The sequence below is a fragment of the Joostella sp. CR20 genome (assembly GCF_038433465.1).
Lineage (GTDB): Bacteria > Bacteroidota > Bacteroidia > Flavobacteriales > Flavobacteriaceae > Galbibacter.
In genome coordinates, this window is the sequence record NZ_JAESVF010000006.1 from 1 (window position 1) to 57,671 (window position 57,671).

Consider the following 57,671-nt stretch of genomic DNA (forward strand, 5'->3'; position numbering starts at 1 on the left):
TTATGTATAAACAAAAAGCGAACTGATAATTCAGTTCGCTTTTTGTTTATAATTATTTGAAGTGTAAACTATTTCTGTTTTTCTTCTATTTGTTTCTTTTTGTTGTAGTCAAACAAGCCTTTTTCTTTGATGAGCTCTGCAATCCCTTTAGGAAGCATTTTCTCCCATCCTTCTTCGCCATTGGCAATTTGCTTTAATACTTCACGAGAAAAGATATCAAGAATGGAGTCGTCGTAATCAAAAATATCAACAACTTTTCCGTTGTATTTAAAGAACTTGTAAAGTTCCTTCATACGTGGATGTACTTTTAAGTTGTTGCTGGTAGTTGTTAATCCAGTTTCTTGATCGATCATTGGGTATAGATACACCTTTAAATCTTTGTAGAAAAGTTTTCCAAAAGCTTCTAAAATACCTCCACTTAAATGTCTATAATATTTCTCATCAAAAATATCAACTAAATTGTTTACACCCATAGTTAACGCCATACGCTCTTTGGTGTATTCAGAGAAATACTCAACCAATTTGTAGTATTCTTGGAAGTTGGAGATCATTACTGTTTGCCCTAGAGAGCACAATAAACGAGCTCTATCCATGAAGTCTTCTTCGTCAATTTCACCCTCTGCACGTAAGTTGGAAAGTGTAATTTCAAAAACAACAACTGTGTTGTCTATATCAACTTTATTTTCCCTAATAAATATGTCGTACGATTTTTTGTACATGTCCATATTCACCATAGTAACAGGGCGGAAACTACCACGAAGTGCCAAAATGTTTTTCTTGTATAAAACAGCCGCTGGTAAAATATTGTTTCCGTCAGGACCAAACATAACCGCATCGGTCATTCCGTTTTTAACGAGTTGTAAACTCATCAAACGGTTGTCAACTTCTTCAAAACGAGGTCCAGAAAAGTTAATGGTATCGATTTCGATAGTGTCGTTATCGATATGGTCGTATAGATATTTTAATAACTTTTTAGGTTTATGGTGTTTGTAAAAAGCACCGTAAATTAAATTAACACCAACAATTCCAAGAGTTTCTTGTTGTAAGCGTGCTTCGGTTTGTTTAAATCGAATGTGAAGAATAATCTCGTTATAATCCTCATTTGGATCTAATTGAAAACGGATTCCAAGCCAACCGTGTCCTTTAAATTTTTTAGCAAAATCTATTGTTGCAACGGTATTGGCGTAAGAGAAAAATATTTTGTTTGGATTTTCGCTTCTAGGGATACGCTCTTCCATAAGGCGCATTTCGTGCGAAAGCATTTTTTTAAGGCGAGCTTCGGTTACGTATCTTCCGTCATCTTCAACTCCGTAAATAGCATCACTAAAACTCTTATCGTAAGCACTCATGGCCTTAGCAATGGTTCCAGATGCACCTCCAGCTCTAAAAAAATGTCGTACTGTTTCTTGCCCAGCTCCAATTTCAGCAAAGGTTCCGTAGATATCTTCGTTGAGATTAATTCGTAACGCTTTGGCTTTTAAGGATGGAACATTTTCAAAGTTTTTATCCCCTTTTAAAACTAATGTCATTGTGGTTTTTTTTACTTACTATTGAAACTCGATTTTTTCGAGTGTATTGTCTCTATTTTTTCTGAAACAAAAGTTATTCATTCTGAATACCTAATAGTTCTCCTAAAGGTTATTCTTCCGCAAAGTTAAAAAGTTTCATGAAGCTATTCAGAATATAAATGATAAATTTGATAAAAAATTAGTGTTTTGAAAATTACATTCCTAGGTACTGGAACATCGCAGGGAATTCCGATTATAGGAAGCGACGACCCCGTTTCTAAAAGTACAAACCCAAAAGATAAGCGCTTACGCGTTTCGGTGATGATCAATTGGGATTCGTATTGTTATGTTATTGATTGTGGCCCAGATTTTAGGCAACAAATGCTAGCGCACGATGTGAAGAAAATAGACGGAATTTTATTTACACACGAGCACGCCGACCATATTATGGGCTTGGATGATATCCGACCGTTTTTTTTCCGTCAAGGAGACATTCCTATTTATGCACACGAACGTGTATTAAATTCACTTCGGATAAAATTCGATTATATTTTCACTACCAAAGATCGATATCCAGGCGCTCCAGCCGTAAAAGAAAATATAGTTGAAAACAACATCGAAATCCCTTTAGGAAATTTAAACGTAATTCCTATAAATGCTTTTCATAACCGATTGCAAGTTTTTGGATATAGATTTGATACATTTGCCTACCTAACAGATATTAAAAGTATCGACTCCGAAGAGGTTGCAAAACTAAAAGGAGTAAAGGTATTGGTGGTAAATGCGCTTCGGAAAGAAAAACACCATTCGCATTTTAATATAGAAGAAGCCTTGGCGTTTATTAATGAAGTACAGCCAGAAAAAGCGTATTTAACGCACATAAGTCCGATGATGGGATTTCATGAAGAAGCACAAGCAAGCTTGCCACCAAATGTGTTTATAGCTTACGATAATTTAATTTTAGAAATATAAAACAAGACATACCGATGAAACAAAAACTTTTCATGTACCTTTTCCTTTTTGCAGGGTTATTTATCATCTATCAATACGTAAGTGCCAAGAAATATTTTGAGACACAAAGCGTTAAGATGGAAAATTTAAGAGCAAGAAATGAGGCCTTGGAAGATTCTATTAAAAGCTTATCTTTAGATAAGTTAGATTTACAATATTTTTCGTTGGAAAATAATGACGATGCGCTTGCGTATTACGATGATTTAAGGCTTGAAAATCCTTCGAGATATATTGCTGATAAATTGTTGGAAACCAATGAGCAAAAGGGAAACAATCCAATGGTTCCTTATGATGGAATGTCGGGAGCTCCAATGAAAATTAATAAAATAAAAGTATTAAATCATAAATGGATTATTGCTGATTTTTCTGACGGAAAATATTGGGGAGAATTATTTATAAAATACGAATTAAAAGAAGATTTAAGTGTCGATTTCACACTGTTAGATCATTTGTTGTATACTAGAAGTTAATTAAATATGATAGTTTGGATATCGTTTATCGCGTTGATCGTGGTGTTTTTGGCCCTCGACTTAGGAGTTTTTAATAAAAATCCGCACGAAATTACCAACAAAGAAGCCAGTATGTGGACCGCCATTTGGGTGAGTACAGCATTGTTGTTTTCGCTAGTGGTATTTTTTATTTTTAAACACGGTTGGGTAGATAACGTAGATAATCTTACGCCTACAAAGGCGTTGATGAAATATGTAACAGGATATTTAATTGAATTATCGCTAAGTATCGATAACATATTTGTGATTGCCGTTATTTTCACTTCGTTTAAAATCCCTAAAATTTTTCAGCATCGCGTACTGTTTTGGGGAATTATCGGTGCTATCGTTTTTAGAGCACTCATGATTTTATTTGGCGTATTTTTAATTAAAAAATTCGATTGGATTATTTATGTCTTCGGCGTGTTTTTAATATACACAGCTATTAAATTGGCGCTTGAAAAAGACGATGAACATTACGACCCGAGGAGCTCTTTTGTGTATAAAACAATTCGAAAAATAATTCCTGTAACGACCGAATTAAATAGTGAGCACTTTTTTATCCGTAAGAAACATATGCTCGTGGCAACACCGTTGTTTATTGCGCTTATCATTATAGAGTTTACCGATATTCTTTTTGCGTTGGATAGTATTCCTGCAATTTTAGCAATTACTTCCGATCCGTTTTTGGTTTTTAGTTCCAATATCATGGCTATTTTAGGGCTACGTTCTATGTATTTCTTTTTGGCTAATATGTTAGAACGCTTCGGATATTTAAAATACAGTTTGGTTGTAATTTTAACTTTCGTAGGGATTAAAATGATTTTATCGCATCATATCGAAATGCCAGAGTGGTTGTCGCTTTCTGTAATAGGAGCTTCGCTTGGCGCAGGAATTTGGTTTTCGTTGTATAAAGAAAAGAAACAAGTAAGTTGATTTAAATAGTTACAACATCTCCATCATTTGGGATAAAAACAGTTTTGTTTATATCATTAGAAAAAATTGTGTTTAATTCTTTACGAGTAGTTGGACAATGATTTACTGCTTCTAAATGATTAATTAGAACTTTCTGTGGAGCATTTTTTACAAATGTTTTAATATCATCAACTGTCATAAGTAAAGGTTTAAAAAAATCTAATTGAGCACTTCCTCCAGCAACTATACTTAAAGTTGGATTGTAGGTTGTTAAAACTTGATGTACAGCATCAGTATAAATAGTATCAGCACTTAAATAAATAGAATCGTTGTTGTTGAGTTTTATATAAAATCCCATTACATTCCCCATTGGTTTTGCTATAAAACCGTAACCATGTCTTGCTGAAATACCTTCAATTTCACCACCTAAAAATGGTACTCTGTCGTTGTAAAATATACTGTTTACTATGTTTAATCCACGCTTTTTAAATTCTTTTTCATCTTTATAACTACATGTTACAGGTATATTTTTTTTAATAAGAAATTCTTCACCTTTTTTATCTAAATGGTCTGGATGTTTATGAGTAATTAAACAATGTGTAACTTTTTCTAAAATTTCATAGCTGTTTTCAGGAAGTTCAGTAATTGGATTTTTTTGCGCCTTATGTTTGAAATATGTAAATGTTGGTAAAGTACCTTTTTTACCTAGCATTGGGTCAACCAAAAGCACTTCATTATTTGTTTCAATAACCATAGTGGCGTTTCGGAGATGATGAATTTTTGTCATTAGTTTTTGATTTGTAATGTTTTAACAAATTTAAAACTGAAACAATAATATTTCATTGATTCAAATCAAGAAATACGTTTTCTAATTCTACTTAGAGTTTCGGGAGTAATATTTAAATATGAAGCTATATGATACTGCGGTATTTTTTGTAGCCAATTGGGCTTATAAATTAATAATTCTTGATAAAGTTCTTCTGGAGATTTTGTAAGCCGATTGTATTCTAAAAGTTCCTTTTGTTTGAGGATTTGCTGAAAAGATTGGTCAATAAATGATTTACCACACTTATATTTGTCAAGAAGCTCCATAAAAGACAATTTTGAAACATAAAGTATTGATGCATCAGTTAAAGTTTCTTGATTCTTTTTAGTTGGTGTATTATTAATAAATGATGTTAAATCGGAAATAAATTGTGGTTTAGTATAAAAGTTGATATTAGTCTCCTTGTCAGAGGAAACATAATATTCTCTTATTATTCCTGAGTTTAAAAATCTAATTTCTTTTTCTTCATTTCCAAACTGAAGAAGGATACTCCCTTTTGGATATTTTTTCACTTTAAATAGACTTAATAACTCTTTTAATCCTTCTTTGTTTAAAGGATATTCGGTTTCAAAAAATGCTGATATTTCTTTTAAATCTTTCAAAGCAACTTACGATTTAATCTTGGTCAGCGGTTTTTTCTTAATCATTCCGCCTTTGGTGTCTTTTACAGAATTCATAATGATAAAGGCGCCTTTGTCAATTTTATCGATTTCAGTTTTTAAAGTCGACATTTCCAAACGTGTAATTACAGTATACACAATATCGATACCTTTTAAAGGTGAATTATCTGGCGAGAATCCGCGTTTTCCATTATAAATTGTACATCCGCGTCCCATTTTATGGATAATGGTTTTTCTAATTTCATCACACTTATCAGAAATAATAGTTACGCCAATAAATTCTTCAATACCATCAATTACAAAATCGACTGTTTTTGAGGCTGAAAAATAGGTAAGGATTGCATACAAGGCAATTTCCGTAGAAAAGATATAAGCAGCCGTCATGAAGATAAAAACATTAAAAATCATGATAACATTCCCAACGGTTAAACTCGATTTTCTGCTGATGTAGATTGCTAGAACTTCAGTTCCGTCGATAATAGCTCCACCACGAATAGCCATCCCGATTCCGAGTCCGAGGAAAAAACCACCAAATGCAGCGATTAATATTTTGTCGTCGGTAATGGTAGGAAATGGAATAAAATGTACCGCAATTGCCAAAAGAAAAATCCCGATAGCACTATTGATTGCAAAGCGTTTGCTTATTGCAACATATGCCAAAATTACAAACGGCATATTGAGTAAGAAAATTAAAAATGATAACGGAATTTCGGTGAGTTCTTGCACAATTAATGAAATACCCGTAACTCCACCGTCGATAAACGAACTAGGTAATAAAAAACCTTTGAGTCCAAATGAAGCCGATAAAACACCGATTAGCAAGTAAATAATATCTTGAATTTCGTGTGATATTTCTACTTGTAAATCGTTTACTTGCTTTTTGAAACTCTGCTCAGAAGCATCGTGTGTTTTTCCTGATTTTTTATATTTTTTTCGAACGCGATCGACAACAATTTTTCTAAAAAATAAATTCATTCAATTTTCAATTTTTAGCTAAAGATAGGGATTTTAGAATTTGATTTTTCATAAAAGCACATCATAACTTCACTAATAAAAACAACATTTTGATAAACAGCCAAAAAGTAAATTTGTATCGTTATATTTGCACAAAATTTTCAAAATATATTGCATGAAAGCAGGAATTGTAGGGTTACCTAATGTAGGAAAATCAACTTTATTTAATTGTTTATCCAATGCGAAAGCACAAAGTGCAAACTTTCCATTTTGTACAATCGAGCCAAACTTGGGTGTTGTAAACGTACCAGATACTAGATTACAAAAGCTAGAATCGTTGGTAGATCCAGAGCGTGTAATGCCTGCTACTGTGGAGATTGTGGATATTGCTGGATTGGTAAAAGGAGCGAGTAAAGGTGAAGGATTAGGAAACCAATTCTTAGGAAATATTAGAGAGTGTAATGCAATTATACATGTACTTCGTTGTTTTGAAAACGATAATATTGTGCATGTTGATGGAAGTGTAAACCCAATTCGCGATAAAGAAACTATCGATATCGAATTGCAGTTAAAAGACTTAGAAACGGTAGACAAGCGTTTAGAAAAGGTAAAAAGAGCTGCAAAAACAGGCGATAAAGATGCTAAAGCTGAAGAAGCCTTGTTGTTACGTTTTAAAACTGCTTTGGAAAGTGGAATTTCTGCACGTGCTGTTGATGTTACAGAAGACGAAGCTGAGTTTATGAAAAGCTTTCAATTACTTACAGCGAAACCAATTTTATATGTGTGTAATGTTGATGAAGCTGCAGCAAAAGATGGAAATGCTTTAGTTGAAAAAGTAAAAGAAGCTGTAAAAGACGAAAACGCCGAGATTATTGTTTTGGCAGTTGGAGTTGAAGCTGATATTGCAGAGTTAGAAGATTTTGAAGAGCGTCAAATGTTTTTAGAAGATATAGGATTGGAAGAGCCTGGAGCTTCAAAATTAATTCGTGCAGCCTACAAATTACTCGATTTACAAACATATTTTACAGCTGGAGTAAAAGAAGTAAGAGCGTGGACTATTCCTGTTGGAGCGACTGCACCACAAGCTGCGGGAGTTATCCATACCGATTTTGAAAAAGGATTTATTCGTGCTGAAGTAATTGGTTACGACGATTATGTTTCTTACGGTAGCGAGAACAAAGTAAAAGAAGCTGGTAAAATGCGCGTAGAAGGGAAAGAGTACATCGTAAAAGATGGTGATGTAATGCATTTCCGTTTTAACGTTTAGTTTTATAATATAATAAGCAAAGCTGTTTAGAAAGTTTTTGTACGTTAGTTTCTGATTGTATTCAGAAAGAATTCAATATTTTTTTAAGGATATTGAATTGCTGAGTTTGCTCAGCCAAACGAAAAACCTTTTAAACAGCTTTTTTTTATGGAGTTTTTTAAAATTTAAACTTTGCTAGTTTAAATTTCTATATTCTAAAGGTGTAATGCCAACTTTCTTTTTAAACAATCGGTTGAAGTGCTGTGGGTATTTAAAACCCAATTCGTATGCTACTTGACTGATAGATTTCTCGACATCAAAAATTCGTTCTTTAGCAATAGAAATCACTTTATTTTGAATGTATTCTTGAGCCGAAATTCCCATTTCTTTTCTTATCAAATCTCCAAAATAATTAGCCGAAAGATTTAATTCTTCAGCAATAAAAGACACAGAGGGCAATCCTTTTTCGGTTTTATTATCTGTAAAATAACTATTTAAAACACTTTCGAAACGTTCTAAAATTCCTTTGTTTGCATGTTCTCGAGTTATAAATTGCCGGTCGTAAAAGCGCGTGCAATAATTTAGTAATAATTGTAAATGAGAAATCACCAGTGTTTTACTGTGTTTATCGATGTTTTGCTTTAATTCGTTTTCAATGATATTAAACATGTCTAAAACCATTGTTACCTCTTTTTTAGAAAGATGGAGCGCTTCATTCACAGCATACGAAAAGAAAGAATAATCGTTTATAATATTTCCTAAAGTGGTTCCTCGAACAAAATCTGGATGAAAAATTAAAACTTTTCCCTTCGGTTTTACATCTGTATTGTATTTCTGCACTGTTAAAACCTGCCCAGGAGCAACAAAAACTAAACTTTCCTCTTGGTAATCGTAGGTTTCTTTCCCGTATTTTAAATCGCCACACTTGGTTTCTTTTAAGAAAACACAGTAAAAGCCAAAGTTGTAAGATGCAGGTTCTAGAAATCTTAATTTCTCATAATCCAGAACGTTTACCAAAGGATGAAGTACTTCTGCGCCTCTTAATTCTGTATATTCAGAAACACTTTTAACGTGAATAATATTTTCCATTTCTTCTTATTTTTCAGGAATTGAAAGTTTTGACACTTAGCTATATGTGTTGAAATACAAATCAATTTTTAACAAAAGTATTTATTCAGAAGATACAAAAAAATACCTTCAGTAATAATGGTAATAAAAACAGTAATTTATATACAAGACTAGTTTTCAATTTATTCGATATCGAGACTTAGTACTCCGTAACCTGCTAAATCTGTAAAAATGGTAGTAACTACCGTAATATGTATACCAAGATTGAATTTAAATTCATTCAAATTTGTACTGATAATTTTAGACTTTAATATGAAATATTTTTTTCTGAATTTAAGTATGCTGATATTTTTAACAACAAACGCACAAACTAAACATAGTGATTCCATGAATGAGGACAGTAAACAAGAAAAAGTTGAAATAATGACTGTGGTTAGAAAATTGGCCACTTTAATGATTGAAAAAGATACAAATACAATGAATAATATTCTTGATGAAGATTATACACTTACGCATATTACCGGCTACGTACAACCAAAAGAAGAATGGTTTTTGGAAGTTGAAAAGGAAAGCATGAAGTATTACTCAGCTGAAGAAATTGCCCATTCAATTACTATTGAAAATAATAGAGCAGAGGTAGTGGTTAAAAACCTTGTTGATGCTCGCATTTGGGGAAGCAGAAACACTTGGCGTTTACAGCAAAAAATGACTTTAGAAAAGAGAAACGAAAAATGGATAATTTTAAAATCGGTGGCTACCACATTTTAACTTTTAAAAGATGAACGTATATACACGAATATTTTTACTCTTAATGGTTGGTTGTTTTACAACGGTAAATTCTCAAAACCATAAAGAGTTGAAAACAAATGAAGAAGTTACCATGAAAAAGAACGTTTTGGTTGTTTACTTAACGCGAAGCAACAATACAGAAGCCGTTGCTAATATGATTACTGAAAAAATTGATGGTGATGTGTTTGAAGTAAAACCTGAAAAACCATACGCTAGTAATTATCAAAAAAACGTAGATGAAGTAAAGTTTCAAAACGACCACAATATTTTACCACCATTGTCAGCTACAATTGATATTTCTGAATACGATGCAATTTTTGTGGGTTTCCCGACTTGGGGAATGCAATTACCGCCACCTATAAAAACTTTTCTATCTCAAAACAATTGGGAAGGAAAAACGGTTGTACCTTTTAATACAAACGCTGGGTATGGCTTAGGTAGTAGTATTTCTCAACTAAATAAATATTGTCAAAACGCGATTGTCACTGATGCTTTTTCTGTAAAAGGAGGTCATGAACGTGAAGGTATTTTGTTTGTTATGAAAGGAAAAAAAGCAACAGAAGTGAGCAATTTGTTAGATGCTTGGCTACAGAAAATAGGGTTTTAAATTAAAGATTAATCAAGAACCTTAGTTGTATTTTCTCTTTAAAATTAAATCTTACGTAAAAGATTACACGAAAAATCCAAACCCAATATTTTATTATTTTATGTTAGATTTGTGCGTAACGAAAAAGAAAATTAACCATAACGCATGTTTGTAATTAGTAAAAGACAAAGTGGAGCTTATAAGTTTGTATTTACAAATAGAAAAGGGAAAACCATTTTTACAAGTATTAGTTGCAAAAGAAAATCAGACTGTGAAGTGATGATAAAAGGTATTCGAGAAAACATTGAGTTTTTTACGTTTACTAAAAAAAGTACGCCTTCGGGAAAGCATTTTTTTCGTTTATCGAAAGGAGGTTTAGTTTTGGCAACTAGCCGAAAGTATTCAACTCCGTTAATGTTGGAAAAGGGGATTGACGAAATTTTACGTTTTGTTCCAGAAGCCGAATTTCTTGACTTTTCTGACCCTGTTGAAGTTTTTTCAGCAGAAGAAATTTTTAACGATTGATTAAATCCACTTTATATTTCTTACAACCTCAGAAAGAATATCTTCAAACTTAGCTTGATAATCAAACCATAAAATAGACTCGTCTTTTCGGAGCCACGTAAGTTGTCTTTTTGCAAATCGGCGCGTGTTCTTTTTAATTTCAGAAACAGCAAAATCCAAACTAAAATTTCCGTCAAAATATTCAAAAAGCTCTCGATAGCCTACTGTTTGTAGTGCATTTAAGCTTTTATGCGGATATACACTTTTTGCTTCTTCGAGTAAACCGTTTTTCATCATGATGTCAACACGCATATCAATTCGGTTGTAAATAATTTCTCTATCGGCAGTCAAACCAACTTTAATTGTTTGAAAGGGACGTTTATTTTTTTTCTTATTTAAAAAAGAAGAATACGGCTTTCCTGTTCCGATACAAATTTCTAAAGCTCTAATAATTCGATGCGGATTTTGAATATCTATATGTTGGTAATGTTGCGGGTCTAAGGATTTTAATTTTTCTTGTAAACCCTCAATTCCTTGTTGTTCTAGTTGTTGATTAAGTTCTTCTCGTACGGAAGCATCAACTGTAGGGAAATCGTCTAAGCCTTCAATAACAGCATTGTTGTAGAGTCCGCTTCCGCCAGCCATAATAACAACATCGTGGGTTTTAAACAATTCATCTAAAAGGGTAAGTGCTTCCTTTTCAAAATCGCCAACCGAATAGGCTTCAAAAATACTTTTATGTTGAATGAAATGGTGCTTAACAGCTTCTAATTCCTCAGGTTCAGGCACGGCAGTACCAATACAAGTTTCTTTAAAAAACTGTCTAGAATCCGAAGAAATTATTTCCGTAGAAAAATGTTGCGCCAAATTAATTGCCAAAGCGGTTTTTCCGATGGCTGTAGGACCAACAACTGTAATGAGGTATTTAGTGTTCATGTAAATGGTTTCCGCAGTTATAGCAAAACGTTGCATTGTCTTTATGATTGTCGGCATTACAATGTCGGCAAACTTGAGTGTTGGTGTGTATTTCTGCTGAATAGTCGGCGTTGTTTGTGTCGCTTCCGCCTTGTTTGGCAAATTCTACCGTTACAATTCCCGTAGGAACTGCAATAATTCCGTAACCCAAAATCATAATAATTGTGGCAATAATTTGTCCGGCAGGAGTTACAGGAGCAATATCGCCATAACCAACGGTGGTAAGTGTAACAATAGTCCAATAAATACTTCTAGGAATGCTTGTAAAACCAGCCTCGGCGCCTTCAATTAAATACATCACAGTTCCCATAATTACCGATAAAATAAGGACAGTGTATATAAAAACAGCAATTTTTGCTCTACTCGACTTAATCGCTTCTTTCAACTGAGAAGCTTCGCCCATAAAACGGACTAATTTTAATATTCTGAAAACACGCAACAAACGCAATGCACGAACCGCCAAAAACACTTGTGAGCCCGCAAAAAAGAACGATAAATAGAGTGGAATAGTGGAGAGTAAGTCAACAATTCCGTAGAAACTAAAAATGTATTTTGAAGGTTTTTTAATTGAAATTACACGAGCGATGTATTCGATAGTAAAAAAAACAGTTATAATCCATTCGGCCGTTAGTAAAATAGTGTGGTATTTATCGTCGATAGTTTTTACACTTTCGAGCATTACCAAAATGATGCTTATGATGATGATGATGAAAAGCAAAATGTCAAACCATTTTCCTGCAGGCGTATCTGCTTCATAAATAATTTCATGAAGTTGATGTTTCCAATCGGAAGATTTTTTAGTTTGTGTTTTCAATTTTATAAAGTTGTAATTTTCAAATTCTTTTTCTTACGCATATACGATTGAATAATATGAGTAGCATCGGCAGTATTTTCCATTGGTGTAATGAAAGATTCTAAAATCTCCATATTGGTAATTTGATGATTGAGCTCATAAAAACCAATCCCTTTAAATTTTCCATCTTGAATTAAAACTACGCTACGCTCGTGTATTTCTCTACCTTTATCAGTAATAATAAAACTACGGTTTTCAAAGCCGTATTTATACATTGCTTGCTTTACGCGCTTATTGTAAGTTTTAGTATCTTCTTTTTGGATACAAGCTCCGTTACACTTTTCGACGGTATAATTGTAGCAATTTTTCTTAGCATCCGAAAGTCCGTTTAACTTGTTGCAAAGCATAAATTCTTCATCAATTTTATGCAACGTATTGTAGGCTTGCTGGTAGTTGGAAAAAGTAGTAATTCTCTTTTTACGATTGTCAGATTTTCCAATCTTTAAAGTTAAATACGCTTCTTTATCTTCTTTAACGTAAAGCGCATGCGTAAATAATTTTTTGTTTTTTACGTTGTATTTAGGACGCTTATTTTTTACTGCTGAATGTTCCTTAAGTAATGCAATAAGTTCGTTTCCAGTTTCTTCATAAGTTACAGCTTTTACATCTTTTTGTAATTGCTTATTCTTTTTTGAAGCTGAAGCAAAAACCTGATTAACTCTCTTTTTTATATTATTACTCTTTGCAATGTAGATAATTTCGCCATCAGAATCGTGCATGTAAAACACCCCAATCGAGGTAGGAAGTTGCTCTACAATATCCATAAGTTTTGGGTTGAGTTGCCCAATATTTTCGGCTCTAATGTTGCTTTGTACAATGTTTTTCTCAGCGTCTTTTTCAAGTAACATTTTAAAGAGTTTCACTGTAGCTTGTGCATCTCCGCTAGCACGATGTCTATCGCTTACAGGTATTCCCAACGAACGTACTAACTTTCCTAAACTATACGAAGGTTGATTTGGAATGAGCTCTTTGGCTAATTCAACGGTGCAAAGCGATTTCCGTTGAAAATCGTAACCCAAACGCTTAAATTCGGTTTGTAAAATTCGGTAATCAAATTGGGCATTATGTGCCACCAGTGTAGCGTCTTCGGTAATTTCTACAATTCGCTTGGCAACCTCGTAAAACTTTGGAGCGCTTTTTAGCATCTCGTTGTTAATTCCTGTGAGTTTTACAACAAAAGGCTGGATGTCTTTTTCAGGGTTTACAAGACTTATAAATTGGTCTACAACTTTGTGGCCGTCAAATTTATAAATGGCAATCTCGGTAATTCCTTCTTCATTGTATTTGCCTCCAGTAGTTTCTATATCGAGTATTGCGTACATTCGTAAATAGGTCGTTTAATATTTTAATTATAATTTCTTGCGCCAAAAATACTACTTCCAATTCTAACCATCGTGCTTCCTGCTTTCATAGCAATTTGGTAATCGCCACTCATCCCCATAGAAAGTGTTTTTAAATCTAAGTTTTGAGTAGCAGTAAATTCGTTTTTCAAATTGTCAAACAAGATAGCTAAACTTTTAAACTCTTCTTCAATTTGATTTTTATCTTCAGTAAAAGTAGCCATTCCCATGAGTCCTTCTACCTTAACATGTTGCATTTGCGAAAACTCATCAGAAGCCAATAGTTGTGTGACTTCTTCGGCATCCATCCCAAATTTAGTATCTTCTTTTGCGATATGTATTTGTAACAAACAAGATATTACACGGTCGTGTTTTTTACCTTGTTTTTCTATTTCTTTTAATAATTTCAAGCTGTCAACCCCGTGAATTAGACTTACAAAAGGCGCCATGTACTTTACTTTATTACGCTGTACATGCCCAATCATATGCCATTGAATATCTTTAGGAAGTGCTTCCCATTTATCAGTCATTTCTTGAATTTTATTCTCTCCAAAAACACGCTGACCAGCTTCGTAGGCTTCTAAAATTGCTTCGTTGGGTTTAGTTTTTGAAACAGCAACTAAGGTTACTTCTTGTGGAATTTCTGCTTTAATTTTTAATAAATTATCTTTAACTGACATGCTTTTTTTCTTTTTACTCGACAATCGAGATTTTCCGAATCTTATCTCGAAAAAACATTTATAATTTTGAGGGATTTAATGTAGTTTAAAACCACATCGATTTATTTTTTTACTGAACTAAAACTCATAAATAGTTAATCCACTTTTAAGTTTTGGCTCAATATAAGTAGTTTTAGGAGGCATTTTCAAATTATTATCGGCTATAGCTTTTAATTGATTCACATTGACTGGAAACAAACTAAATCCGACTTTAAATTTACCACAATCAATTAAATCTTTCATTTTTATTGTGTTATATTTTCCGTATCCATATTCAATTCTGCGGTCGTTTCTCAAATCATTTATACCTAAAATAGGTTTTAAAACAGTTGTAAATAGTATATGAGTGTCTAGGCGACTCAACTCATCGGTGAATTTGAAATTTTTTCTTAGATATAAGGAATAAAACTCACCGTCCAGATACATTCCAAAATGATGAATTTTAGAAGGTTTGTACAAATCGGCTCCATGATTTTCTATTCTGAAATACTCATCTAGCTGAATTAAAAATTCTTCTTTACTTAGCCCATTCAAATCTTTTACCATTCTGTTGAATTCGTAGATTTTCAAATTCGATTCAGGAATAAAATAGCTCATAAAATAGTTGTACGATTCTTCTCCTGTATGATTTTTATTTTTTTGCTGAAGTTCTTCTGCAAGTAAATTAGAAGAAGCCGACCGATGATGTCCGTCTGCAATGTAAACACAGTCTAATTGATTAAAAAACTGTTGAATACTTTGAATGGAAACCGCATCGTCTACCTTCCATAGAAAATGTGTAGCCTTATCGGTTGTTGCAAATTCGTAGGTTGGGATTCGTTGTGTAATCGTTTCAATAATTTCGTTAATCACAGTATTATCAGGATAGGTGAGGAGTACAGGTTCGGCATTAAATCCTACTGTTTTTAAATACTCTTTAAACAGTTCTTCCCGAAGTTGGATGGTGGCTTCGTGTTTTTTTATCTTGTTATTTCGGTAATCTTCAACACTTGCACCGGCAAAAATGCCACAAAAACTATCTTTTTGAGTTTCAATTTTATAAATGTAAAAAGCAGGCGTTTCATCTTTGATAAAAATACCTTCTTCTAAAAATTCTTGATATCTATTTTTTACCAACGAAAACCTACGTTCTCCAGAAATATCTTGATGGAATTTGTACCCAGGATTCACAATGTGCAAAAACGAAAACGGATTGTACGAAAGTATGGTATTCAATTCGTCGGTCGGGTAGTCTTCATACGAACGTGCAACCACCAAGCCAACATTGGCTTTAGTTGGTCGAACTGCCGAAAACGGAATTATTTTTACCATACGTTATACCTACAATATTTCTTGATAATCGAGATTTCCCTCGAAATAAAACTTTTCTTGTTTATAAAATACCTCGTGCGTTTACACTAAACTTGTTTACTTTTTAAATTGCTTTGCCAATACTTCCGCCTTTTTATTTTCGGAATAATCGTAAAAACCTTCTCCCGATTTTACACCGAGCTTGCCAGCCATTACCATGTTTACTAAAAGCGGACACGGAGCGTATTTCGGATTTTTGAATCCGTCGTACATTACATTTAAAATCGAAAGACAAACATCTAGACCAATAAAATCAGCCAATTGAAGTGGTCCCATAGGATGAGCCATTCCGAGTTTCATCACCGTATCGATTTCGTAAACTCCAGCCACACCGTTGTAAAGTGTTTCGATAGCTTCGTTAATCATGGGCATTAATATACGATTGGCAACAAAACCTGGGTAATCGTTTACCTCAACAGGAACTTTTCCAATTGCTTCCGACAGTTTAAAGATGCTTGTTAAAACTTCTTCGCTGGTGTTGTAACCTTTGATTACTTCAACCAATTTCATAATCGGAACAGGATTCATAAAATGCATCCCAATAACACGAGACGGATTGCTTACCGCCGTTGCTATTTTCGTGATAGAAATAGAAGAAGTGTTGGTTGCTAAAATGGTTTCCGAAGCACAAAATTCATCTAAATCTTTAAAAATTTTAAGCTTTAAGGTTTCGTTTTCGGTAGCAGCTTCTACAACCAAATCGGCATTTTTTACACCGTTTTTCATGTCGGTATGAGTAGAAATATTGGCAAGCGTAGCTTCTTTGTCGGCTTCGGTAATTTTTTCTTTAGCCAACATTCTATCAAGATTATTTTTTATAGTTTGAAGTCCTTTTAAAAGCGAGGCTTCAGCAATATCAATCAATTGAACTTGGTATCCATTTTGTGCAAATGTATGCGCAATACCATTTCCCATAGTTCCAGCACCTATAACGGCAACATTTTTAATCTCTGTCATTTTATTATAGTTTGAAAAGGATAAAGTTGATAGTTTTTAGTATCCTGAATTTTACATTTACTCTTTCCGCTGAGCGTAAAATATTTTTTTAATTACCAACCAATTTTACAATTTCCATCGCAACTTTGAGCGCTTCGGTACCGTGTTCTAAACTTACCGCAGTTTCGGTATCGTTTTCAATGGCGTGTGCAAAAGCTTCTAACTCATCCAAAATAGCGTTGTTTTGTGTTACCTTCGGATTTTCAAAATAAATTTGTTTTTTATCACCTTCAGCATTTTGTAAAACCAACGCATACTCATCTGGCTTTTTAGGCGCGTCTTTCATTTTTACAACTTCAACTTGCTTTTCTAAAAAATCAACAGAAATATAAGCATCACGCTGAAAAAACCTTGACTTACGCATGTTTTTAAGTGAAATTCTACTAGCGGTTAAATTGGCAACACAGCCATTTTCAAATTCAATTCGCGCATTGGCAATGTCTGGAGACTTGCTAATCACCGAAACACCGCTGGCGTTGATATTTTTTACTGAAGATTTAACTACGCTTAAAATGATATCGATATCGTGAATCATTAAATCGAGCACCACAGGAACGTCGGTACCACGCGGATTAAACTCTGCCAAACGATGGGTTTCAATAAACATAGGGTTTTCAACCTTGTCTTTTACCGCATTAAAAGCAGGATTAAAACGCTCCACATGTCCTACTTGTCCTTTTACATTAAATTCTTTGGCAAGTTTTATAAGTTGTTGCGCTTCTTCTACAGTTTTAGTAATGGGCTTTTCCAGAAAAACATGCTTTCCTTTTTTGATAGCTTTTACAGCACAATCAAAGTGCGAAAGGGTAGGAGTTACAATGTCTACCACATCTACAGCTTCGATTAAATCTTCAATAGAAGCAAAATATTTATACCCAAATTCTTTAACTATTTTCTTAGCGTTTTTTTCGTCTGGATCGTAAAATCCAACGAGCTCATATTTATCAGATTGATTGATAAGTCTTAAATGAATTTTTCCAAGATGACCAGCACCTAGAACTCCTGCTTTAAGCATACGATATGTTTTTTATACAAAATTACAGTTATTGCTATATTCTTTCTAGGTTAAATACATTCTTTTTGAAAATGATTTAAACTGAAATTGAATAGGAATCTAAAATACGTAATATTATTTGATTACAGGCGAGGTTTTACTGTTGATAACTTCTTAAAATAATAAAGCACTCAAAAACAGTCAAATATTGATTTCTGAATATTTTTTGGAATCTAGTTTTGTAAAAATGTATAGTTTTGTACCGCTAAAACCCTACACTTGAAAGATACTTTTAGACATCAAGGAATGCGAAATAAGTTGGCAGAAACACTCCAAGAAAAAGGAATTTCTGACGTCAGAGTTTTGAATGCTGTTAAAAAAATACCACGCCATTTGTTTATGGATAGTAGTTTTGAAGACCACGCATATCAAGACAAAGCGTTTCCTATTGGTGCAAGTCAAACCATTTCTCAGCCCTATACTGTTGCTTTTCAAACCGAATTATTAAAGTTAAAACGAGGAAGCAAAATTTTAGAAATTGGTACAGGTAGTGGTTATCAAACAGCAATGTTGTTAGAGCTTGGAGCTTTAGTTTATACCATAGAAAGGCAAAAGGAGCTCTTCAAAAAAACCAATTTGTTTTTACCAAAATTGGGCTACAAACCAAAGCGAATTATTTTTGGCGATGGGTATAAAGGTTTACCTGCTGAAGCGCCTTTTGACGGAATTATAGTTACTGCGGGCGCGCCTTTTGTACCAAAACCTTTAATGGCTCAGTTAAAAGTAGGCGGGAGGTTAGTAATTCCTGTTGGAGATGCTGTACAAACCATGACGCTTTTCACCAGAAAATCGGCTAAAGAATTTGAAAAGCACGAGTTTGGAGAATTCAGATTTGTACCGCTGTTGGAGGATAAAAATTAACTTCAGAAAATAAATTAATTAAACGCCTTTTTAACTCTATCGAGGTTTCGTTTGTTATCTCTGTCTTTAATAGTTTCTCTTTTATCGTAAAGTTTTTTACCTTTTGCTAGCGCAACTTCCATTTTTGCAAGTCCTTTATCATTAATGAATAATCGTAAAGGAACGATGGTGTTTCCAGAAACTTTTACGGCTTTGTGCCACTTTTTAAGCTCACGTTTGTTGAGTAATAATTTACGTGCACTTTTTGGTTGATGATTAAAGTGTGTAGCGTGGGTGTATTCTTCAACCGTCATATTAATTACAAAAAGTTCTCCCTTTTCATTAAACTCACAAAAACTTTCAGTAATAGAAGCTCTACTTTGACGAATCGATTTTATTTCAGTTCCCGATAAAACAATACCAGCAACATACTTGTCTAAAATCTCATACTCAAAACGAGCTCTTTTATTCTTTATGTTTACATTATTCTGCATAAGCAACAAAAATACTAACATTCTTTGAAACATCCATAGCTATTTTTTAGGTTTGGTAGAATTTAAAAGTCGATGTAAAACGGAACAACTTTTGTTAGTAAAACAATATATTTGCGACGAATCTTTAAAAATTCTTATAAATGAAATTGTTTTCTGTTAGTTTACTCACTTTTATATCGGTTTTAATTTTTTCTTGTTCTACTGAAAAAACAGCGAAATCTATCATAGATGATACTATTGAAGCCTCTGGAATGAACACTTTAAACAACAAATATATTTCGTTTATTTTTAGAGGAAAGAAATACGACTCTTTTAGAAACAATGGATTTTTCGAACTCAAGCGAACTTCTATTGATAGTGTAGAAACTACCGATGTGTTAACCAATTCAAACTTTACAAGATTGGTTGATGGAGTGGCACAAAAACTAGCCGATACTACAGTGAATAAATACAAAAACAGCGTAAACTCGGTGCATTATTTTGCTTATTTACCTTACGGCCTAGATGGAGATGCTGTAAACAAAGAACTTTTAGGCGAAGTTGAAATAAACAATCAAAACTACTATAAAATTAAAGTTTGGTTTAATCAAGATGGTGGAGGTGAAGATTTTGAAGATGTCTTTATTTATTGGGTGAATACTGAAACTGATAAAATAGATTTCTTAGCCTACGAATATCACGTAAACGAAGGTGGAATGCGTTTTAGAGAAGCTTACAATCGTCGAACAATTGAAGGGATAGACTTTGTAGATTATAAAAACTATAAGCCCAAAAGTAATGATGCAAAGCTAGTAACGCTAGACAGCTTGTTTACAAATAATCAACTTGAGTTATTATCTACAATTGAGTTGCAAAATGTAACTGTTAATGATGCTAATTTATAGTAAGTAAATTTACCGAAACCACTTTTTGATTTACCAAGGTAACAATATAGAGATTCCCGTTGTTTTGGTCGTCGATATCTGGGTATACATCTTCTTGCAGTAAATTATTAACAAGCTTTGGTACGGTGTTGCTATGACCAACAACCAATATGTTTTCGTAACCTTCTTTAAATATTTTAAGTGTATTTAAATTTTCTGGTTCGTATTTAATAATGTCTAAATTATTGTTGTAAGCCGTTGGAGAAGCCGTTTCTATTGTCCTATTATAATCGGTTGAATAGATAGCATCAAATGTGATGTTCTTAAAAATATCACTCCATTTTTTAGCTCTTAATTGTCCTTTTTCAGTAAGCGAAGGGTTTTTATCTTCTGGATTTTCTCTATTTTTTTCTGCATGCCGAATGAAATAGAAGGTAGTAACATTTGGTTTTTCTGTTTCGTTTTCAGTTTTACAACTCAACAATGTTAAACAGGCTACTAGTATGGTGAAAATATATTTCATGATTTTAATAGGTTTCTTTTTCACTTCAAAAGTATAACTTTCCATTAGACCAGACTATTATTTTTTATTTCTGAAATTTAATTTTTGAATAACCGTATTGTTTCTTACAAAGATTAAAATGTCAGGTCGAGCGTAGTCGAAACCTTATTCATCGCTGTTTAACCAAATGACCTCTCGACTACGCTCGAGGTGACAGTGTATCGTGATAGATTACTTTCAAACTATTTTATTTTAATTCATTTTTAATTTTTCTTCTTATAAAACATAGTAAACACCTGTAAAACAGCTATTAAAGTAGCCTAATCTTCGTTTTTACAATTGATTTACATTTATTCAACTTAAAATTAACTATGTATTTCATCGAAAATATATGTTTTTAAACGATTATTATTTTTTATTTAATACATTTGGTATATGCAAAAATCAAAAAATTGACATGAAATTGATTTTGCAAGAATTAGATTTTAGGAAATACCCAAATGTTTTAAAATCGGAGACCTATGAAAAAAATTACTACTTATTTCGCTATTGCAACTTTATTATTTGTGTCCAACAGCTACAGTCAGAAGCTTAGCAAACCAACCTTGGCTTTTGATTATGCGTGTTTAAGTGCTTCTTTTAATAAGTTTGAAGCTAATTTTTCATTTACTGAAAAACCTTTTCAAGCAAACAATGTATTTTATGTAGAGTTGTCTGATAAAAACGGATCGTTTGATTCTCCTTCAGTATTAAAAACAATTAACGATCAAAATTACTCTTTTGAGTTTTTGACTTCATTTTCGCTGCCAACCAATGTTTATGGAGAGAATTATAAAATAAGATTAAGAGCAACTGCTCCTGCAATGGTGAGTGAGGCAACTGCAACCTTTGATGCATATTTTGTTCCAGACGAAAATTTGGTTTTAAATGATTATAAAGATGTGAGTTTATGCGAAACCTCTGGAGCTTTATTGCAATTAAATAATGATGTAGCAGAAGAGTATATTTGGTATAAAGATGGAAACATTTTAAAGTTGACTTCGGATAATTTTTTAAATGTTACCGAACCTGGGGAGTATTATGTTGAGCCTTATTACGGAAATTGCTCTGGAAGCATCTATTCTAATTTGGTAATTGTTACCAAAGGTGAAGATTTTAATGTGAGTATTTTGGGGAATAAAAGCATTGAGCCTTGTTCGGATTCTAACATTGTTTTGGAGGCTTCAATAGATAATGAAAACTATGTGTACACTTGGTTTAAAGACGAAGAAAAACTGACAGACTTTCCTGTATATGCTCCAAAAATCGAGCTTGAAAATTCAGCAGAAAATTTCGGTACGTATAGGGTAGAGGTTACAAATGATGGTGGTTGCACAACATCATCAACAGCAGTAAGTATTTTACAAAACAAATCGACCGTAGTTGAAGTTACTTCTCCTTTAAATGCTGTTATCATTGGAGACCATACTGCAACACTTTCTATCAAAACAAATAATAAAGGGGCAGAAATTCTGTGGTATAAAAACGGACAACCGTTAAAAAGCGGATTCAATACTGAAACCATAACCGTAGATGAACAAGGAGAATATTACGCTGAAGTTTCATCAAGCAATGCGTGTGAAGGCTCTATCAAATCGCCTAGTTTTAAAATCTTCGAGCCTGTATCTTTTTCAGCAAAAATAGAACCACAAACACCGTATCATGCGTGTCAAGTTCAACAAACTACTTTGAAGTTAACTTCCTTAAAAGGGACTTTAAGTAATGGTGATATAATTACAATTCAAGATGATTTTTTCCATAATTTTAATATGAAATGGATAAAAGACGGAACTCCTTTAAAGACTTCAACGATTGCTATTCCATTAACTTATACTGATAACGGAAACTATCAATTTGAAGTTACTTATAAAGACAAAACGTATAAATCAAACACTCAAGAAGTTGTTTTAGGACTTCCAGATGTAGCTTTGACAATTGAAAAAAATATAAGCTGTACAGATCCAAACGGACTTTTACAGGTTACAGAAATTGAAGGAGCCGAGTATAAGTGGTTTTTAAATAATGATTTGGTTGCTACAACTACAAACAATTTGTTATCGGTTACTGCGGAAGGAAATTATACTGTAGATGTTAGTTTTAAAGGATGCGTGGTAAGTTCGTCTACGGTAACTTTAGAGCAAAACACCGATGATTTGATTGCTATTTATCCGGGAGAACAAATTACCATTGTTCAAGATCGTACGGTTGAAGCAACTGCAACTGGTGCCGATAGCTATGAGTGGGTGGATTCCGAAGGAAATATTCTTAGTACGAGTGCTACATTTTCTATTTCAAAAGAAGGAGTTTACACTTTATTTGCCAAAATAGGAGCGTGTACCATCGAAAAAACAGTAAGAGTAAATTCGAATGATGTAGTGGAAATTCCGAATGTAATTAGTCCAAACGACGATTCTGTAAACGATAAATGGGTGCTTCCACAAAAATTTATTAACGACCCAGAGGTGGAGGTTGTAATATGCGATGCGTATGGTTCAACTGTCTTAAAAACAAATAAATACGAAAATAATTGGCCTAATTCAGCAGTACAAACAACTATAGAAATGCCTGTTTTCTATTATTTTGTTAACAAAAAAGGTAAGAATATTAAAAAAGGTAGTATTACATTAGTGAACTGAAACTAAAATTAACCCCAAATTAGTTTAGTTCCGTATGACGAAAAGAAACCTGCTTACTATTGGTATGCTCTTAGCTACCTATGTGCTATTTTCTCAGGTGGAAAATACTAGCGCCATTGTCGATTGGAGGCAACACAACCTTACCAAATACAATAAGTTTTTAGTAAACCCAACATATAGCTTTGTAAGAAACGATACAAAAGCGGTGAGTTTTTGGAGTAGAATTCAATGGACTGGAATTGAGAATTCTCCGCAAACCTATTTAATAAGCTATTCGGGGCGTGTAAGTAAAAACTCTGGTGCGGGACTTGGTTTGTATCAACAAAACCTAGGATTACTTGTAGATTCTGGATTGATTTTAAACTATGCTTATGGCGCAAAGTTTTCTGAAGCCGTTACCATGACTTTCGGTTTAAACACAACACTTTTTCGTCGAGGCTTAAACAAAGGTGCTATAAGTTCTACCGATCCAGATCCTGTTGTTTTAGAAAATCAAGACGACTTTTTGATGCTTGTGATGCCAGGAATTAATTTATCAATACATAGTTTTGATGTTGGTTTTTATGCTGAAAATATCTTCGATTATAACTTTAACGATTCGAATACTGTTACTGATTTTTCAGATAAAATATTTTCAGGGCAAATAGGTTATACCAAGTCTTTTGACAATGCCATAGGGTTTATGGAAGATGCGCAATGGCGAAATTTAGTCTACGGAAAAACCCAACCCAATGAAGATTTTCAATTCGGATTCAACTCCATGATTGATTTGCCTTACACAGGTTGGTTACAAGCAGGGTACAACACAACTTTTGGTATTTCTGGAGGTGTTGGAGTTAAAATTGGCGACGGAATTAGCATTGGAGTTGTTTATGAAACAGGAACAACCAAGAGTAATAACGCATTTGGAGCAACCTACGAAGCTATCGCAACTATTGAATTGGGTCCTCGAAAAATGCGTAAAAATCCTGCGCCAAGTGGTGGTAAAGCCACCGTTTCTAAAAATGTAAATGAAGAGGCGTATATTACTTCGGAAGAAATTAGAAGAAGACGCGAAGAAGCTTCCGATAGAATTGCCAACGAACCAATTACTACAACTACGGAAGTTGCAGTAGCAGAAACTACAGATGATGCTACTTCAAAATATGCAATGTATGGAGGAGAAGTTTCAAAAACTGAAACTGAAACTGAAACAAATGAAAATACTTCGGAAGAAAATATAGTTGTTGAAAACAAACCTGAAAGCGATAAGCAAAGTATTTCAGAAGAAACTACTACAGCTTCAGCAATAGCTGTTCAGCAAAGTAAAGCAGAAGTTATTGAAGAAGAAAAAACTTTAACTGAAGAAACAACTGTAGTTGAAAATCAACCTTCAGCAGAAGATAATAATTTACCAACTACAACTGCTGAAACTGAAACCTCATATGCTGTTTATGGTGGGGAGCAGGCGAAAGAAACTGAGAAAACTTTATCCGAAGAAGTAGAACGAAAAGCAACAGTAACATCAGAAGAAGGCGTAAAACTTTACGATGCGGATGCCGAAGATTATGCGAAAGAGGCGCAAGCAAGTTTTAATGCAAATGTAGCTTCTAGTGAAGAAGAAGTTCAGCAAGCAGAAAACCCTTCAGTAGAAAAAACAACAGCACAAACAGAAGCTGATAAAATTGAAGCTGAATATCAAGAATTCCTAAGAAAATCGGATTCATTAGCACAAACAATAGATACTAAGACAATCGATTCGACTGCGGTTACCAACGAAATTTTTGGCGAAGATGTAAGTTACAAAACCATTAATAGTGCGCCTGGCGTTGAAAAAGGATTTTATTTGGTAGTAAATGTATTCTCTCAAAAACATTATTTCGATAGGTTTTTAAACAAGCTAAAAAGCAATGGTTTTGAACCAGAATATTTTGTAAACCCAGAAAATAATTATTACTATGTTTATTTATACAAAGCAAATCGTTATCTTACGATAAAAAGTTTGCAACGTAATAATGTAAACAATACATATTTTGATGATAAATGGGTGTTGTGGGTGAAGTAAAATTTACAAGCTCTCTTACCAAAAGCATCATAAAAGCCTTTCATAATAGATAGATAGATAGATAGATAAAAAATGTAAGGCTTGGCCCCTAAAGGTTTTTTCCGATAGGGGCCTTTTTTTTAAAGCTGTTTTCCGTTTAAAACTACCGTATCGATGTTGTTATTTCCAAAATCGTAAGGTAAATATCCGTACGAAGGAATTTCTTTAGTAATTATAAAATTTGCTTTTTTTCCTTTGGTAATACTTCCGTGAGTTTCAGAAAGTCCCATTGCGTAGGCACCGTTAATCGTAGCCGCATTAATAGCTTCTTCTGGAGTAATTCTCATTTTTATACAAGCCGTTGCAACCACCAAATTCATATTTCCGCTAGGCGAAGACCCCGGATTGTAGTCGGTTGCAAGTGCAAATGGGAGTCCGCCATCAATCATCTTACGAGCAGGTGCATACGGAATACTCAAAAAGTAGGAGCAAAGCGGTAAACCTACGGGCATGGTATTGGTGTTTTTTAGTGCTTCGATATCTTGCTCTTGCATAATCTCCAAATGGTCTACACTTAAAGCGTTGTGTTTTACAGCAGCTTTAACACCACCAATAGCATTAAATTGGTTTACATGTACTTTTGGTGTAAGTCCGTACGATTTTGCTGCTTCGAGAATAGCTTCCATATCGGCTACAGAAAAGTAACCTTCCTCACAAAATACGTCAATATATTCTGCTAAATTCTCTTTTGTAACTTGCGGTAAGATGTGCTCAATAATTTCTCTTACATAAGCATCTTTATTGGTTTTGAATTCAGCAGGAACAGCATGCGCACCCAAAAATGTACTTTTAATAGCAATAGGGTATTCGTTTTGCAACCTCTTTATCACGCGTAACATTTTGAGTTCTGCATCGGCAGTGAGACCGTAGCCACTTTTAATTTCAACCGCACCTGTACCGAGTTGCATTACAGCTTCCAAACGACTTTTAGATTGTTGGTATAATTCTTCTTCGGAAGTGTTTGCGAGCGTCTTTGCAGAATTTAAAATTCCGCCACCTTTATTTGCAATTTCTTCGTAGGTGAGTCCGTTAATTCGGTCTACAAATTCTTGTTCCCGATTTCCAGCGTAAACAATATGTGTATGACTATCACACCAAGAAGGTAAAATTATTTTTCCTGAAACATCTATGATTTTGTCTGCTTCAATTGCCGTAGCATTTTTCATTTCTCCAAAATCAATAATTGTATCATTTTCTATCAGCAGAAAAGCATTTTTAAGTGTTGGAAGTGTTCTCATATATTTCCCACTCACTTTATCAGTTTTTTCTTCTCTAACTTGTAATAATTCTTTTATATTTATGTATAAAGACCTCATAATATTAATTTGAGCGTTAAAGGTATTAAAACATTTAGGATAGCACTTTTTTATACTGTAATTTTGTAGTGAATTAAGCAAACTATCCCCCATACTTATTAAATAATTATTTCAAACAAATCTATAGAGGCATTAAAACACTTGTTTTAGTGGCTTTATTGAAGAAAAAGATTTAGAAATAACATAATAATTTAGCATGAACAAAGGTATTTATATTGCAACTTTAGAGTCTGATAGTGGAAAATCGTTGGTAACTCTCGGTTTAATGCGAACACTTCTCGGAAAAACAGCTAAAGTTGGATACTTTCGTCCTATAATTAGTGAGGACAGAAAAGGAGGGAAAGACAACCATATATCAACAGTACTTTCATATTTTGGAGTCGATTTAGCGTATGAAGATGCGTATGCTTTTACACGTAACGAAGTAATTCAGAAGCGAAACAAAGGAAAATCGGGAGAGATTATCGATACGATTATCCAAAAGTACAAACGTTTGGAAGAGCGTTTTGATTTTATTTTGGTTGAAGGTTCTGACTTTTCTGGAGAAGGAAGTGTATTTGAATTTGACGTAAATGTGTTAATTGCCAAAAACTTAGGATTACCAGCTATATTGGTGGCTAGCGGTGTTAACAAATCTAAAGAAGATTTAGCTGGAAGTATGCAATTGGCCTATCATTCATTCATCAATAAAGATGTAAATGTAATGGCATTAATTGCCAATAAAATTACGCCAGATAATCTTTCCGTAGCAAAACAAGTTTTAAAAGATTTTCTTCCTACTGACGTTGAAGTTTTTGCTGTGCCAAGTATTGAAACGCTTGCACACCCTACAATAAAAGAAATTGTTGAAGAGTTAGACGGAAAAGTATTGTTTGGAAAAGAGTTTCTAGATAATCAAACGGGGAGTTTTGGTGTAGGAGCGATGCAACTTAGAAATTATATTACCAAATTAAAACACAACAGTTTGGTAATTACTCCTGGAGATAGAGCCGATATTATTTTGGGCGCTCTTCAAGCAAATATTTCGAGTAATTATCCGCGAGTTTCGGGGATTATTTTAACGGGAGGATTAATTCCCGAAGAACCTATTTTGAAACTTATCGATGGATTGTCGCAAGTAGTGCCAATTGTTTCTGTTGAAGGAGGAACTTTCAATGTTACCAATCAGGTTGGAAGTATTAAATCGAATATCTATGCCGATAGTATTCCGAAGATAGAAACTTCCATAAGTACTTTTGAAAAATATGTATCGATTGAAACCCTTGCCGAACGTTTAATCAACTTTAAACCGAAAGGAATTACACCGCGTATGTTTCAGTACGGTTTGGTTACAAAAGCACGTCAAGAGAAAAAACGAATTGTACTACCAGAAGGAACTGACGACCGAATTTTACAAGCCACAGCACGTTTGTTGGCAATAGATATTGTAGATATTACACTTTTGGGAGAAGAGACTAAGATTGTAGAAAAAATTGCAAATTTAGGACTTCAAGTAGATGTGAGTAAAATAGAAATTATCAATCCAGCAACTTCGAAATATTTTGAAGATTATGCCGAAACATTTTACGAACTTCGCAAGCACAAAAATGTAAATATGGACATTGCTCGCGATTGGATGACCGATGTTTCTTACTACGGAACCATGATGATTTACAAAGGTCATGCCGACGGGATGGTATCTGGAGCGGTTCACACCACACAACACACCATTCGTCCGGCCTTACAGTTTATCAAAACAAAGCCAGGAGTGTCTGTAGTTTCGTCTATCTTTTTTATGTGTTTGGAAGACCGTGTTTCTATTTTTGGCGATTGTGCTATCAATCCAAATCCAACAGCAGAAGAATTGGTAGAAATTGCAATTTCATCTGCCGATAGTAGCAAAGCCTTCGGAATAGAACCGAAAATAGCGATGTTATCATATTCTTCTGGAACATCTGGAAAAGGAGCCGATGTGGATAGAGTTCGAAAAGCAACCGAATTAATAAAAGAAAAACGTCCAGATTTAAAAGTAGAAGGACCAATACAATACGATGCTGCCGTAGATATTACGGTAGGGAAAAGTAAATTACCAGACTCTGAAGTAGCTGGACAAGCAAGTGTTTTAATTTTTCCTGATTTGAATACAGGAAACAACACTTACAAAGCAGTGCAAAGAGAAACTGGAGCATTGGCAATTGGACCAATGTTGCAAGGCTTAAACAAACCTGTAAACGATTTGAGTAGAGGATGTACGGTAGACGATATTTTTAACACCGTAATCATTACTGCAATTCAGGCACAAGGACTGTAAATAAGAAAGAAAATCTCATTTAGAGAAACCATATATTAAGAGAAAAAAGTAACTGTACGAAACATTTAAAGCTAAAATGAAAAAAATATTAGTCATCAATTCTGGAAGTTCCTCTATTAAATTTAAACTGATAAAAATGCCAGGAGAACTGGTTGTAGCTTCTGGTTTGGTGGAAGCAATTGGTTTGGAGAATGCAGCACTTCATTATAAATCTAAAAAAATGAATTTTTCTGAAACCATGCCTATCGAGAGTCACGAAGTTGGTTTGAAGAAGATTGCGGCAATGCTTTTAGATGAAGAAAAAGGAGCGATTAAAAGTATTGAAGATATTGATGCAATAGGGCATAGAGTTGTGCACGGAGGAAAAGATTTTGCAGAAACTATTGTAATTGATGATAAAGTAAAAAGTACCATCAAAAGACTTTTTTCGTTAGCGCCGCTACACAATCCTCATAATTATACAGGGATTCAAGTTGCAGAAGAAGTTTTTCCGAACACAGTTCAAATTGCTGCTTTTGATACTGCTTTTCATCAAACGCTTCCAGAAAAAGCGCATCGTTATGCTATTCCGAAGGAATTATTAAATGAAAATAAAATTCGTGTGTATGGTTTCCATGGAACTAGCCATAAATATGTTTCGGAGAAGGCTAAGGATTTTATCAGTAAAAAGAAATCAAAACTTATTACGGTACACTTAGGTAACGGATGCAGTATTACCGCTGTAAAAAACGGAAAAAGTATCGACCATTCAATGGGATTTGCTCCTGTAAACGGACTCATAATGGGGACGCGTAGTGGAGATATCGACCAGTCTATTATTTTTTATATGGTGAATACACTTGGTTATGATTTAGATGAAGTCAATAATATTTTGCATAAGAAAAGTGGAATGTTAGGACTTACTGGATATAGCGATTTACGTGTTATTGAAGAAAAAGCTGAAGCAGGCGACAGCGAATGTCAAATGGCTTTAGAAATGAATGCCTACCGTATTAAAAAGTATATTGGTGCTTATGCAGCAGCTTTGAATGGGGTAGATGCCATTGTGTTTACTGCAGGAATAGGAGAGAACAGTAGTGTGCTTAGAAAACTTATTTGTGACGATATGAGTTATTTAGGGATTGAACTAGAAGATTATAAAAACAACGTTCGATCGTCTGAAAACAGAATAATAAGTAAAGAAACATCTAAAGTTTTAGTGTTAGTAATTCCAACGCAAGAAGAACTCGAAATTGCAAAAGATTGTTATGGGTTGATAAGTTAAAATAAAAAAGCCTCGTTTTAAACGAGGCTTTTTTATTGACTATTTTAAAATCCACATTTCTCCATTTATAGTATCTCCATTCGGAAATTGTCTATTGATAGCAGTGGTTAAGTTTTCGCTATTATTTGTAGCTTCATTGGCAGGATACATCCATCTAGTTGGAATATTCCCACTGTTTAAAATTCCTGCGCCATTGGTATTGAATTCTGGAAAACCAGTTCTTCTTTGTTCAAAGAAAATTTGCCAACCAGTATTTAAAAACATCGCGATGTGTTTTTGTGTTAAAATTGATTTAATTTCATTTCCGTTATTTAACTGAATTTTAGAATTGTTTAAATACGCATCGGTATCAGTAATGTTATAAAAGTTTAAGGAAGCTTCAATTCCTTTTTTATAATGCTCATCTGTTGAAGAATTGATCCACCCACGTACAGAGGCTTCGGCTAAAATAAATTCTAATTCAGCATAACTCATCAGCAAACTTGGTTCGTTTTCTGGATCGGTAAAATAACGTGGGTGAACTCTAGAAGCTTCACCACTTACAGCTTTAGATACATTTTCATTTAAATCTCCGCTGCCGTACAAACCTCCGTAAGCATCAAAATCTGTTTCAGATAAATTACTTGCGCTCGATTTTTTTTCAGCAAAAACAAATAATCTTGGATCTTCAAAATCTTGTAACCTTGCAACAAAACTTTCTTCTAAATAATAAGCAGTTTGTAGGTCGTTATCATTTTGTAGCGGGTATCTGTTATTTTGAATGTTATAAAAATGCAGTGCTCCATTATCTTCATTAGTTTCCATCAGCGGATATTTTGAAGGATTGCTGAAGATTTCGTTAAATCTGCTTTTGATGTTTAAATCGGAGTCTGCTTCTTTCTTTGATAAATTCATCAAAACTCTTAAGTAGTATGAATTGATTAGCTTGCGCCACTTTAATTTATCTCCGCCATAAACTACATCTCCAAGAATGGTTTCGTTATTATTAATTAATTGATCGGAAGCCGTTTTAAGGTCGTTCAACACTTTTAAATAAATCGATTTTTGGGTATCGTATGCAGGTGTGTAATTTCCTTCGTCGGCATTGATAGCTTCTGTGTATGGAACATCGCCGAAGGTTTCTGTCAATGAAACGATAAAATACGAATTAAAAAACTTTGCCAGTATTTGGTAAACTTCAACATCAGTTCTAATCGATTCTTCTGTCATTTTACGAACCTGCTTTAAATCGTCGTAAATTGCATAGCTCGATCTTTGCCAATTGTAATATTGGTTAGAATTTACACCGTTTGTGTAAGCCAAATATCTCGAAGCCAAACCAGCACTTAAACTAATGTTGTTAAAAGCTGCTGTTTCTACATTGGTTAAAATAAGTTCTGGACTTACATTAGTTGCTCTATTTTCATCGTCTTGTAAGTCTTCTGTTTTACTACAACTTACAAGCAAAACAGTTAGTAAAAGAAGTAAAGTATATTTAGTGTTTTTCATTTTTTTAGAATTTTGCGTTGATATTAAATCCTATATTTCTAGTAGATGGCGCTTGTAGATTGTCGGTTCCTGAGTCTGGATCTACATTTGGAATGTCTGAAGACAACCATAAGTTTCTACCAACTAACGAAAGACTTAAATCGGTAAAAGGAGTGCTGTTTAAAACACTTTCTCCGAAGTTATAAGTTAACGTAACCTCTCTAAGTTTTATAAATGTTTCTTTGTAATAATGGTAATTCCTATTTTGACCATTACTTGTAGTTTGCATAAAATTGATGTAATTAACAGGAACATCGTTTGGTGCATAGGTACGCGTATCGCTAGTTATATTTCCGTTAACGTCGTAGGTAACTTCTCCGCTAACCACTTTTACACCTGGCGCGATGTATGTACTTTCTCCATTATTAGCATCATCTCGATATTGGTTTACAGTTCCAGGAGAAGTACCTCCCCACCACATTTTTTGATTGGTTGATGAGTACATGAGTCCTCCTATACGACCATCGAATAAGAATGACAGATTAAAGTTTTTATAGTTTATGTTGTTTGAGATACCGTAAGTCCAATCTGGCTCGTCATAGCCAATATATCTACTATATGGATCAACTACAGGGAAACCATTTTCATAGATAACTTCACCGTTTTCGTTAGTTTGGTAAACAGAGGCGTAAATCTCATCGGTACGATCTCCAACATTGATAAATCCTTCTGTTTGCTCTTTATTCCCATAAATTTCTTCTTGGTATCTTCTGTATTTACTTAAATTGATTTGCGTATCCCATCTAAAGTTTTCATTTCTTACAGGAGTAACATCCAAGGTAAATTCAACTCCTTTTCTTTTATAAACATCTCCGTTTAGTAAGAGACTGTTATACCCAGATGTTTCAGAAATTGGACTGTAAATTAAATTGTTGTAATCTCTAGACTGGTAGTAGGCAAAGTCAAACCCGATGCGGTTATTGAAAAAACGAAGGTAGGTACCTACTTCCCAAGTGTCTGAAGTTTCTGGTTTTAAATTTTGTGCTAGTAAAGAACTCCCAAAATATGCTGAAGGAGTTCCGTTCCAACTAGTTCCTTTTTCGTATGCTTGAATATGACTGTACGGATCGTTTTCGTCAATTTTTCCTTCGGAAACTCTAGACCAAGAACCTCTTAGTTTTGCAAATGAAGTCCATGAAGGTAAATCGAATAAAGTAGAAAGTACTACCGAACCCGAAATAGAAGGGTAGAAGAAGGAGTTGTTACTTTCTGGAAGTGTAGAAACCTTGTCATTTCTACCAGTGAAAGTTAGATAGAAAGCATCATAAAACTCCAAATCTACAAACCCATAAAAACTATGAATGGTTTCTTTTTCAAGTAAATTTTCACCAAAAAGGGTACTTCCTGAGTTGTTATCTAAATTATAAAACCCTGGAATGTTTAATCCATCGGTAGCCGATTGATGAAATGTGTAGTTTCTGTAGTAGTTTGAGTAAGCTACTTCAGCATTAATAGAAATGTCTTCCGTTAAGTCGTTGTTATATTTAAATCCTAAATCGCTCGTAATATCAAAATAATTAGTGTCTTGTAGCGAGAAATTTCCTCTCGATTTATCTCCGTATCCAATGTAACTTTTAGGTTCTTTGTAAGTTCGGTACAAGCTATAAACATTCACACCACTACGTCCTTTAAAACTTAATTGTGGCGTTATTTTATATTCAAAACTTACATTTCCAAATACATTGTCTTTATTATATCCTCTTAAGTATTCGTATGCCTGAAAATAAGGATTGTTATAGTAAGAAACGTTGAAGTGTCTTTGTTGATAACCTTCTTCGCCTTCTCTCCAATAGTTTTTTAGGTCGTTTACATCAACATCAACACCAGTCCATAAAATAAGGTTATAAAGGTAATTGGTTGGGCCGTAACCTACTTCTGGAAAATTTTTTGTGTATTGTTTATTGTAGGTTAAGGTAGAATTGATGTTGAATTTTTCTGAAGGATTTAAAGATCCTCCAACAGTAAACGAAGTATTTTTCAGGTCGGTATTTGGTACGATTCCTTTTTGATACACATTAGAAATCGACATGCGGTAGCTAGCTTTATCGCTTCCCCAATCAACACTAACATTGTTTGATTGAATAATTCCTGTTCTGAAGAAATTCTCGATATTATCTTTTCCTCTAGACACGTATGGAATAGGAATTAATTCGCCAGTATTTGGGTCGACAGGACTGTTGTACTGAGGCGTTTCGAAATATCCGCTAGGAGTAGAAGGATCAATTTGGTCTAGCTTTGGTCCCCAAATCCATCCACCACCTTCGGTACCAGATCCACTTCCGTTAATAAATGCGTAGTTTCCTTGGTTACCATTTCCGTAGGTAGTTTGCACCTCTGGAACTCTAGTGAATGAAGGTTGAAACATTGTCGAATTATTGGCAGTAACAGTAAGTCTACCTTTTTTACCTTTTTTGGTGGTAATCATAATCGCACCATTTCTACCAACAGAACCGTATAGAGCAGATGCCGTAGCCCCTTTTAAAACACTGATGTTTTCAATATCATCAGCATTTACTTTCCAAATATCTGTTGTTCGGTCTGGAATACCATCAATCACTAATAACGGACTCGCACCACGTAGGTTGATTTCTGGATTCTGAAATAAATCTGTTGAATTTTTAACTGTTAATCCAGCTACTTTACCCGAAAGAGAATTTACAAAGTTTGGTTCTTTTGCTTTCTCTAAACTTTCTCCGTCAACTTCTTGAACGGCATATCCAAGTGCTTTTTTCTCTTTTTTAATTCCTAAAGCTGTTACTACAACTTCACTTAATTGCTCTGTATTTTCTTGTAAAACAACATTGATAGTAGTTTGGTTATTTACAGCAATATTTTGCACTAAAAACCCAATGTATGAAAACACGAGGGTGTCGGTATCTAAAGCTTCAATTTCATAATTTCCATCAAAGTCGGTTACTGTTCCTTTTTGTGTATTTGCAATGCTAACGCTCACGCCCCCCAGAGGTACGTCATTAACATCTGTTATGGTACCTCGAATGATTTCTTGAGAAAAACCAAGCGCTGTAAGGCAACCAAATAATAATAAGGTAATTGTTTTTTTCATGTGTTTGTTTTCTTGTTTTAATGGTCACATGGAACCGTAAACGATTAAAATTAATATCGAGCAAAGTTTTCTTGCTGATATATTCAAATCACTTAGGCTTCCTTTTTAGTTTAGTTATTTTAGTATCCAGGTATTTAATGTGTTGTTCTTTGTTTTTAAAACCACTTTGTAAAAGTCACTTGGGATATCTTTTGTGTTAATGCTGAATTTTTCTGCTGAAAGCTTTGTTTTTCCTACACTTATGTAGTTGTCCTTTCCTCCAGAATTAAATTGGTTTGTAGTGCTTATTAATATTTCAGCTTCTTCGTTGCTATTTGAAATATTATTCCATTGAAGATTGATGGTGTTTTTCTTTTTTGAACCTTTTAAATTAATGGCATCTACTGGAGTTATTAATGAAACTCCATCCCACTCGTACTGAGTGTCCTCAGGAACTTCAATATTTAAAAAGTCTGTTAGCGTAGGTAAAATATCAACTATCCCAGGAGTATAGTTTTTAAAATATTCATTCGTGTTTTTATAATTGGTAGCAATCCAAGTACTGCGTTCTCTGTAAGTTTGACCTCCGTGATGTTTACCATCTTTTTCCGATCTACCGTGGTCTGTAGTAATAACAAGTAACCACTCTTCATCGGTATTTGCTTCTCTGTATTCTACAGCTTCTAAAACCTTTCCAATAAGTTCATCTTCAAAAGTAATAGCATCGTACAGTTGTTTACTGTCACCATATCCATGACCCATATCATCTGAAAATTCTAAATAAACCCAACTCAAATCAGGTGCATTTTCTTTGATGTAATCTGCTGCTTTTGTAGCTACTTTAGTGTCGATATTTTTAATAAATTGTCGTGCTTTATCGTGTGGAAAGTTTACCGTATCCAATTCAAAACCGTCAAAAGCAAAATCTACTTTTATGTTTCTAGTAGCTTCTAAATTTTCCCCAACAAGTTTTGTGCGGTTGTCTAACCAAGTTGAAAATATAGCTGTCTTTTTGGCTGGATATTGGTCTTTAAACAATCTGTAAATAGTAGGGTAGTTGTAATTTGGTTTTTTTATACTATTACCAAATACATTGTGTTTATGTACCCAAGTACCTGTAAGTAAACTGTTGTATCCAACTGCAGAAATTGTTGGTGTTTCTGTGTAGGTATCTTTTCCGCCACCTACATAAGCTTCTGTAAAACTCCCTATATCTTTTAACTTATCTAAGTTTGGGGTGGCAGTTTTCTCAAGCATATCTGGTGCAATACCATCAACAATAATAAAAACTGCTTTTTTGTTTTGAGCAACAGTTATACTTGTAATTGCGAAACAAAGTATAACAAGTTGTTTTTTTAAATTCATTTTGTGTTTTTTTAAGTTTTTTGGCTGAGGTAAAATTATTTTATTGAATTATAAATTGAATGAACGTTCAATTAATAAAACTTTATTTTAATGTATCTTTAGTGTTAGAAAAAATGGAGGAGAATTTTTACATTTTGTAAATACTATATTTGTTAAAAAAACATTCTTGTGGGAAGAAAAAGCATGACCGATCAGCGTAGAAAAGAAATCATAAAATCTTTTTATAACGTTGCCAAAAAAATTGGACTTGAAAATGCATCGATTGCCAAAGTAGGTGATGAGATGGGTATTAGTAACGGACTAATAATGCATTACTTTAAAACGAAAGACGATTTACTGATTGGTTTAAATGAATATATTCTGGAACGTCATCTTAACATTGTAAGCTCTAAAGAAGGTGGTTCAATAACTTCTGAAGCTGATTTACGAAATTTTATAACTAGTTTATTTTCAAGAAAATGGAATCGATATTTTGACGATGGAGTGTTTTATAGCTGTTATGCTTTAGTGTATAGAAAGCCCGAGTTTAATAGTAGTTTTAAACAATATTTAGAGTCGTTGCATGAAGTTTTAAAAGCAAAATTGGTAGAAGCACATCAAAACGGAGTCATTAAAAACAATAATATTGATGAAGTTACCGAAGTAATTTTTGCACTTATAGATGGTGGATATTACTACTTAGGGCTATTTAATGAAAATGAAGAATCGTATAAAAAACAGGTAAATATTTATGTTACCTATGCAGTAAATTTGTTAGACTTATCTTGATTTTATTAGTTTAAAAACTGCATAAAAAGCAATTATTCCCCATATTAAATTTACAACGACATTTGGATAATCCGACAAATAAAGTCCATTTATAACCAAGCAAACGGCTCCTGAAATGTTAAGTAAATGATAAGTTTTATTTTTTGCTGAAAGTTTTTCAATACTTAAAAGAAAATAAGCAATGATAAAAAGTAAAGCTCCAATCCAACCAATTATATTATGTATCTCCATCGCTAACTAACCTATAAACTTCTTTTGTTGCTCTGGAGTGGGGATAGGGCATTCGTCCTTTTTACCAAACCATTTATAGCGGTTATTTGCAATTAAAATGTAAACACTATCGCGAATACTGCTTGGAAGTATGTAGTTAAATACATTTAGCAAACTCCAAAATCCGCCTAAATCCTTTGCAATTTCAATAGCTGCAGAAGATTTTGTGTAATATGCTACACCAGGTTCGATTAATACAATGGAATCTGTTTCGACTGGATTTATGTTTCTTTCTGCCAAAAGTTGTTTTCCCAATTCACTTTGTAAAGAAGCAAAACGAAAAACATCCTTTGAGTCTCGTTTTATAATAAATTGAACTGAGTTATTGCACAAATTGCAAACACCATCAAAAAGTACAATTTTTTTTCCGCTCTCTAGTTCCATAAATTATTAGTTATCCTCGTATAATTCGATTGGCAAATCATCGGGGTCGTTAAAAAAAGTAAAGCGTTTTCCTGTAAATTCGTCAATTCTTATAGGCTCTACATTGATATTATACTGCTGAAGTTTTGCTACAGCCGACTCTAAATTAGTTACTTGAAATGCCAAATGGCGCAACCCAGTAGCTTCAGGTCTTGACACTCTACTTGGTGGATTCGGAAAAGAAAACAACTCAATAATGTAGTTTCCGTTTAGTGCCAAATCTAGTTTATACGAATCACGCTCTTCTCTGTACACTTCTTGTAAAACGCTAAGTCCTAAAACTTCAGTATAAAAACGTTTAGATACTTCGTAATCAGAACAAATTATCGCGATATGGTGAATTTTACTTAGCAATTTAATATATAATGTAAAACGGTTTTAGCTTCGTTTAGTGTAAGTTATAATAATTCTTCAAGACCAAAATGTAGCAAGTTCTTTCTTGTTTACTAACTTCTTTCTTTCAACCAATTTAAAAGCGAGTAAAAATTTTGTGGAGCCACGCCATGACCAACTGGAAATTCTTCATAGGTGTGTTTTACCTGTAATGCTTCTAAAAATGGGGCTGTTTTACGAGCCCATTCCACTGGAATTACTTGGTCTACACTTCCGTGCGAACAGTAAAAATCGATTGAACTGTGGTCTTTAGTTTTATAATTTTCAGCAAAAATATTTTCGTTTATATAACCACTTAATGCTATTACATTTTTCACCTTCTCAGGGTAGGATAGTGCTACTGCATAACTCAATATGGCACCTTGACTAAAACCCAATAAAGTAACATTATTGCTATCAAGGTTGTAGGCTTTACAAGCTTCATCGATAAAATTGGCAATCAATATTCTCGATTGTTTGGCTTGTTCATCGTCGCTCCATTTTCCGTCTTCAGCATCAAAATGTATTGCATACCAAGCATGACCATACGGCATTAAATCGTAGGGCGCACGAACAGATATAATACAAAGTTCATCTGGCAATTCCGAAGCAAAAGAAAAAAGGTCTTCTTCATTACTTCCGTAACCGTGAAACATAAACAAAACAGGCGCATTTTCTGTTGTGTTTTTTGGTGCTTTAATGATATGTTGTAAAGAAAGTGTTTGTGTTTGCAAAGCGAATATTTTTTATTTGATGAACGTAAACCACTGCTGAAAATACTTTCCGAGTAGCGGAACTTCGGTATATTTATTTTGTAGCATTCCTATAAAACCATAAATCCATAAAATGGAAATGAAAAGGTAAAATGCTGATGAAATCATCCACGAATCAAAATTTCCAACTAAATAACCTAAAAGAAGAAATGTGATACTCAGTCCAAATCCTTGGCGGATGTGAAATCGAGCAAAAGGATTTTGTTTGTCTAAGTTCATAAATATAGCGATAACAGCGCCTAAAAGCATTAAATAGCCAATAATTGCTGTAACTTTTCCTTCACTTTCTATATTTGATTCCATGAGTTAGTTTTTTTAATTTTCCTGAATTAAAACTTGGTTGTTGGCAATTATTCCGTAGGCTTTTCCTTTTAATTCTGCTCCAACAAAAGCACTGTTTTTGGATGTTGAAAGGATGTGTTTTTCAGAAAAAGTATAAGTCTCATCAGGATTAAAAAGAGTAATATTTGCTTTTACACCTTCTTTAATTCCTTCGGAAGTTAAGCCGAACCTTTTTCTAGCAGTTGTTAATAATTCAACTGCTTTTTCAGTAGTAACAACATTTTGTAAAGCTCCAAAAGCACTTTCTAACCCAATAGTCCCGTACATGGCATGGTCAAACTCAACCTTTTTCTGTTCGGTGTCAAGTGGGTTGTGGTCGGATGTTACAAAATCAATAACACCTTCGTTTAATGCATTCACTAAAGCTTCTGTGTCCGTTTTTGTACGTAACGGAGGTAAAACCTTGTAATTTGTATCGAACTCAACCAAACTATCGTCGGTTAAAACTAAATTATGAATGGCAACACTACAACTCACATCTAAGCCTTTTTTTTTGGCTTCTTTGATAAGATTAACCGATTTGGCGGTTGAAATGGTTGGAATGTGTAATTTCCCGCCTGTGTATTCTAAAATATATAAATCGCGCGCTATTTGTAATTCTTCAGCCAGTGCGGGAATTCCTTTTAGTCCGAGTCGTGTACCATTAACTTCTTCGTTTACAATTCCTTTTCCAGCTATTTTATTTTCCTGCGGAAATGAAAGCACCAAACCATCAAAATTTTGGGCATATTGCAAAGCAATTTTTAGCAAATTCGGATTCGAAACAGGCTTTTGATAATCGCCAAAAGCAACTGCTCCTGCATTTTTCATATCAAAAAGTTCGGCCAAATCTACACTTTCACTTTTAATAGTTAAAGCGCCAATAGGGTGTAGGTCTGTTGCTTTTCCAAAGGCTTTTGCTTTTAAAAATCCGATATCGGCATTGGTGTCGGCAATTGGAAATCCGTTTGGATTCACAGCAATCCCCGTAAAACCACTTAATCCCGCTGTTTGGAGTCCGTTTGCAATAGTTTCGCGTTCTTCATGCCCAGGCTCCCCAATACTTACACTACTGTCAAACCAACCTTCAGAAACATGAAGATTGTCGTATGAAATAACTTTTGTCTCGTTGTTGGGAGTGATGGAAGCATCAATTTTAGAAATCATTCCGTTTTCAATAAGAATGTCTTTTGTTTGCAGGTGATACTCACTGTTGGGCGCTATTATTTTAGCCGACTTTACAAGGATATTCATTTAAAATATTTTAGGATGAGCAGTTCGATACATAAAAATATCAATGCAAAAATAACAAACCATTTCCAAAGCTCATCGACATTGTTTTCACTTTTTACATTTTTAAAAACCGAAGCAATGTCTTTAAAACTTTTTTCAGGCTGGATTGTATTGATATCGAGATAATTTAAATCGCTTTCGTTTCTGTTGATGTTGTAACTCACCATTGAAATAGGTGTTTTGTCTTTTAAAACGTCAAAATTTCCAGCTGTATTTGGCATTTCGGAAGTAGTGATGCTTGTGTAGTTTCCAAAGTTTTGTTGTAGCGGAATAAAAGAAGATTCATCGTTTTCAATAGCAACTATTTCGTCTTTAAATAAGTTTACTTTTACATTGAAAGTATTGGAGTTTCCAATAGTGTAATACAGCGCCGGAAGCGAAATACTTTGCTTGGCAATGTTATACATGGTTGGAACAATTAACGGCGATTGCTGAAAGTTACTTCCCTCTTTATTTAATGACGACGTAAATGTATAAACGCGATTGTTTTCGGCTAAAAACGGAGTGCTATCAGCATATGAAATTACATTGTTAAAAGTTCCAGAAAGTGGATAACTAGCCGATACTTTTGGATACTGAAAATTGCTTACTTTTTCTTCAAAAACATTACTAAAAAGTGGGTGATTAAAACTTATATTGGTAATTTGTTTTTCTGCTACTGAAAGATTTTCAAAAGAAGTGTTGTTTAAATTTTTAAATAGTTGATTATATGAATTTAAATCACTTTTACTTGAAGTGATAGTTAAAATAAAAACTCCTTGTTTATGAACTTCAGTTAAGATGTTTTTTAGCGCTGTTGGAATTGTTGTTAATTCGTTTAAAACAATCAAATTCTGCTCAGGTAATTCGTTGTAGTTTAGTGTTGATAATGTGCTACTTTTATACTGAAATTCATCATCCGTAAAGATTCTTTTTAAATACGCATCATCCGATTCGTTGATGCTTAACACATTTACTTTTTCTGGTTCATTTATAGAAAAATACAAAGTGTTGTCGTACGGAAGGGCGTGGTCATCGATGGTGATTTTTCCTTTTATTTTTTCTGCAGGAATTGTAAAACTTGCCGTGCCAGAAGTATTGGTGAAGTTTACAGTAGTTTTTGCAATTAATACTTCATCATTAAACAAAGAAATCGGAATAGTTTGCGACGTTTCACCAGTTAAACCAACTTCTAGCGTATAATTATCAACATTGGTTTTACTAATAAAAACCGTATCGATGCTAATATTCTCTTTATTTACAGGTTTTAGTTGCACAAAATAAGGAGAAGAATTTATAAGATTTTCTGGTACTGTTCGCTTTTGGAAATCAGAAATTACGATGAAATTGTTTACTGCATCTTTTTCAGAAAACATTTGATTTCCCTTCAATAAAATCTCATTCAAATCTAATTGTGTACCGCTGTACGGCGTAGCTAAAAGCTCGTTTTTTATAGCTGAAAGCTGTACATTTTTATAGCTTTCGGTATTGGTGAAAATCGAAAATGTTTCGGTTTTAGGAATGTTTTCTAATAACTGATTGACCGCTCTTTGTAGCATAGGACCTTGATTGCCTTGCATTTCCATGCTATACGAATTATCAAGGTAAATAACCGTTTCTTTAGCTGTGTTTTGTATGTTTCTGTTTGAAAAATAGGGTTGTGCAAAGGCAAAAATCAAACAAGCCAATGTTAATAATCTCGCTAAAAGTACCAACCATTTTTTTAAACGAGAACTCTTGCGTGTTTGTAAACTAAGTTGTTTTAAAAAGGCAACATTGGTAAATGCTTCTTTTTTAAATTTTCGGAGTTGAAATAAGTGAATGAGAATTGGAATGATAAGTAAAAATAGCGCCCATAGAATTTCTGGATGTTTAAATTGCATTCCTAAAAGTTATAAGTTTCATTCAAATATACAATTAAAGCCTATTCCGTAGAAAGAAATATAATCAAAAAAAGAACCGCCAAGTTATAAAAATACTTAGCGGTTTATTTGTGTTGTTTTAGAAATCTTTAATTTCCTTTTAAAACTGTTTTAATATTTAGCAGGCTTATTTTGGTTGGAAGTAGACAAAATAAAAGCTCTAATATCGTCGTTGGCTGTTTTTAAATCTTCTTTTCGAAGATACATCATGTGTCCGCTTCGGTAACCTTTAAACTGAATTCTATCTTTAAATTTCCCCGCCTGATCCATTTGCCACATACTGTATTTGGTATTGAAATAAGTTGTAGCACCGTCGTAATAACCTGTTTGGTATAAAATATTCAAATATGGGTTTTCTGCCATTGCTTGACGTAAGTTGTCGCGAGTATTGTCTTTGTCCAAATCCCAAGGATGTACATCGCCAAACATTTTGTACTGAAAATCGGTTTTAAACTTTAAAACTTCTTGTAAATAATAATTTATTGCTGGTGTAAAAGAATGTAACCACGATTTTAATTCGGCATTATAATCTGGGCTATTTCCAGCATCCATTTTGTCGATTCCTAAGTATCTAGAATCTAATCGTCCAATGGTAAAACCGCGATCTCTCAACAATTCTTTCCAGTAAAAAGAAGTTGGAATATCTAAATTATGCTGAAGAATAGAAGACTCTGAAAGTCCAGAATATCGAGCCATTTGTTTGGCTACGTTTTGTTTTTCTGCTGAAGAAATAGAACCCCCTTTCGCCATAGCAGGAATTAAGGTGTTTACGGTATAATTTTCAACTTCAGGAAGTACTTCTAGCAAATCTTTCTGTTGTAAATCGGTAGGAAGTGCTTTATTGTGCCATGCGGCCGCTGCATAATACGGAAGATTTAAAGCAGATGAAACAGGGCTATCTACACGTAAAACTTTATAATCGGCTGGCGACACCATAATTACCCCGTTTAGGTACATCCACTCTCTATCCTGTAAGGCTAAACTTAACCCGGCAACTCGAGTTCCACCATAGCTCTCACCGATGATGTATTTAGGCGAACGCCAACGGTTATTGCGTGTTACAAAGGTCGTAATCCATTCTGCTAAATATTTAATATCGGCGTTTATTCCGAAGAATTTTTTACGGTCTGGATATTTACCTTCCTTATCCGCTATCATTCTTGAATACCCAGTATTTACAGGGTTTACATAAACAATATCGGCTACATCTAGAATCGAATTTGGATTGTCTTTTACTCCGTAAGGTTGAACAGGATATCCTTCTTCATCAATATTTAAAATTTTCGGACCTGTATAAGCAATGTGCATCCATACAGAAGCCGAACCTGGACCTCCGTTGAACGAAATTAAAAGCGGACGGTTGCTGTTGTCTTCAATATCTGTACGAAAATAGTAGGTGTGGAAAAGCGTAGCAATTGCGTTTCCGTCTTCATCCCAAACAGGCAAAGTCCCTGTGTTAGCTTGGTAACTTATCTTTTTTCCGTTAATAGTAACTTGGTGTTTGGTAGCTACAATGCTATCGGCTGGAAGGTTTAGTTTTTGCGAATTTACTGCCAAAGTACAGCATAGAAACACGCATACTGAAAGTAATTTTTTGAACATGTAGTAGAGGATTTTTTGATTAAGAAACGAAAATAAGAAAAAAAGGTTGGTTATAATATTCCTTCTTTGTCAATCGATTAAAACTTTTCAAAAACACCTAACCCATACAGCGCAAAATCATATTTTACAGGATCTGTTGGGTCTAGTTTTCTCAAGTTGTTGTCGAGTTCAGCGAGTGCTTTTGCATCGTTTTGTTTACGTTTTAAAAGTCCTAGTTTTCTAGCAACATTTCCAGAGTGCACATCGAGCGGGCAGGAGAGAAGTGCTGGTGAAATACTTTTCCAAATTCCAAAATCTACACCCGCATTATCTTGCCGTACCATCCAACGTAAAAACATATTGATACGTTTTGCTGAAGAACCTTTTAGAGGGTTTGAAACGTGCTTTTGAGTTCTTGAAAGGTGTGGTATTTCGAAAAAAATATTTTTAAATTCGGCAATGGAAGGTTGCATAGAAGTTTTGCTTGAGTGATTTTTAAACACCGTTTCCAAACCTCCGTGATTGGTATAAATATGTTGTAAGCTTTTTATAAACTGAATAAAATCGTGACCGTTAAAAGTACGATGGACAAAAGGGAGTAACGCTTCTAGATTATCATCGGAATGATGCATAACAAAATCGAATGGAGAATTCCCCATAAGCTGCATCATTTTTTTAGCATTGTTAATAATGCTTTTTCGGTTTCCCCATGCAATGGTGGCCGACAAAAAACCTGCAATTTCAATATCTTCTTTTTGATGAAAAGAATGTGGAATCTGAATAGGATCTGACGTTATAAAGTCTAAATTATTATAAAAATCTACCTTTTCGTCTAAAAATTCTTTTAATTCTGCTTGTTTCAATTTCATACAATTTGAAGTAAAATGTATTTAAAGTTTGATTAAAATTCAATCTATAAATAATTTTTTGTTGAGGAGTCATTCCGAAGAAAGTTCGAGGAGGAATCTCATGGTTATGTGATTTCTCGTCGCTCAAACTTCACTCCATCGAAATGATATAATTTTACAACTAGTCAACAATATTTCCATCGACCATGGTGAGCTTTCTATCAGCCATGTTCGCCAAATCTTCATTGTGAGTAACAATTACAAATGTTTGTCCAAATTGAGCTCTCAACTCAAAAAACAAATTATGAAGCCTGTCGGCACTTTCAGAATCTAAATTTCCGCTAGGCTCATCAGCAAAAACTATAGAAGGGTTGTTTATCAAAGCCCTTGCCACCGCAACTCGTTGTTGCTCTCCGCCAGACAATTCGTTTGGTTTGTGATTAATTCGATGCGATAATCCCAAAAACTCTAAAAGTTCTTTCGCTCTTTTTTCGGCTTCGGCTTTTGAGGTGTTTTTTATAAAAGCAGGAATACAAACATTCTCCAAAGCTGTAAATTCGGGTAACAATTGATGAAACTGAAAAATAAATCCGATATGCTCGTTACGAAATTTTGCAAGTTCTTTATCGCTCAACTTACTCGTTTCGGTATTGTTAATTTGAAGCGCTAAACCTTCAGTTTTATCAGGTTTATCTAGCGTACCAAGTATTTGTAGTAAAGTAGTTTTTCCGGCGCCAGAAGCTCCTACAATCGAAATAATTTCTCCTTTTTCAATCGAAACATCAACGCCCTTTAAAACTTCTAAAGAACCAAATGTTTTGCGAATGTTTGTGGCTTTTATCATAAACTCATCTAAAGTTGCTAAGGTACGTATTCAAGATAAAAAACAAAAGGACTTTGCAAAAGTGTATCTGTTTGAAAAAATATTTTCTATAAGGGGAGTTAAGTCGTAATTTTTCAATATATTTTCCGTTAGGAAATTTAATCTGATTCATTTCATTTGAAAAAGAATTGAATTCAGAAATAAAAAAATAAGCTATAAGATGAACTATAAATGTTTTGAAGAATACAATATTGAAGCAACAACGTCTATCAAAGAAAAATACGAAAGTATAATTGCTAATATTGGTGAAGATGCGTCGAGAGAAGGACTTGTAAAAACACCAGAAAGAGCTGCTAAAGCAATGCAGTTTTTAACGCAAGGATACGACCAAGATGCTTCGGAAATCTTAAAAGGAGCCATGTTTAAAGAGGATTATAACGAAATGGTTATCGTGAAAGATATCGAGTTGTATTCGCTTTGCGAGCACCATTTATTGCCTTTTTTTGGGAAAGCCCACATTGCATATATTCCAAACGGACACATTGTTGGATTGAGTAAGTTACCGCGAATTGTAGATGTTTTTGCAAGACGTTTACAAGTGCAAGAACGCTTAACACACGATATTTTGGAATGCATAAACAATACACTAAAACCTCAGGGAGTTGCTGTAGTTATTGAAGCTTCGCATATGTGTATGATGATGAGAGGTGTGCAAAAACAGAACTCAGTAACAACCACTTCTGGATTTAGAGGACAGTTTGAAAAGATTGAAACTCGAAATGAATTTTTAAAACTGATTAGCTCAGATTTAGCTTAATTCAAAACAGATTCACATTTATAAATGCAAGATGAACGATAAATATAAAAAGCTGTTTCTCGGACTTTTATTGGATGCTATCGGAATGGTTTCCTTTGTTATTCCTGGAATTGGAGAATTTTCGGATATTATTTGGGCGCCAATTTCTGCATGGTTGATGACAAAAATGTACAAAGGAAAAATAGGGCAGGGCGCTGGATTGATAACTTTTATAGAGGAAATAGTGCCAGGGCTAGATGTTATTCCAACTTTTACACTTACATGGTTGTATACCTATGTGTTTAAAAAGGAAAAAAGTGCACAACCTTCATAAAAAAATGGCTGTTTGAGATACTTTCCAAACAGCCATTTTTATTAAAATTATATAAACTAAAACAGTATGTTTAGAAAGGCATCGAAAGTCCGAAATTAATATTTCTCCCGATGTTGTAAATTCCGTCTGTTTTTAATCTTGACAAGTGAGAAACATAAGTTTTGTCGAAAAGATTATTTGCTGAAACCTTCAATTTAAAAGGCTGATTAAATGCTTTTAATGTGGCTCCAAGTCCTAAGTTTACTAATGAATATCCACCAGTGCGAGTTTCAAAATCTCCAGGATTTTCTTGATCAAATACATTTTGAAGTGTTACAAAAGCATATTTATTGGTAATGTTTTCTCCATCAAACTCAACTCTTAATGTATTCGATAGCTTGTTAGCAGGAATCAATGGTAAGTACGCATCCGTATCTGATAATTTCCCAGTTACAGTTTCAAAAGTACTTTCCAAATGCAACCAATCTAACGGATGCGGGTGTAAGTGGAGTCCTATTTCACCACCATAAAGCTTACTATCATCTTGCACATATTGGTAAACAGGATCTTCATCTATAAAATCGCCTGTTGGCTGTAAATAAATATAATCGCTTACGTTGTTGTAAAATCCGTTTACAAAAAATTCGATATGCTCATTTCCGTATTCAAAAGAAATGTCTGTTTGGAAGTTTTGTTCATTATTTAAAGTTTCATTTCCAGTTTCATATCTATTAGCTCCGCTATGACCACCATTGGAAGTCAGCTCTGCTAAATTTGGAGCTCTAAATCCGGTTGCGAGATTTAAACGCGCAATAATATTTTTAGCAATGGTAACACGGTAACCCGCAGAAACATTAAAACTATTAAAGTTTCTGTCTAAAGCACCAATGTAGGCTTCTGAACCAACTTCCCCAGTTTCTTTTGCATCGATTTTACGAGTGTCGTAACGAAAACCTAACTGAATATCGCTATTTTTCATGTGGTAATGCGTGGTTGCCATAGCACCGAAATCAGTTGTGGTAGCATCTGGAATTAACACTTCTTCACCGTAATTTTCGTTGGTTTGGTTCATTCCTTGTACCCCAACAACGGTTTCAAACTTCCCTAATTTTGGCATGTGGTACAGCACATTATAACTCAAGGTATGTAATTTCATGTTTAGCGCTGGTTCATCTCCATGTTCGTGTTCATCCCCATGTTCATCTTCGTCATGGTCATGATCCTCTTCATCCTCATGATGATGTTCGTGTTCATCTTCATCTTCAAACTCTTTTCTGTTATTAGCAATATACCCCAAAGTAATGTCTAGGCTACTGTTATCAAAGAAAAGTGTGTTTTTCATACTGATGATATGATTGGTGATTTCTTGATAAGGAAGTAGTGGGTCACGGTCGTTGTTTTGAACTCCAATTTCTTCTGGAATTCCTAAATTAGAACGATTAAAATTGTAACGAACCTCTGTTTTAAAGTTTCGGTCTTGATAACCAAATCCAGATTTTACATCATATTCATTAAAGCGTGAGTTCGTAGCATTAATTCCACTTCCGTCTTCATAATCGGTATGCGAACCATAAGCCCCTCTAAGTAAAAATTTAAGTTTTTCACCAGAAGTTTTAAAACCAGCATTGGCAGTAATTCCTTCGGTATTTGTGTAGTAATTAAGGTTTACATCGGTATCGGTGCTATCTTGCGTAGCAAAGCGCTCAGGGTTTAAATATAAAACACCTCCAAGTGCATCCGAACCGTAGAGTAGGGAAGCAGGCCCTTTTATAACTTCAACACTTTCAATACCAGCGTCGTTCACACCAAGTCCGTGTTCCCCTCCAAATTGCTGATTTTCCAAACGAATTCCTTGAGTGTACACCAAAACTCTATTGGAGCTCAATCCTCTAATTACGGGTTTTCCAATACCGACACCAGTGCTTAATGTTTCCACACCGCTTATTTCAGAAATCCCATCCGAAAGCGTCATTGCACCTTTGGTTTTTAGTGTTTCAACACTTTGTCGTTCCACTTTCATTACGTTTTCACTTTGTAATTTATGGAATGGGGTAGAAACAATTACTTCCTCCATTTCTATTGCTGAAGGTGTTAATTGAATGGTAAATTCTGTTTGTCCGTTAATAGTGGTCGAACTCGAAAAAGTTTTAAATCCGATAGAAGAAACTACAATTTTATAAGTTCCCTGCGGAAGATTTTCCAAAACGTAATGTCCGCTTTCATCGGTACTTGTTCCTTTTTCTAGTTGAGGCAAATAGATGTTTGCAAATGGAATAGCTTCATTTGATTGTTCATCTATAACAGATCCGCTAATGGTGTTTTGAGCAGATAAAAAATATGTTGTGCTAAAGAAAAGCACAAACAATACAATATTTTTCATGTTTGTTTAATTATTTTATAAAGTATAAAAGAAGATTATTTGTGTTGATTTTATTCAGAAATACAATGAATATACAAACTAGTATATTTTTTTAAAACGTATTATTATAAAATACAAATAACTATTATTAAGTATATTAAATATGTTTAATTGAATCGTTACTTCAATATTGTTTTCAGTAGATTTAAATGAAATTTGTTGGCGGGGCGCGAAGTGAACAATCTAATTTCCTATAACTATTTAAGAAGATATAGTGATTGTAGTTTTGTTCTGGAGGAAATGAAATTACTTCAAAAGTAACTACTTCAGGAACATAATTTATTTGCTGATGATGATGAAATTTGTAAAGCTGACAATCAATATCTGTTTGATGAAAATGTGTTTTCACATGTTCATTACATTCAACATGACTGTGCTCTAGAAAAAAATGTGAAAACTTTAAAGCAGAAGGAATTAATATTGCTGAAACAAGCAACATCAATAAAAACCCAACTAATATTTTTTTAAAGTTTTCCAATGATTAGATTTTAATTCCCATGCGTCTTAGCATCTTCTTTTCAAAGTTCCAAAAAAACTTAAACTGACCGAAAAGCCATCCGAAGCAAACTAATAAAACTTGGTAAACAGGAAAGATTAATAAAATTCGAACAATCCAATAAAAAATAGGATGTAAGGAATCGGGGTGTAAGCCAATAAACTCGGTAATCGGGCCAGCAACTTTAGCTGCTGTAGAGCCTGTTACTGCAAAAACTATAAAAATTACAGCCAATTGAAAATTGGAAGTAATACCCCAGCGTTCTTTTAATTTTTCCATGAATTAATTTTCAATGCAAATATAATTGAATTTATCTGCAAGTGAAACTATCTCGGTTTTTATGAATAATTAAATATTTAGGGAGAATATTTATATTTTTATGAAAACTAAATTTGAATATCCGAAATGTATCATACTAATATTAAAATGTCAGGTCGAGCGGAGTCGAGACCCTATTTAAAGCTATTAAGCCAAATATCCTTTCTACTCCGCTCGAGGTGACAGTGCATTATGATAGATTACGGACAATCACAATACTAAAACTACTAATTTATGCATCGAAGAGACTTTGTTTCGAAAACATTCTTGGCTTCCGCAACTTTAATTGGAGGAACAACCATTGTTTTTGGAAAGTTCATGCCTAAAAATTACACTCCGTTACTTTTACAAGACCCAGATCCTTTTACACTTTTCAAAAAAAACAAGGATATGCTTGTTTTAAATGATAAGCCATGGAATATTGAGTCGAGAGCTCATTTGTTGAATGATAAAATCACTCCCAATAGCTCGATGTTTGTTAGAAATAATGGCTTGCTACCCGAGCAAATTGATGAAGATAATTGGATGCTCACAATTGATGGGGAAGCGGTAGAAAACGAAACAACTTTTACTTTATCTGAACTTAAATCGAAGTTTAAACAGTACACTTATCAGCTTACATTAGAGTGTGGTGGTAATGGACGTAAAGAATTTAATCCGCCTGCAAAAGGAAATCAATGGGGCGTAGGGGCTGTACATTGTGCAAAATGGACAGGAGTTAGACTTGCCGATGTTTTAAAAGTCGTAGGAGTTACTTCGGAAGCTGTATATATTGGTTACCATGCGGCCGACATACATTTAAGTAGAACACCAAATAAAGAGCCTATTTCTCGCGGTTGCCCAATTGAAAAAGCGATGCAAAACGAAACCTTACTAGCTTTTGAAATGAATGGAGCGCCGATACCTGTAGCTCATGGATTTCCATTGCGATTAGTAGTTGGCGGATGGCCAGCATCTGTTTCAGGAAAATGGATTAACCGCATTAGCATTAGAAATAAAGTTCACGACGGAGAAAAAATGAATGGGCAAGCATATAGAGTGCCATGTAAACCTGTTTCTCCAGGCGAAAAAGTTGCCGATGAGGATATGTGTATTATTGAGTCGATGCCCGTAAAATCGTTGATTACATACCCAAAAACTGGTGCTATGCTAAAATTAGGACAAACACTTAGGTTTAACGGTCATGCTTGGGCGGGCGATTTAGAGGTAGAAAAGGTTGAGTTTTCTATTGATTTTGGAGCCACTTGGCAATTGTGTGAATTAGAAGCACCTGTAAATAAACATGCGTGGCAACATTTTTCTGGTACAACCAATTTCCCTACCGAAGGCTATTACGAATTGTGGGCTAGAGCAACAGACTCTCAAGGGAAAAGTCAGCCTATGGTGTTACCTGGATGGAACCCAAAAGGCTATTTAAACAATGCTTGCCATCGAATTGCTCTAAAAGTAAGTTGATATGCAAAACAATCATTTTTTAAAAGAAATCAAAAAACTGATTAATAGTTTGGTCTTTTTTGTAATATCAATCATCGGGATTTCATTTTTCATCTTACTTGTTTTGTTTTATCCTGAAGCTTTTATTTTTCAGAATAATTCAGAAGAAAAAATAACAGAACAGGAGTTCCCAACATCAGAAACAAAAGTAGAAGGGATAAAAAACGGAATACATACTGAAACAGGATTTGTGGAAGGCAAAGGACTTAATGCCGTTATAGAAAACTGCACAAATTGCCACTCAGCTAAATTAGTTACTCAAAACCGAATGACTCGCGAAGGTTGGCTTTCGACAATTAGATGGATGCAACAAACCCAAAATTTATGGGATTTAGGAAAAGATGAAGCTACAATTCTCGATTACCTTTCAACCAACTATGCACCAACCGATTCTGGTAGAAGACCAAATTTGGAGGTTCAAGAATGGTATGAGCTCAATTAGAAATATAGTTTTAAAAATATATTACTGTAAAAGAAAAAGTAAGTTAGTTACCTTTTCTTTTTAACAGCTTCAACAAGTTCTAATTTTTCTAAATCGGTAGTTGTGGTAAACATTCCGTAGTTAACAAGCGCTTTGCCTTTTTCAATTTTATCGATACTTCCAACCGATTTACTGTCTATTAAGCGCACTCGATCGCCAACTTTTAAAATGTGTTTAGGCTTTTCGGGTTGTTTAGCTTTTTCAACTTTTTCTTTTTTCTTTTTTTCTCGAATTACCTTAACTTCTTTTTGTACTTCAGCTTCAACAGCTTTTTTCTTGGCGCGTTCTTCTTTCTTTTTAGCGGCCGATTCTTTTTTACGCTTTGAGTTTTCGGTTTCTACAATCCGAAGAAATTCAGAAATTAAAGGACGCTTCTTTTTATTGATAAAATAACTCTCGGATATATCGTTAATTTTATTTCCGAGGTAAATCATACGCTGATTATGGTCGTACAACTGCTGGTAATTTTCGAGTTTCGCTTTGATTTTTACATTGAGTTCTTCCAAACGTTTAGCTTCATCGCGAGCTTTGTCTTCTTCTTCTTTTAGATTACTCGATGTTTTTTCCATTTTACTACGTTGCTTTTGTAGCTTAGCAATGGTGGCGTCAAAACGCACTTTTCCGCGTTCAATTTTTTTCTTAGCCCGATTGATTAAGCTGTACGGAATTCCGTTTTTCTGAGCAACTTCAAATGTAAACGAGCTTCCTGCTTCGCCTAAAACCAATTTAAAAACAGGTTCCAAAGTACGGTTGTCAAAACGCATATTGGCGTTGGTAGCGTGGGGGAGTTCGTTGGCGAGTATTTTTAAATTTGCGTAATGCGTAGTGATAATTCCAAAAGCTTCACGCTCGTAAAATACTTCTAAAAATGTTTCTGCCAGCGCTCCTCCAAGTTCAGGGTCACTCCCAGTACCAAACTCATCAATTAAAAATAGCGTTTCGCTATTACATTTCCGAAGAAAATAATTCATGTTTTTTAAGCGATAGCTATAAGTACTCAGGTGATTTTCGATAGATTGATTATCGCCAATATCCGTTAAAATGGTATCAAACAAACACATTTCGCTTCGTTCATGCACAGGTACTAAAAGTCCGCTTTGAAGCATTACTTGTAAGAGCCCAACAGTTTTTAAGGTGATACTTTTCCCTCCAGCATTCGGTCCAGAAATAACAATAATCCGATTTTCTGGATGTAATTCGATTGTCTGCGGATACGTTTTTGCGCCCTTTGCTTTGTTTGTGAGATACAGCAAAGGGTGGTAAGCATCGATAATATTAAAATGTCTTTCTTCTGAAATTTTAGGCAAAAGCGCATTCATTTTATCGGCATACTTTGCTTTGGCAGCAACTACATCAATCTGTGTTAAAAACGCCTGATAATCGATTAACAAGCTTCTATACGGACGAAGAAAGTTGGTGAGTTCTTTTAGTATTTTCTGAACTTCTTCTTTTTCCTCGTATTCCAAATTATTGAGTTCCCTATTGTAATGTCGAGTCGCTTCAGGTTCAATATACACAATACTTCCCGTTTTAGAATTCCCCATAATAGCGCCTTTTACACGCTTGCGATACATCGCTTTTACCGCCAAAACACGACGATTGTCAATAACGGTTTCTCTAATGTCGTCCAAAATTCCTGCGGAAGCATAACTGCTAAGCGCACCTGTAAAACTCTGATTGATTTTTCCGCGAACCAAATTTATCTCTTTTCTGATATTGAAAAGGGCAGGAGAAGCATCGTCTTTAATTTCTCCAAACCGATCGATAACATGTTCTATTTTTTGCTGAATTTCTTTGGTGAATTCTATTTCCTGAGCCAGTGAATGTAGTGTAGGATAGTATTCGTGAAACTTTTTATAAAATTGAATATGATTGTTTACCGTAACCGAAATTGATGAAATTCTTCTAAATCCTTCAACTTCAACCACTGTATTTTCAATACCTAATAACTGAATTTCTTTTGAAATAGCATCAAAATAATGAGGCGGAATACTATTGTTGTTTTCAAATGAAGCTAGATATTCATTTGTTAGATGCAAAGAAGTGAGCAACTGCTCCTTTTTGCGAAAAGGTTTTATGTCTAAAGCACTCTCCTTTCCTTGTTCGGTGATACAAATTTCTGAAACTTGCATGAGTACTTTGGAAAACTCGAGGTCTTGTAAGGTTTTTTCGTGTATTTTATTCATATAGATAAACTCCCAAAACGTTGGATTTAGGCAAATTTACGGACTAATTTAGACTTACAAAGTAATTTTCTAATTGTTCTACGGAAGTGAAGTGTTGATACTTCTGCTGAATATAAATTTAGTTTAATAAATATTTATAATTTGTTAATATCATTATTTCATTTTTGTCTTGACACAAAAACGAAACAAACCTGCCTGCGGAAGGCAGGAAAGTCAAGACTGATTAAAAAAGCATTAAAAATCTACGGAAACATCCACCACAGATTAAAAGAACTCACTTTGTTCAAACAGCTTTTAATCTCTTATCCATCCTGCTTCCTTGATTTTCTTCACTTTTTTAATAGGTCAGTTTCCATAAACATAAAAACCATCCTAATTGAGTTTTGGTATTTATTGTAATTCATCTTAACAAAAAAGAAAATTGATAAAAGTTCTTTATTTTTTCAGTTCGTTTGAAACCTATATTTTTACGCTGAAAACAATACCAAATGAATTTAACCATCCATCCTAGTTGGGAAACTGTTCTGCAAGAAGAATTTACCAAAGATTACTTTAAAGAATTAATGTCTTTTGTAAATGAAGAATACAACACAAATGTATGTTACCCTCCAAAAGCTGATATTTTCAAAGCCTTTAACGCTTGTTCGTTAGATGCGGTGAAAGTTGTAATTATTGGTCAAGACCCGTACCACGGTCTAAACCAAGCCAACGGATTGGCATTTTCGGTACAAGATGGAGTGAAACATCCACCGTCTTTAGTAAACATTTTTAAGGAATTAGAAACCGACATCTTAAAACCATACCCTGTAAGTGGAAATCTGGAAGCATGGGCAGAACAAGGAGTTTTATTACTCAATGCGACTTTAACAGTAAGAGCACATGAAGCGGGAAGTCACCAAAACCAAGGATGGGAAACTTTTACCGACGCAGTGATTAAAACCATTTCTCAAGAAAAAAGTAATGTTGTTTTTCTACTTTGGGGAGGTTATGCAAAACGCAAAGTAAAGCTGATAGATACACAAAAACACCATGTGTTAACAGCTGGACATCCGTCGCCATTAAGCGCCAACAGAGGATATTGGTTTGGCAATAAGCACTTCAGTGAAACTAACAAAATTTTAACCGAAATAGGGCAGAAGTCTATAAATTGGTAATATTTCGAATACTAAACTACAATAAATTAAACTACAATAAATTAAACTACCTAAATTACTACTATGATTAAATTTATGCGAGCAATTTTGTTTTGCACGATTACATTTTCTTCTATTTATGCTCAGAATGATTTTGAGGTTATTATGAATAATATTCAGCAAATAAATAGAGAACAACTTACAGATATTTCAAAACTAGATTCTACTGTAAAAAAATACAATTCAACTTATAAAAGTGAAGGCTATTGGACTGATGTTGATTATGAAACTGCGAGTAAAACATATTGGTACCCATTAAATCATTTAGTTAAAACAGCAACCTTAGTAGATGCCTATGTTAATCCAGGAAGTACATTTTATAAGGACTCTGAATTGTTTTCAAGAATTTCTAAAGCTCTAGAATATTGGAATCAAAGAAATTTAAAATCTAAAAGTTGGTGGTTTAATCAAATTGCGACTCCGCAAAAGTTGGGAGAATTATTAATTATACTTCGTCAAGGAGAACAACAACTCGATAAAGATTTAGAAGTATCATTACGTGAGAAAATGAAGCGTGGAAATCCTTTTTACAGAACTGGTGCTAATAAACTTGATATAGCCCTACATTTTATTTATTATGGATGTTTAGCTGAAGACGAACGAATCTTAAAAGTTGGAGTAAGTCAATCTTTTGAGCCATTGAGATTGTCTGAAGAAGATGGAATTCAGTATGATTATTCTTATCAACAGCACGGAGATCAATTGTATATTGGTGGGTACGGAGAGGTATTGGTAAACACAGAAGTAAAGGTTGCAAAATATTTACAAAACACTTCTTATGCATTGTCTGGCGAGCAATTGGCAATTTTTAGAGACTTCATTATAAACACTTATTTAAGAGTACACAGAGGGAAGTATATGGATTTTACGGTTAATGGTCGGTCTATAAGTCGTAAAAACAACACCAATAAAGAAGGGTTTAAAAATATATTAGCAGACTTAATAAAAATAGATCCATTGTATGCTGAGATTTATGAGGATGCCATACTTCGATTTACAGATTCTTCAAAGGTTGGAAATGGAGTAAAACAACAACTTACTCATTATTGGATTTCAGATTATACTTTATACAATTCTCCAAAATTTGACTTTTCTGTTCGTACCGCATCAACAAGAACATCTAAATCGGAAACGGGAAATGGAGAAAGTTTAAAAAGTCATTTTGTAGCCGACGGAGCTACTTGTATTCGTGTGGATGGAGATGAATATTACAATATCTTTCCTATTTGGGAGTGGAATAAAATTCCAGGGGTAACAGCTCCAGAAACTTCTCAGTTTCCAAAACGGAAGCATTGGGAAGACAAAGGTACGTCTACATTTACTGGCGCCGTTACAGATAGTATCTACGGAGTGACAACGTATGTGCTGAATGAATATAATACTTCAGCAAAAAAAGGTTGGTTTTTCTTTAAAGATGAAGTTGTTTGCTTAGGAGCAGGGATTACTTCAACAGCAGAAGAGCCTATTTTAACTACTATTAATCAGAGTTTATTAGATGGCACTGTTTCTATTTCTTCTGAAGAAAAAATATCAAACCTAGGTAAGAATGAAAAGTTAGATTTGAATGCTGTAGATTGGATTTTTCATGATAAAATAGCCTACTTTTTTCCAGAGGAAGAGCATGTGACAATTTCTAATAAAGCACAAAGCGGAAGCTGGGCTTCTATAACTAAGACTGGAGACAAATCATTAATTTCAGAAGAAGTGTTTACATCGTATATATCTCATGGGAAGAAGCCAAATAATCAATCATACGCGTATATCGTAGCACCAGGTTTGACAACAATTTCTGAAGTTAAAATGTTTGATGAAGATGATTTGCAAATTCTTCAAAATACAGAAAAGCTACAGGCTGTTTACAAAAAATCTGAAGGTGTTTATCAAATTATCTTTTATGAAGCAGGTACATTTAAAGATAAAAGCGTAAAAATATCTGTTGATGCTCCGTGTGTTATGTTGGTGAAAGGTTCAAGTTCAGAAACAATTAAAATTTCCGTAGCCGATCCAAGTCAGTTAAAATCAACATTAAATATTCAAGCTAAATTTCCAAAGCTCAAAGGGAAAATAGAAAAAGAAATTATATTTCCGCAGGGGAATTATAAAGGTTCTAGCACATCTATAATTTTAAAATAGAAACTGAGTTACATTGGAAAATACCAAAAAGAAGGCTGTCCTATTAATATACAAGACAGCCTTCATTTTATGAATTATAAATGCTCTTAAAGAGTTACATTTTGCACAATTTCATTATACGAAACCGAATGGTCTATAATATTTAAAAGTGCTAATTGTTCTTGAATATTTTTAATCATAATTGGAGAGATATTTTCTTGACTCCAACGTGTTATAGAAAGCCACTCTTGGATGTCTTCAACTTTCTGCTCATATCTATTCGCTAACATTCTGTCGATACTTGGGATATCTTTAAAATCTTCAGTATACGTATTTATTACTTCAAGTATATGCGAAATCAATGAAGCATTTTTATTTAAAACTTCTTCACGTACCGCAATTACAAAACATGGCCATGGAGTAGGG

53 protein-coding genes (1 of these 53 running past the window's edge) are annotated in these 57,671 nt (G+C 34.0%); 20 read left to right on the top strand and 33 right to left on the bottom strand.

Features of this window, described 5'->3' with window-relative positions; translation table 11 throughout:
* Positions 1 to 68: 68 nt before the first annotated feature.
* The gene (locus JMA43_RS09195; RefSeq protein WP_342156202.1) at positions 69 to 1,529 is read right to left on the bottom strand and encodes a TonB-dependent receptor; all 1,461 of its coding nucleotides are present in this window, start codon (positions 1,527 to 1,529) and stop codon (positions 69 to 71) included.
* A 186-nt stretch (positions 1,530 to 1,715) separates the two neighbouring features.
* On the opposite strand from JMA43_RS09195, the gene JMA43_RS09200 reads away from it, so the two are divergent.
* Genes JMA43_RS09200 through JMA43_RS09210 form a run of 3 tightly spaced genes read left to right on the top strand, consistent with a single transcriptional unit; the run spans position 1,716 to position 3,943 of the window.
* Positions 1,716 to 2,480, top strand: a complete 765-nt coding sequence (locus JMA43_RS09200; RefSeq protein WP_342156203.1) for an MBL fold metallo-hydrolase — start codon at positions 1,716 to 1,718, stop codon at positions 2,478 to 2,480.
* Positions 2,481 to 2,494: 14 nt separating this feature from the next.
* Positions 2,495 to 2,989: a hydrolase gene (locus tag JMA43_RS09205; protein WP_342156204.1), complete on the top strand. Its 495-nt coding sequence runs from the start codon at positions 2,495 to 2,497 to the stop codon at positions 2,987 to 2,989.
* A gap of 6 nt (positions 2,990 to 2,995) precedes the next feature.
* Complete coding sequence (locus tag JMA43_RS09210) at positions 2,996 to 3,943, top strand: TerC family protein (RefSeq protein WP_342156205.1); 948 nt, start codon at positions 2,996 to 2,998, stop codon at positions 3,941 to 3,943.
* Position 3,944: 1 nt separating this feature from the next.
* Here JMA43_RS09210 and JMA43_RS09215 read toward each other — a convergent pair whose 3' ends face one another.
* The 3 genes from JMA43_RS09215 to JMA43_RS09225 all read right to left on the bottom strand — a co-directional run bounded on the left by JMA43_RS09215 (position 3,945) and on the right by JMA43_RS09225 (position 6,343).
* Entirely contained in the window at positions 3,945 to 4,709 is a 765-nt protein-coding gene (locus tag JMA43_RS09215; RefSeq protein WP_342156206.1) for an MBL fold metallo-hydrolase, read from the bottom strand.
* Positions 4,710 to 4,774: 65 nt separating this feature from the next.
* Entirely contained in the window at positions 4,775 to 5,350 is a 576-nt protein-coding gene (locus tag JMA43_RS09220) for a Crp/Fnr family transcriptional regulator (protein ID WP_342156207.1), read from the bottom strand.
* Between the two features lie 6 nt (positions 5,351 to 5,356).
* Complete coding sequence (locus JMA43_RS09225; RefSeq protein ID WP_342156208.1) at positions 5,357 to 6,343, bottom strand: YitT family protein; 987 nt, start codon at positions 6,341 to 6,343, stop codon at positions 5,357 to 5,359.
* Between the two features lie 154 nt (positions 6,344 to 6,497).
* On the opposite strand from JMA43_RS09225, the gene ychF reads away from it, so the two are divergent.
* Positions 6,498 to 7,589 (top strand): redox-regulated ATPase YchF, encoded by a 1,092-nt coding sequence (gene ychF / locus JMA43_RS09230; RefSeq protein WP_342156209.1) that lies wholly within the window; start codon positions 6,498 to 6,500, stop codon positions 7,587 to 7,589.
* A gap of 174 nt (positions 7,590 to 7,763) precedes the next feature.
* Here the strand turns inward: ychF and JMA43_RS09235 are convergent, their stop codons facing one another.
* Positions 7,764 to 8,657, bottom strand: a complete 894-nt coding sequence (locus JMA43_RS09235; RefSeq protein WP_342156210.1) for a helix-turn-helix domain-containing protein — start codon at positions 8,655 to 8,657, stop codon at positions 7,764 to 7,766.
* A 366-nt stretch (positions 8,658 to 9,023) separates the two neighbouring features.
* On the opposite strand from JMA43_RS09235, the gene JMA43_RS09240 reads away from it, so the two are divergent.
* From JMA43_RS09240 to JMA43_RS09250, 3 genes are all read left to right on the top strand, one after another.
* Positions 9,024 to 9,404 (top strand): nuclear transport factor 2 family protein, encoded by a 381-nt coding sequence (locus JMA43_RS09240; RefSeq protein ID WP_342156211.1) that lies wholly within the window; start codon positions 9,024 to 9,026, stop codon positions 9,402 to 9,404.
* A gap of 10 nt (positions 9,405 to 9,414) precedes the next feature.
* Positions 9,415 to 10,032, top strand: a complete 618-nt coding sequence (locus JMA43_RS09245; protein WP_342156212.1) for a flavodoxin — start codon at positions 9,415 to 9,417, stop codon at positions 10,030 to 10,032.
* 144 nt (positions 10,033 to 10,176) lie between these two features.
* The gene (locus tag JMA43_RS09250) at positions 10,177 to 10,536 is read left to right on the top strand and encodes a DUF1508 domain-containing protein (RefSeq protein ID WP_342156213.1); all 360 of its coding nucleotides are present in this window, start codon (positions 10,177 to 10,179) and stop codon (positions 10,534 to 10,536) included.
* Here the strand turns inward: JMA43_RS09250 and miaA are convergent, their stop codons facing one another.
* The 7 genes from miaA to JMA43_RS09285 all read right to left on the bottom strand — a co-directional run bounded on the left by miaA (position 10,537) and on the right by JMA43_RS09285 (position 17,763).
* A complete protein-coding gene (gene miaA, locus JMA43_RS09255; protein WP_342156214.1) occupies positions 10,537 to 11,487 on the bottom strand; it encodes a tRNA (adenosine(37)-N6)-dimethylallyltransferase MiaA in 951 nt (316 codons plus the stop codon).
* Positions 11,441 to 12,304 (bottom strand): ion transporter, encoded by an 864-nt coding sequence (locus JMA43_RS09260; RefSeq protein ID WP_342156215.1) that lies wholly within the window; start codon positions 12,302 to 12,304, stop codon positions 11,441 to 11,443. Before JMA43_RS09260 ends, miaA begins: the two co-directional genes overlap by 47 nt.
* Before the next feature lie 2 nt (positions 12,305 to 12,306).
* The gene (locus JMA43_RS09265) at positions 12,307 to 13,665 is read right to left on the bottom strand and encodes an exonuclease domain-containing protein (RefSeq protein ID WP_342156216.1); all 1,359 of its coding nucleotides are present in this window, start codon (positions 13,663 to 13,665) and stop codon (positions 12,307 to 12,309) included.
* A 23-nt stretch (positions 13,666 to 13,688) separates the two neighbouring features.
* Positions 13,689 to 14,363 (bottom strand): YggS family pyridoxal phosphate-dependent enzyme, encoded by a 675-nt coding sequence (locus tag JMA43_RS09270; protein WP_342156218.1) that lies wholly within the window; start codon positions 14,361 to 14,363, stop codon positions 13,689 to 13,691.
* A gap of 117 nt (positions 14,364 to 14,480) precedes the next feature.
* The gene (locus tag JMA43_RS09275) at positions 14,481 to 15,713 is read right to left on the bottom strand and encodes a DUF1015 domain-containing protein (protein ID WP_342156219.1); all 1,233 of its coding nucleotides are present in this window, start codon (positions 15,711 to 15,713) and stop codon (positions 14,481 to 14,483) included.
* 96 nt (positions 15,714 to 15,809) lie between these two features.
* Positions 15,810 to 16,700 (bottom strand): 3-hydroxyacyl-CoA dehydrogenase family protein, encoded by an 891-nt coding sequence (locus JMA43_RS09280; protein ID WP_342156385.1) that lies wholly within the window; start codon positions 16,698 to 16,700, stop codon positions 15,810 to 15,812.
* 97 nt (positions 16,701 to 16,797) lie between these two features.
* Positions 16,798 to 17,763, bottom strand: coding sequence for a Gfo/Idh/MocA family protein (locus JMA43_RS09285; protein WP_342156221.1), 966 nt, complete (start codon positions 17,761 to 17,763; stop codon positions 16,798 to 16,800).
* Between the two features lie 258 nt (positions 17,764 to 18,021).
* Between JMA43_RS09285 and JMA43_RS09290 the strand changes: the two genes are divergently transcribed.
* Positions 18,022 to 18,663 carry a protein-L-isoaspartate(D-aspartate) O-methyltransferase gene (locus JMA43_RS09290; RefSeq protein ID WP_342156222.1) on the top strand — a complete coding sequence of 214 codons (642 nt, stop codon included), beginning with the start codon at positions 18,022 to 18,024 and terminating at the stop codon, positions 18,661 to 18,663.
* Between the two features lie 14 nt (positions 18,664 to 18,677).
* Here JMA43_RS09290 and smpB read toward each other — a convergent pair whose 3' ends face one another.
* Positions 18,678 to 19,136: an SsrA-binding protein SmpB gene (smpB, locus tag JMA43_RS09295; RefSeq protein WP_342156386.1), complete on the bottom strand. Its 459-nt coding sequence runs from the start codon at positions 19,134 to 19,136 to the stop codon at positions 18,678 to 18,680.
* Between the two features lie 140 nt (positions 19,137 to 19,276).
* Here smpB and JMA43_RS09300 point away from each other — a divergent pair, with 140 nt between their 5' ends.
* Positions 19,277 to 20,020: a DUF6503 family protein gene (locus JMA43_RS09300; RefSeq protein ID WP_342156223.1), complete on the top strand. Its 744-nt coding sequence runs from the start codon at positions 19,277 to 19,279 to the stop codon at positions 20,018 to 20,020.
* Here the strand turns inward: JMA43_RS09300 and JMA43_RS09305 are convergent.
* A complete protein-coding gene (locus JMA43_RS09305) occupies positions 20,010 to 20,567 on the bottom strand; it encodes a phosphoglycerate mutase family protein (protein ID WP_342156224.1) in 558 nt (185 codons plus the stop codon). The two genes, JMA43_RS09300 and JMA43_RS09305, sit on opposite strands and share 11 nt — an antisense overlap.
* Positions 20,568 to 21,022: 455 nt before the next feature.
* On the opposite strand from JMA43_RS09305, the gene JMA43_RS09310 reads away from it, so the two are divergent.
* Both JMA43_RS09310 and JMA43_RS09315 read left to right on the top strand, forming a co-directional pair.
* Complete coding sequence (locus JMA43_RS09310; RefSeq protein ID WP_342156225.1) at positions 21,023 to 23,176, top strand: T9SS type B sorting domain-containing protein; 2,154 nt, start codon at positions 21,023 to 21,025, stop codon at positions 23,174 to 23,176.
* A 34-nt stretch (positions 23,177 to 23,210) separates the two neighbouring features.
* Complete coding sequence (locus JMA43_RS09315) at positions 23,211 to 25,220, top strand: PorP/SprF family type IX secretion system membrane protein (RefSeq protein WP_342156227.1); 2,010 nt, start codon at positions 23,211 to 23,213, stop codon at positions 25,218 to 25,220.
* Between the two features lie 119 nt (positions 25,221 to 25,339).
* Here JMA43_RS09315 and hutI read toward each other — a convergent pair whose 3' ends face one another.
* Positions 25,340 to 26,575, bottom strand: a complete 1,236-nt coding sequence (gene hutI, locus JMA43_RS09320; protein WP_342156229.1) for an imidazolonepropionase — start codon at positions 26,573 to 26,575, stop codon at positions 25,340 to 25,342.
* A gap of 196 nt (positions 26,576 to 26,771) precedes the next feature.
* Here hutI and pta point away from each other — a divergent pair, with 196 nt between their 5' ends.
* Positions 26,772 to 28,865, top strand: a complete 2,094-nt coding sequence (gene pta, locus JMA43_RS09325; protein WP_342156230.1) for a phosphate acetyltransferase — start codon at positions 26,772 to 26,774, stop codon at positions 28,863 to 28,865.
* Positions 28,866 to 28,941: 76 nt separating this feature from the next.
* Positions 28,942 to 30,129: an acetate/propionate family kinase gene (locus JMA43_RS09330; RefSeq protein ID WP_342156231.1), complete on the top strand. Its 1,188-nt coding sequence runs from the start codon at positions 28,942 to 28,944 to the stop codon at positions 30,127 to 30,129.
* Positions 30,130 to 30,168: 39 nt separating this feature from the next.
* On the opposite strand, the gene JMA43_RS09335 is transcribed toward JMA43_RS09330, so the two are convergent.
* The 3 genes from JMA43_RS09335 to JMA43_RS09345 form a co-directional block, all read right to left on the bottom strand.
* Positions 30,169 to 31,617 carry a SusD/RagB family nutrient-binding outer membrane lipoprotein gene (locus JMA43_RS09335; protein WP_342156233.1) on the bottom strand — a complete coding sequence of 483 codons (1,449 nt, stop codon included), beginning with the start codon at positions 31,615 to 31,617 and terminating at the stop codon, positions 30,169 to 30,171.
* 4 nt (positions 31,618 to 31,621) lie between these two features.
* Complete coding sequence (locus JMA43_RS09340) at positions 31,622 to 34,720, bottom strand: SusC/RagA family TonB-linked outer membrane protein (protein ID WP_342156234.1); 3,099 nt, start codon at positions 34,718 to 34,720, stop codon at positions 31,622 to 31,624.
* 114 nt (positions 34,721 to 34,834) lie between these two features.
* Entirely contained in the window at positions 34,835 to 36,064 is a 1,230-nt protein-coding gene (locus JMA43_RS09345; RefSeq protein WP_342156235.1) for an alkaline phosphatase family protein, read from the bottom strand.
* Positions 36,065 to 36,232: 168 nt separating this feature from the next.
* Here JMA43_RS09345 and JMA43_RS09350 point away from each other — a divergent pair, with 168 nt between their 5' ends.
* A complete protein-coding gene (locus JMA43_RS09350) occupies positions 36,233 to 36,832 on the top strand; it encodes a TetR family transcriptional regulator (protein ID WP_342156237.1) in 600 nt (199 codons plus the stop codon).
* Here JMA43_RS09350 and JMA43_RS09355 read toward each other — a convergent pair.
* From JMA43_RS09355 to JMA43_RS09400, 10 genes are all read right to left on the bottom strand, one after another.
* On the bottom strand, positions 36,824 to 37,063 hold the full coding sequence (locus JMA43_RS09355) for a CBU_0592 family membrane protein (RefSeq protein WP_342156239.1): 240 nt from the start codon (positions 37,061 to 37,063) through the stop codon (positions 36,824 to 36,826). The genes JMA43_RS09350 and JMA43_RS09355 overlap by 9 nt on opposite strands.
* Before the next feature lie 6 nt (positions 37,064 to 37,069).
* Positions 37,070 to 37,486, bottom strand: coding sequence for a thiol-disulfide oxidoreductase DCC family protein (locus JMA43_RS09360; protein ID WP_342156240.1), 417 nt, complete (start codon positions 37,484 to 37,486; stop codon positions 37,070 to 37,072).
* Between the two features lie 6 nt (positions 37,487 to 37,492).
* Positions 37,493 to 37,879 carry an SMU1112c/YaeR family gloxylase I-like metalloprotein gene (gene gloA2 / locus JMA43_RS09365; RefSeq protein WP_446719401.1) on the bottom strand — a complete coding sequence of 129 codons (387 nt, stop codon included), beginning with the start codon at positions 37,877 to 37,879 and terminating at the stop codon, positions 37,493 to 37,495.
* Between the two features lie 92 nt (positions 37,880 to 37,971).
* Positions 37,972 to 38,631 (bottom strand): alpha/beta hydrolase, encoded by a 660-nt coding sequence (locus JMA43_RS09370; protein WP_342156241.1) that lies wholly within the window; start codon positions 38,629 to 38,631, stop codon positions 37,972 to 37,974.
* Positions 38,632 to 38,643: 12 nt separating this feature from the next.
* Positions 38,644 to 38,973 (bottom strand): hypothetical protein, encoded by a 330-nt coding sequence (locus JMA43_RS09375; protein WP_342156242.1) that lies wholly within the window; start codon positions 38,971 to 38,973, stop codon positions 38,644 to 38,646.
* A 12-nt stretch (positions 38,974 to 38,985) separates the two neighbouring features.
* Complete coding sequence (locus JMA43_RS09380; protein WP_342156243.1) at positions 38,986 to 40,245, bottom strand: dihydroorotase; 1,260 nt, start codon at positions 40,243 to 40,245, stop codon at positions 38,986 to 38,988.
* Positions 40,242 to 42,146 carry a BatA domain-containing protein gene (locus tag JMA43_RS09385; protein ID WP_342156244.1) on the bottom strand — a complete coding sequence of 635 codons (1,905 nt, stop codon included), beginning with the start codon at positions 42,144 to 42,146 and terminating at the stop codon, positions 40,242 to 40,244. Before JMA43_RS09385 ends, JMA43_RS09380 begins: the two co-directional genes overlap by 4 nt.
* Positions 42,147 to 42,296: 150 nt before the next feature.
* The gene (locus JMA43_RS09390; protein ID WP_342156245.1) at positions 42,297 to 43,787 is read right to left on the bottom strand and encodes a S10 family peptidase; all 1,491 of its coding nucleotides are present in this window, start codon (positions 43,785 to 43,787) and stop codon (positions 42,297 to 42,299) included.
* Between the two features lie 77 nt (positions 43,788 to 43,864).
* The gene (locus JMA43_RS09395) at positions 43,865 to 44,629 is read right to left on the bottom strand and encodes a TIGR02757 family protein (RefSeq protein ID WP_342156389.1); all 765 of its coding nucleotides are present in this window, start codon (positions 44,627 to 44,629) and stop codon (positions 43,865 to 43,867) included.
* Between the two features lie 166 nt (positions 44,630 to 44,795).
* Entirely contained in the window at positions 44,796 to 45,458 is a 663-nt protein-coding gene (locus JMA43_RS09400) for an ABC transporter ATP-binding protein (protein WP_342156246.1), read from the bottom strand.
* Positions 45,459 to 45,657: 199 nt separating this feature from the next.
* Between JMA43_RS09400 and folE the strand changes: the two genes are divergently transcribed.
* Both folE and JMA43_RS09410 read left to right on the top strand, forming a co-directional pair.
* A complete protein-coding gene (gene folE, locus JMA43_RS09405; RefSeq protein WP_342156247.1) occupies positions 45,658 to 46,254 on the top strand; it encodes a GTP cyclohydrolase I FolE in 597 nt (198 codons plus the stop codon).
* Positions 46,255 to 46,285: 31 nt separating this feature from the next.
* Complete coding sequence (locus JMA43_RS09410; protein ID WP_342156248.1) at positions 46,286 to 46,567, top strand: hypothetical protein; 282 nt, start codon at positions 46,286 to 46,288, stop codon at positions 46,565 to 46,567.
* A gap of 70 nt (positions 46,568 to 46,637) precedes the next feature.
* Here JMA43_RS09410 and JMA43_RS09415 read toward each other — a convergent pair whose 3' ends face one another.
* The 3 genes from JMA43_RS09415 to JMA43_RS09425 form a co-directional block, all read right to left on the bottom strand.
* On the bottom strand, positions 46,638 to 48,926 hold the full coding sequence (locus JMA43_RS09415; RefSeq protein ID WP_342156249.1) for a TonB-dependent receptor: 2,289 nt from the start codon (positions 48,924 to 48,926) through the stop codon (positions 46,638 to 46,640).
* Between the two features lie 184 nt (positions 48,927 to 49,110).
* Positions 49,111 to 49,443: a hypothetical protein gene (locus JMA43_RS09420; RefSeq protein ID WP_342156250.1), complete on the bottom strand. Its 333-nt coding sequence runs from the start codon at positions 49,441 to 49,443 to the stop codon at positions 49,111 to 49,113.
* 3 nt (positions 49,444 to 49,446) lie between these two features.
* On the bottom strand, positions 49,447 to 49,740 hold the full coding sequence (locus JMA43_RS09425) for a DUF6787 family protein (protein ID WP_342156251.1): 294 nt from the start codon (positions 49,738 to 49,740) through the stop codon (positions 49,447 to 49,449).
* A 273-nt stretch (positions 49,741 to 50,013) separates the two neighbouring features.
* On the opposite strand from JMA43_RS09425, the gene JMA43_RS09430 reads away from it, so the two are divergent.
* Both JMA43_RS09430 and JMA43_RS09435 read left to right on the top strand, forming a co-directional pair.
* Entirely contained in the window at positions 50,014 to 51,234 is a 1,221-nt protein-coding gene (locus JMA43_RS09430; RefSeq protein ID WP_342156252.1) for a sulfite oxidase, read from the top strand.
* Position 51,235: 1 nt separating this feature from the next.
* Positions 51,236 to 51,715, top strand: coding sequence for a monoheme cytochrome C (locus JMA43_RS09435; RefSeq protein ID WP_342156253.1), 480 nt, complete (start codon positions 51,236 to 51,238; stop codon positions 51,713 to 51,715).
* A 47-nt stretch (positions 51,716 to 51,762) separates the two neighbouring features.
* Here JMA43_RS09435 and JMA43_RS09440 read toward each other — a convergent pair whose 3' ends face one another.
* The gene (locus tag JMA43_RS09440) at positions 51,763 to 53,940 is read right to left on the bottom strand and encodes an endonuclease MutS2 (protein ID WP_342156254.1); all 2,178 of its coding nucleotides are present in this window, start codon (positions 53,938 to 53,940) and stop codon (positions 51,763 to 51,765) included.
* A 488-nt stretch (positions 53,941 to 54,428) separates the two neighbouring features.
* Here JMA43_RS09440 and JMA43_RS09445 point away from each other — a divergent pair, with 488 nt between their 5' ends.
* Positions 54,429 to 55,094, top strand: a complete 666-nt coding sequence (locus JMA43_RS09445) for a uracil-DNA glycosylase (protein WP_342156255.1) — start codon at positions 54,429 to 54,431, stop codon at positions 55,092 to 55,094.
* A 63-nt stretch (positions 55,095 to 55,157) separates the two neighbouring features.
* Positions 55,158 to 57,266, top strand: a complete 2,109-nt coding sequence (locus tag JMA43_RS09450) for a polysaccharide lyase 8 family protein (protein WP_342156256.1) — start codon at positions 55,158 to 55,160, stop codon at positions 57,264 to 57,266.
* 86 nt (positions 57,267 to 57,352) lie between these two features.
* On the opposite strand, the gene JMA43_RS09455 is transcribed toward JMA43_RS09450, so the two are convergent.
* Positions 57,353 to 57,671: the end of a substrate-binding domain-containing protein gene (locus tag JMA43_RS09455; RefSeq protein WP_342156257.1), read on the bottom strand. It continues 539 nt past the right edge of the window; only the last 319 of its 858 coding nucleotides appear in the window; the start codon falls outside the window, past its right edge; it ends in the stop codon at positions 57,353 to 57,355.

Excerpts from the sequence above, each read along its gene's own strand:
- JMA43_RS09195 (WP_342156202.1), bottom strand. The coding sequence starts at position 1,529 with ATGACATTAGTTTTAAAAGGGGATAAAAACTTTGAAAATGTTCCATCC.
- JMA43_RS09205 (WP_342156204.1), top strand. The coding sequence starts at position 2,495 with ATGAAACAAAAACTTTTCATGTACCTTTTCCTTTTTGCAGGGTTATTT.
- JMA43_RS09210 (WP_342156205.1), top strand. The coding sequence starts at position 2,996 with ATGATAGTTTGGATATCGTTTATCGCGTTGATCGTGGTGTTTTTGGCC.
- JMA43_RS09215 (WP_342156206.1), bottom strand. The coding sequence starts at position 4,709 with ATGACAAAAATTCATCATCTCCGAAACGCCACTATGGTTATTGAAACA.
- JMA43_RS09225 (WP_342156208.1), bottom strand. The coding sequence starts at position 6,343 with ATGAATTTATTTTTTAGAAAAATTGTTGTCGATCGCGTTCGAAAAAAA.
- ychF (WP_342156209.1), top strand. The coding sequence starts at position 6,498 with ATGAAAGCAGGAATTGTAGGGTTACCTAATGTAGGAAAATCAACTTTA.
- JMA43_RS09235 (WP_342156210.1), bottom strand. The coding sequence starts at position 8,657 with ATGGAAAATATTATTCACGTTAAAAGTGTTTCTGAATATACAGAATTA.
- JMA43_RS09240 (WP_342156211.1), top strand. The coding sequence starts at position 9,024 with ATGAATGAGGACAGTAAACAAGAAAAAGTTGAAATAATGACTGTGGTT.
- JMA43_RS09245 (WP_342156212.1), top strand. The coding sequence starts at position 9,415 with ATGAACGTATATACACGAATATTTTTACTCTTAATGGTTGGTTGTTTT.
- JMA43_RS09250 (WP_342156213.1), top strand. The coding sequence starts at position 10,177 with ATGTTTGTAATTAGTAAAAGACAAAGTGGAGCTTATAAGTTTGTATTT.
- miaA (WP_342156214.1), bottom strand. The coding sequence starts at position 11,487 with ATGCAACGTTTTGCTATAACTGCGGAAACCATTTACATGAACACTAAA.
- JMA43_RS09265 (WP_342156216.1), bottom strand. The coding sequence starts at position 13,665 with ATGTACGCAATACTCGATATAGAAACTACTGGAGGCAAATACAATGAA.
- JMA43_RS09270 (WP_342156218.1), bottom strand. The coding sequence starts at position 14,363 with ATGTCAGTTAAAGATAATTTATTAAAAATTAAAGCAGAAATTCCACAA.
- JMA43_RS09275 (WP_342156219.1), bottom strand. The coding sequence starts at position 15,713 with ATGGTAAAAATAATTCCGTTTTCGGCAGTTCGACCAACTAAAGCCAAT.
- JMA43_RS09285 (WP_342156221.1), bottom strand. The coding sequence starts at position 17,763 with ATGCTTAAAGCAGGAGTTCTAGGTGCTGGTCATCTTGGAAAAATTCAT.
- smpB (WP_342156386.1), bottom strand. The coding sequence starts at position 19,136 with ATGCAGAATAATGTAAACATAAAGAATAAAAGAGCTCGTTTTGAGTAT.
- JMA43_RS09300 (WP_342156223.1), top strand. The coding sequence starts at position 19,277 with ATGAAATTGTTTTCTGTTAGTTTACTCACTTTTATATCGGTTTTAATT.
- JMA43_RS09305 (WP_342156224.1), bottom strand. The coding sequence starts at position 20,567 with ATGGAAAGTTATACTTTTGAAGTGAAAAAGAAACCTATTAAAATCATG.
- JMA43_RS09310 (WP_342156225.1), top strand. The coding sequence starts at position 21,023 with ATGAAAAAAATTACTACTTATTTCGCTATTGCAACTTTATTATTTGTG.
- JMA43_RS09315 (WP_342156227.1), top strand. The coding sequence starts at position 23,211 with ATGACGAAAAGAAACCTGCTTACTATTGGTATGCTCTTAGCTACCTAT.
- hutI (WP_342156229.1), bottom strand. The coding sequence starts at position 26,575 with ATGAGGTCTTTATACATAAATATAAAAGAATTATTACAAGTTAGAGAA.
- pta (WP_342156230.1), top strand. The coding sequence starts at position 26,772 with ATGAACAAAGGTATTTATATTGCAACTTTAGAGTCTGATAGTGGAAAA.
- JMA43_RS09330 (WP_342156231.1), top strand. The coding sequence starts at position 28,942 with ATGAAAAAAATATTAGTCATCAATTCTGGAAGTTCCTCTATTAAATTT.
- JMA43_RS09335 (WP_342156233.1), bottom strand. The coding sequence starts at position 31,617 with ATGAAAAACACTAAATATACTTTACTTCTTTTACTAACTGTTTTGCTT.
- JMA43_RS09340 (WP_342156234.1), bottom strand. The coding sequence starts at position 34,720 with ATGAAAAAAACAATTACCTTATTATTATTTGGTTGCCTTACAGCGCTT.
- JMA43_RS09345 (WP_342156235.1), bottom strand. The coding sequence starts at position 36,064 with ATGAATTTAAAAAAACAACTTGTTATACTTTGTTTCGCAATTACAAGT.
- JMA43_RS09355 (WP_342156239.1), bottom strand. The coding sequence starts at position 37,063 with ATGGAGATACATAATATAATTGGTTGGATTGGAGCTTTACTTTTTATC.
- JMA43_RS09360 (WP_342156240.1), bottom strand. The coding sequence starts at position 37,486 with ATGGAACTAGAGAGCGGAAAAAAAATTGTACTTTTTGATGGTGTTTGC.
- JMA43_RS09375 (WP_342156242.1), bottom strand. The coding sequence starts at position 38,973 with ATGGAATCAAATATAGAAAGTGAAGGAAAAGTTACAGCAATTATTGGC.
- JMA43_RS09380 (WP_342156243.1), bottom strand. The coding sequence starts at position 40,245 with ATGAATATCCTTGTAAAGTCGGCTAAAATAATAGCGCCCAACAGTGAG.
- JMA43_RS09385 (WP_342156244.1), bottom strand. The coding sequence starts at position 42,146 with ATGCAATTTAAACATCCAGAAATTCTATGGGCGCTATTTTTACTTATC.
- JMA43_RS09390 (WP_342156245.1), bottom strand. The coding sequence starts at position 43,787 with ATGTTCAAAAAATTACTTTCAGTATGCGTGTTTCTATGCTGTACTTTG.
- JMA43_RS09400 (WP_342156246.1), bottom strand. The coding sequence starts at position 45,458 with ATGATAAAAGCCACAAACATTCGCAAAACATTTGGTTCTTTAGAAGTT.
- folE (WP_342156247.1), top strand. The coding sequence starts at position 45,658 with ATGAACTATAAATGTTTTGAAGAATACAATATTGAAGCAACAACGTCT.
- JMA43_RS09410 (WP_342156248.1), top strand. The coding sequence starts at position 46,286 with ATGAACGATAAATATAAAAAGCTGTTTCTCGGACTTTTATTGGATGCT.
- JMA43_RS09415 (WP_342156249.1), bottom strand. The coding sequence starts at position 48,926 with ATGAAAAATATTGTATTGTTTGTGCTTTTCTTTAGCACAACATATTTT.
- JMA43_RS09425 (WP_342156251.1), bottom strand. The coding sequence starts at position 49,740 with ATGGAAAAATTAAAAGAACGCTGGGGTATTACTTCCAATTTTCAATTG.
- JMA43_RS09430 (WP_342156252.1), top strand. The coding sequence starts at position 50,014 with ATGCATCGAAGAGACTTTGTTTCGAAAACATTCTTGGCTTCCGCAACT.
- JMA43_RS09435 (WP_342156253.1), top strand. The coding sequence starts at position 51,236 with ATGCAAAACAATCATTTTTTAAAAGAAATCAAAAAACTGATTAATAGT.
- JMA43_RS09440 (WP_342156254.1), bottom strand. The coding sequence starts at position 53,940 with ATGAATAAAATACACGAAAAAACCTTACAAGACCTCGAGTTTTCCAAA.
- JMA43_RS09445 (WP_342156255.1), top strand. The coding sequence starts at position 54,429 with ATGAATTTAACCATCCATCCTAGTTGGGAAACTGTTCTGCAAGAAGAA.
- JMA43_RS09450 (WP_342156256.1), top strand. The coding sequence starts at position 55,158 with ATGATTAAATTTATGCGAGCAATTTTGTTTTGCACGATTACATTTTCT.